This window comes from Acinetobacter sp. CIP-A165 (assembly GCF_000367985.1).
In the GTDB taxonomy this organism is placed as follows: Bacteria; Pseudomonadota; Gammaproteobacteria; order Pseudomonadales; family Moraxellaceae; genus Acinetobacter.
Genome location: NZ_KB849203.1, coordinates 1 through 57,671, shown reverse-complemented (window position 1 = coordinate 57,671; position 57,671 = coordinate 1). Strand labels below are relative to the sequence as shown.

General features: G+C 40.0%; 56 protein-coding genes and 3 pseudogenes (1 of these 59 running past the window's edge). 37 read left to right on the top strand and 22 right to left on the bottom strand.

What is annotated here, in order from left to right; genetic code table 11:
• The 4 genes from gyrB to dnaA form a co-directional block, all read right to left on the bottom strand.
• Positions 1-1,794: the 5' portion of a DNA topoisomerase (ATP-hydrolyzing) subunit B gene (gene gyrB / locus F991_RS13305; RefSeq protein ID WP_004672264.1), read on the bottom strand. 675 nt of this gene lie to the left of the window's left edge; 1,794 of the gene's 2,469 nt are visible here — the first part of the coding sequence; it begins with the start codon at positions 1,792-1,794; the stop codon falls past the left edge of the window.
• Between the two features lie 50 nt (positions 1,795-1,844).
• Positions 1,845-2,939, bottom strand: a complete 1,095-nt coding sequence (recF, locus tag F991_RS13300; RefSeq protein ID WP_004672263.1) for a DNA replication/repair protein RecF — start codon at positions 2,937-2,939, stop codon at positions 1,845-1,847.
• A gap of 28 nt (positions 2,940-2,967) precedes the next feature.
• Positions 2,968-4,116: a DNA polymerase III subunit beta gene (dnaN, locus tag F991_RS13295; RefSeq protein WP_004672261.1), complete on the bottom strand. Its 1,149-nt coding sequence runs from the start codon at positions 4,114-4,116 to the stop codon at positions 2,968-2,970.
• A gap of 112 nt (positions 4,117-4,228) precedes the next feature.
• Entirely contained in the window at positions 4,229-5,629 is a 1,401-nt protein-coding gene (gene dnaA, locus F991_RS13290; protein WP_004672259.1) for a chromosomal replication initiator protein DnaA, read from the bottom strand.
• 666 nt (positions 5,630-6,295) lie between these two features.
• Here dnaA and rpmH point away from each other — a divergent pair.
• From rpmH to F991_RS13195, 20 genes and pseudogenes are all read left to right on the top strand, one after another.
• Positions 6,296-6,430, top strand: coding sequence for a 50S ribosomal protein L34 (rpmH, locus tag F991_RS13285; RefSeq protein ID WP_000831329.1), 135 nt, complete (start codon positions 6,296-6,298; stop codon positions 6,428-6,430).
• A 27-nt stretch (positions 6,431-6,457) separates the two neighbouring features.
• The gene (rnpA, locus tag F991_RS13280; protein WP_004672256.1) at positions 6,458-6,853 is read left to right on the top strand and encodes a ribonuclease P protein component; all 396 of its coding nucleotides are present in this window, start codon (positions 6,458-6,460) and stop codon (positions 6,851-6,853) included.
• Positions 6,854-6,862: 9 nt separating this feature from the next.
• Positions 6,863-7,186, top strand: coding sequence for a membrane protein insertion efficiency factor YidD (gene yidD / locus F991_RS13275; protein WP_004672254.1), 324 nt, complete (start codon positions 6,863-6,865; stop codon positions 7,184-7,186).
• Between the two features lie 2 nt (positions 7,187-7,188).
• Positions 7,189-8,946 carry a membrane protein insertase YidC gene (gene yidC / locus F991_RS13270; RefSeq protein ID WP_004672253.1) on the top strand — a complete coding sequence of 586 codons (1,758 nt, stop codon included), beginning with the start codon at positions 7,189-7,191 and terminating at the stop codon, positions 8,944-8,946.
• Between the two features lie 89 nt (positions 8,947-9,035).
• Complete coding sequence (gene mnmE, locus F991_RS13265) at positions 9,036-10,391, top strand: tRNA uridine-5-carboxymethylaminomethyl(34) synthesis GTPase MnmE (protein ID WP_004672252.1); 1,356 nt, start codon at positions 9,036-9,038, stop codon at positions 10,389-10,391.
• Positions 10,392-10,595: 204 nt separating this feature from the next.
• Positions 10,596-11,828, top strand: coding sequence for a tyrosine-type recombinase/integrase (locus F991_RS13260; protein ID WP_004672251.1), 1,233 nt, complete (start codon positions 10,596-10,598; stop codon positions 11,826-11,828).
• A gap of 83 nt (positions 11,829-11,911) precedes the next feature.
• Positions 11,912-11,995, top strand: a pseudogene (locus F991_RS17855) (hypothetical protein); the annotation flags it as partial.
• Between the two features lie 458 nt (positions 11,996-12,453).
• Positions 12,454-12,690 (top strand): helix-turn-helix transcriptional regulator, encoded by a 237-nt coding sequence (locus F991_RS13255; protein ID WP_004672250.1) that lies wholly within the window; start codon positions 12,454-12,456, stop codon positions 12,688-12,690.
• A gap of 3 nt (positions 12,691-12,693) precedes the next feature.
• Entirely contained in the window at positions 12,694-13,035 is a 342-nt protein-coding gene (locus F991_RS13250; RefSeq protein ID WP_004672249.1) for a hypothetical protein, read from the top strand.
• Positions 13,032-13,247, top strand: a complete 216-nt coding sequence (locus F991_RS13245; RefSeq protein ID WP_004672248.1) for a helix-turn-helix domain-containing protein — start codon at positions 13,032-13,034, stop codon at positions 13,245-13,247. The genes F991_RS13250 and F991_RS13245 overlap by 4 nt, the downstream gene beginning before the upstream one ends.
• Positions 13,244-13,792, top strand: coding sequence for a BRO-N domain-containing protein (locus F991_RS13240; RefSeq protein WP_004672247.1), 549 nt, complete (start codon positions 13,244-13,246; stop codon positions 13,790-13,792). Before F991_RS13245 ends, F991_RS13240 begins: the two co-directional genes overlap by 4 nt.
• 50 nt (positions 13,793-13,842) lie before the next feature.
• Complete coding sequence (locus F991_RS13235) at positions 13,843-14,157, top strand: hypothetical protein (RefSeq protein WP_051064215.1); 315 nt, start codon at positions 13,843-13,845, stop codon at positions 14,155-14,157.
• Between the two features lie 10 nt (positions 14,158-14,167).
• Complete coding sequence (locus F991_RS16875) at positions 14,168-14,875, top strand: KilA-N domain-containing protein (protein WP_004672245.1); 708 nt, start codon at positions 14,168-14,170, stop codon at positions 14,873-14,875.
• 3 nt (positions 14,876-14,878) lie between these two features.
• Entirely contained in the window at positions 14,879-15,121 is a 243-nt protein-coding gene (locus F991_RS13225; protein WP_004672244.1) for a hypothetical protein, read from the top strand.
• Entirely contained in the window at positions 15,118-15,426 is a 309-nt protein-coding gene (locus F991_RS17850; protein ID WP_004672243.1) for a hypothetical protein, read from the top strand. The genes F991_RS13225 and F991_RS17850 overlap by 4 nt, the downstream gene beginning before the upstream one ends.
• A gap of 111 nt (positions 15,427-15,537) precedes the next feature.
• Positions 15,538-15,840 (top strand): hypothetical protein, encoded by a 303-nt coding sequence (locus F991_RS13215; RefSeq protein WP_004672242.1) that lies wholly within the window; start codon positions 15,538-15,540, stop codon positions 15,838-15,840.
• Positions 15,837-17,954, top strand: coding sequence for a DUF3987 domain-containing protein (locus tag F991_RS13210; RefSeq protein ID WP_004672241.1), 2,118 nt, complete (start codon positions 15,837-15,839; stop codon positions 17,952-17,954). Before F991_RS13215 ends, F991_RS13210 begins: the two co-directional genes overlap by 4 nt.
• A gap of 532 nt (positions 17,955-18,486) precedes the next feature.
• Positions 18,487-18,810, top strand: a pseudogene (gene ssb, locus F991_RS13205) (single-stranded DNA-binding protein); the annotation flags it as partial.
• Between the two features lie 215 nt (positions 18,811-19,025).
• Positions 19,026-19,202, top strand: coding sequence for a hypothetical protein (locus F991_RS13200; RefSeq protein WP_228127777.1), 177 nt, complete (start codon positions 19,026-19,028; stop codon positions 19,200-19,202).
• Positions 19,203-19,209: 7 nt separating this feature from the next.
• Positions 19,210-19,698, top strand: a complete 489-nt coding sequence (locus tag F991_RS13195; RefSeq protein ID WP_004672237.1) for a hypothetical protein — start codon at positions 19,210-19,212, stop codon at positions 19,696-19,698.
• A 233-nt stretch (positions 19,699-19,931) separates the two neighbouring features.
• Here the strand turns inward: F991_RS13195 and F991_RS13190 are convergent, their stop codons facing one another.
• From F991_RS13190 to F991_RS13170, 4 genes are all read right to left on the bottom strand, one after another.
• A complete protein-coding gene (locus tag F991_RS13190; protein WP_004672236.1) occupies positions 19,932-20,156 on the bottom strand; it encodes a hypothetical protein in 225 nt (74 codons plus the stop codon).
• Positions 20,157-21,894: 1,738 nt separating this feature from the next.
• Complete coding sequence (locus tag F991_RS13185) at positions 21,895-22,902, bottom strand: hypothetical protein (RefSeq protein WP_004672235.1); 1,008 nt, start codon at positions 22,900-22,902, stop codon at positions 21,895-21,897.
• Between the two features lie 90 nt (positions 22,903-22,992).
• Complete coding sequence (locus F991_RS13180; RefSeq protein ID WP_155757152.1) at positions 22,993-23,301, bottom strand: hypothetical protein; 309 nt, start codon at positions 23,299-23,301, stop codon at positions 22,993-22,995.
• 2,007 nt (positions 23,302-25,308) lie between these two features.
• A complete protein-coding gene (locus F991_RS13170) occupies positions 25,309-25,869 on the bottom strand; it encodes a GNAT family N-acetyltransferase (RefSeq protein WP_004672232.1) in 561 nt (186 codons plus the stop codon).
• A gap of 173 nt (positions 25,870-26,042) precedes the next feature.
• On the opposite strand from F991_RS13170, the gene F991_RS13165 reads away from it, so the two are divergent.
• Positions 26,043-26,894 carry a helix-turn-helix domain-containing protein gene (locus F991_RS13165; RefSeq protein WP_004672231.1) on the top strand — a complete coding sequence of 284 codons (852 nt, stop codon included), beginning with the start codon at positions 26,043-26,045 and terminating at the stop codon, positions 26,892-26,894.
• A gap of 161 nt (positions 26,895-27,055) precedes the next feature.
• Positions 27,056-27,754: a DsbC family protein gene (locus F991_RS13160; protein ID WP_004672230.1), complete on the top strand. Its 699-nt coding sequence runs from the start codon at positions 27,056-27,058 to the stop codon at positions 27,752-27,754.
• 53 nt (positions 27,755-27,807) lie between these two features.
• Here the strand turns inward: F991_RS13160 and F991_RS13155 are convergent, their stop codons facing one another.
• The 3 genes from F991_RS13155 to guaD all read right to left on the bottom strand — a co-directional run bounded on the left by F991_RS13155 (position 27,808) and on the right by guaD (position 30,293).
• Entirely contained in the window at positions 27,808-28,059 is a 252-nt protein-coding gene (locus tag F991_RS13155; RefSeq protein WP_004672229.1) for a GlsB/YeaQ/YmgE family stress response membrane protein, read from the bottom strand.
• A gap of 167 nt (positions 28,060-28,226) precedes the next feature.
• The gene (hpt, locus tag F991_RS13150) at positions 28,227-28,754 is read right to left on the bottom strand and encodes a hypoxanthine phosphoribosyltransferase (RefSeq protein WP_004672228.1); all 528 of its coding nucleotides are present in this window, start codon (positions 28,752-28,754) and stop codon (positions 28,227-28,229) included.
• A 222-nt stretch (positions 28,755-28,976) separates the two neighbouring features.
• Complete coding sequence (gene guaD / locus F991_RS13145; protein WP_004672226.1) at positions 28,977-30,293, bottom strand: guanine deaminase; 1,317 nt, start codon at positions 30,291-30,293, stop codon at positions 28,977-28,979.
• A gap of 182 nt (positions 30,294-30,475) precedes the next feature.
• On the opposite strand from guaD, the gene F991_RS13140 reads away from it, so the two are divergent.
• Positions 30,476-31,075 carry a nucleotidyltransferase family protein gene (locus F991_RS13140; protein ID WP_004672223.1) on the top strand — a complete coding sequence of 200 codons (600 nt, stop codon included), beginning with the start codon at positions 30,476-30,478 and terminating at the stop codon, positions 31,073-31,075.
• Between the two features lie 48 nt (positions 31,076-31,123).
• Here the strand turns inward: F991_RS13140 and F991_RS13135 are convergent, their stop codons facing one another.
• Both F991_RS13135 and F991_RS13130 read right to left on the bottom strand, forming a co-directional pair.
• A complete protein-coding gene (locus F991_RS13135; protein ID WP_004672221.1) occupies positions 31,124-32,077 on the bottom strand; it encodes a TerC family protein in 954 nt (317 codons plus the stop codon).
• 362 nt (positions 32,078-32,439) lie between these two features.
• Positions 32,440-33,357, bottom strand: a complete 918-nt coding sequence (locus F991_RS13130; RefSeq protein ID WP_004672219.1) for a LysR family transcriptional regulator — start codon at positions 33,355-33,357, stop codon at positions 32,440-32,442.
• 106 nt (positions 33,358-33,463) lie between these two features.
• On the opposite strand from F991_RS13130, the gene F991_RS13125 reads away from it, so the two are divergent.
• Genes F991_RS13125 through F991_RS13110 form a run of 4 tightly spaced genes read left to right on the top strand, consistent with a single transcriptional unit; the run spans position 33,464 to position 37,288 of the window.
• Positions 33,464-34,696 (top strand): acyl-CoA dehydrogenase family protein, encoded by a 1,233-nt coding sequence (locus tag F991_RS13125; RefSeq protein WP_171063490.1) that lies wholly within the window; start codon positions 33,464-33,466, stop codon positions 34,694-34,696.
• A gap of 12 nt (positions 34,697-34,708) precedes the next feature.
• Positions 34,709-35,830: a phosphotransferase family protein gene (locus F991_RS13120; protein ID WP_004672215.1), complete on the top strand. Its 1,122-nt coding sequence runs from the start codon at positions 34,709-34,711 to the stop codon at positions 35,828-35,830.
• Complete coding sequence (locus F991_RS13115) at positions 35,827-36,525, top strand: histidine phosphatase family protein (RefSeq protein ID WP_004672213.1); 699 nt, start codon at positions 35,827-35,829, stop codon at positions 36,523-36,525. Before F991_RS13120 ends, F991_RS13115 begins: the two co-directional genes overlap by 4 nt.
• Positions 36,526-36,544: 19 nt before the next feature.
• Positions 36,545-37,288, top strand: a complete 744-nt coding sequence (locus F991_RS13110) for an SDR family oxidoreductase (RefSeq protein WP_004672211.1) — start codon at positions 36,545-36,547, stop codon at positions 37,286-37,288.
• Between the two features lie 549 nt (positions 37,289-37,837).
• Here the strand turns inward: F991_RS13110 and mpl are convergent.
• Together mpl and F991_RS13100 are read right to left on the bottom strand one after the other, a co-directional pair.
• Positions 37,838-39,199 carry a UDP-N-acetylmuramate:L-alanyl-gamma-D-glutamyl-meso-diaminopimelate ligase gene (mpl, locus tag F991_RS13105; RefSeq protein ID WP_034595691.1) on the bottom strand — a complete coding sequence of 454 codons (1,362 nt, stop codon included), beginning with the start codon at positions 39,197-39,199 and terminating at the stop codon, positions 37,838-37,840.
• Between the two features lie 139 nt (positions 39,200-39,338).
• Positions 39,339-39,866, bottom strand: a complete 528-nt coding sequence (locus F991_RS13100) for a hypothetical protein (RefSeq protein WP_004672207.1) — start codon at positions 39,864-39,866, stop codon at positions 39,339-39,341.
• Between the two features lie 74 nt (positions 39,867-39,940).
• On the opposite strand from F991_RS13100, the gene F991_RS13095 reads away from it, so the two are divergent.
• The 4 genes from F991_RS13095 (at position 39,941) to F991_RS13080 (ending at position 44,128) form a co-directional block, all read left to right on the top strand.
• Positions 39,941-40,297, top strand: a complete 357-nt coding sequence (locus F991_RS13095; RefSeq protein ID WP_265588201.1) for a DMT family protein — start codon at positions 39,941-39,943, stop codon at positions 40,295-40,297.
• 135 nt (positions 40,298-40,432) lie between these two features.
• Positions 40,433-40,945, top strand: a complete 513-nt coding sequence (purE, locus tag F991_RS13090) for a 5-(carboxyamino)imidazole ribonucleotide mutase (protein WP_004672203.1) — start codon at positions 40,433-40,435, stop codon at positions 40,943-40,945.
• Between the two features lie 82 nt (positions 40,946-41,027).
• A complete protein-coding gene (locus tag F991_RS13085; RefSeq protein ID WP_004672201.1) occupies positions 41,028-42,149 on the top strand; it encodes a 5-(carboxyamino)imidazole ribonucleotide synthase in 1,122 nt (373 codons plus the stop codon).
• A 677-nt stretch (positions 42,150-42,826) separates the two neighbouring features.
• Complete coding sequence (locus F991_RS13080; protein ID WP_004672200.1) at positions 42,827-44,128, top strand: lytic murein transglycosylase; 1,302 nt, start codon at positions 42,827-42,829, stop codon at positions 44,126-44,128.
• 50 nt (positions 44,129-44,178) lie between these two features.
• On the opposite strand, the gene F991_RS13075 is transcribed toward F991_RS13080, so the two are convergent.
• From F991_RS13075 to F991_RS13060, 4 genes are all read right to left on the bottom strand, one after another.
• Complete coding sequence (locus F991_RS13075) at positions 44,179-44,562, bottom strand: hypothetical protein (RefSeq protein WP_171063489.1); 384 nt, start codon at positions 44,560-44,562, stop codon at positions 44,179-44,181.
• 121 nt (positions 44,563-44,683) lie between these two features.
• Positions 44,684-45,577, bottom strand: coding sequence for a matrixin family metalloprotease (locus tag F991_RS13070; RefSeq protein WP_004672194.1), 894 nt, complete (start codon positions 45,575-45,577; stop codon positions 44,684-44,686).
• 379 nt (positions 45,578-45,956) lie between these two features.
• Positions 45,957-46,871 (bottom strand): matrixin family metalloprotease, encoded by a 915-nt coding sequence (locus tag F991_RS13065; RefSeq protein ID WP_004672191.1) that lies wholly within the window; start codon positions 46,869-46,871, stop codon positions 45,957-45,959.
• Between the two features lie 436 nt (positions 46,872-47,307).
• Positions 47,308-48,216, bottom strand: a complete 909-nt coding sequence (locus tag F991_RS13060; RefSeq protein ID WP_004672189.1) for a matrixin family metalloprotease — start codon at positions 48,214-48,216, stop codon at positions 47,308-47,310.
• Between the two features lie 243 nt (positions 48,217-48,459).
• Here F991_RS13060 and F991_RS13055 point away from each other — a divergent pair, with 243 nt between their 5' ends.
• Positions 48,460-49,344 (top strand): MBL fold metallo-hydrolase, encoded by an 885-nt coding sequence (locus F991_RS13055; protein ID WP_004672186.1) that lies wholly within the window; start codon positions 48,460-48,462, stop codon positions 49,342-49,344.
• 144 nt (positions 49,345-49,488) lie between these two features.
• Here F991_RS13055 and dnaK read toward each other — a convergent pair whose 3' ends face one another.
• The 3 genes and pseudogenes from dnaK to F991_RS13040 all read right to left on the bottom strand — a co-directional run bounded on the left by dnaK (position 49,489) and on the right by F991_RS13040 (position 53,239).
• Positions 49,489-51,435: a molecular chaperone DnaK gene (dnaK, locus tag F991_RS13050; RefSeq protein WP_004672183.1), complete on the bottom strand. Its 1,947-nt coding sequence runs from the start codon at positions 51,433-51,435 to the stop codon at positions 49,489-49,491.
• 202 nt (positions 51,436-51,637) lie between these two features.
• Entirely contained in the window at positions 51,638-52,186 is a 549-nt protein-coding gene (grpE, locus tag F991_RS13045) for a nucleotide exchange factor GrpE (protein ID WP_004672181.1), read from the bottom strand.
• A 94-nt stretch (positions 52,187-52,280) separates the two neighbouring features.
• Positions 52,281-53,239: pseudogene (locus F991_RS13040) on the bottom strand (LysR family transcriptional regulator).
• A gap of 108 nt (positions 53,240-53,347) precedes the next feature.
• Here F991_RS13040 and F991_RS13035 point away from each other — a divergent pair.
• The 5 genes from F991_RS13035 to F991_RS13015 all read left to right on the top strand — a co-directional run bounded on the left by F991_RS13035 (position 53,348) and on the right by F991_RS13015 (position 57,317).
• Positions 53,348-54,190, top strand: a complete 843-nt coding sequence (locus F991_RS13035; protein ID WP_004672177.1) for an MBL fold metallo-hydrolase — start codon at positions 53,348-53,350, stop codon at positions 54,188-54,190.
• Between the two features lie 409 nt (positions 54,191-54,599).
• On the top strand, positions 54,600-54,830 hold the full coding sequence (locus tag F991_RS13030; protein WP_004672175.1) for a hypothetical protein: 231 nt from the start codon (positions 54,600-54,602) through the stop codon (positions 54,828-54,830).
• Between the two features lie 288 nt (positions 54,831-55,118).
• The gene (locus F991_RS13025) at positions 55,119-55,316 is read left to right on the top strand and encodes a hypothetical protein (protein ID WP_004672172.1); all 198 of its coding nucleotides are present in this window, start codon (positions 55,119-55,121) and stop codon (positions 55,314-55,316) included.
• A 242-nt stretch (positions 55,317-55,558) separates the two neighbouring features.
• Complete coding sequence (locus F991_RS13020; RefSeq protein ID WP_004672170.1) at positions 55,559-56,629, top strand: alpha/beta hydrolase; 1,071 nt, start codon at positions 55,559-55,561, stop codon at positions 56,627-56,629.
• Positions 56,630-56,759: 130 nt separating this feature from the next.
• Positions 56,760-57,317 carry a peptidylprolyl isomerase gene (locus F991_RS13015; RefSeq protein WP_004672167.1) on the top strand — a complete coding sequence of 186 codons (558 nt, stop codon included), beginning with the start codon at positions 56,760-56,762 and terminating at the stop codon, positions 57,315-57,317.
• Positions 57,318-57,671: the final 354 nt, after the last annotated feature.

The window sequence follows — 57,671 nt, the reverse complement described above, 5'->3', positions numbered from 1 at the left end:
AGCAATCACACTTGCCAATGCTGCGCCTGTGATAGCAGGTGCATCTGCACTGACATGTAATGAAAGTTCATCAATCGCATTGGAGATCAAGAAGGTTTCCAATGCATCATTGTCTTTCATGTACTGCTCATGCTTGCCTTTTTTCAACTTGTACAAAGGCGGCTGTGCAATATAAATATAACCGCGCTCAACCAACTCTGGCATTTGACGGAAGAAGAAGGTCAGCAGCAAGGTACGAATATGTGAACCATCCACGTCCGCATCGGTCATAATAATGATTTTATGATAGCGTAACTTGTCTGGATTATACTCTTCACGCCCAATACCACAGCCCAAAGCCGTGATCAGCGTACCTACTTCCTGACTCGAAATCATCTTGTCAAAACGTGCACGCTCAACGTTTAAAATTTTACCTTTTAACGGTAAGATCGCCTGCATTTTACGGTTACGACCTTGCTTAGCACTACCACCAGCAGAGTCACCCTCGACCAGATAGAGTTCAGAAAGTGCAGGATCTTTTTCCTGACAATCTGCCAATTTACCTGGCAAGCCCGCAATATCAAGTGCGCTCTTGCGACGTGTCATTTCACGTGCTTTACGTGCCGCATCACGCGCACGTGCCGCATCAATAATCTTGCCAGCAATTGATTTCGCTGCTTGAGGATTTTCAAGCAAATAAGCAGAAAATTCCTTGTTCATCGCCTGTTCAACCGCAGGCTTCACTTCACTTGAAACTAATTTTTCTTTGGTTTGCGATGAGAATTTTGGATCAGGAACTTTAACCGAAATGATCGCCGTTAGACCTTCACGGGCATCATCACCCGTGACCGCAACTTTTTCTTTCTTGAGGATATTTTCGCTTTCAAGATACTGGTTTAAACCACGCGTTAAAGCTGCGCGGAAACCAGCAAGGTGCGTACCACCATCTTTTTGCGGAATATTATTGGTAAAACAACGAACATTTTCCTGATAACTTTCATTCCATTGCAATGCAACTTCCACTGCAATCCCACTATCGGTATCCGTAGTGAAATGGAAAATCTCATTTAAATGGGTTTTGCCTTCATTAATATATTTAACGAACTCAGATAAACCACCTTCGTAATCATAGACGTGTTCAAAGTTGACTCGCTCATCACGCAGTACAATACGTACACCAGCATTTAAGAACGACAACTCTCGTAGACGACGCGCTAAAATTTCAACGCTAAAAATGGTTTGGCTAAACGTCAACTCACTTGGCCAAAAACGAATGACTGTACCGGACTTATCCGTTTCACCAATTACTTTTAATGGATATTGTGAATCACCATGACAATATTCCTGCTCATGGGTCTGTCCTGCACGATGAATAATCAGATGTAATTTTTTCGACAAAGCATTGACGACGGATACCCCGACCCCATGCAAACCACCCGATACTTTATAGCTATTATCGTCGAATTTACCACCAGCATGCAGAATCGTTAGAATAACTTCGGCAGCGGATATTCCTTCTTCTGGATGGATATCCGTCGGAATACCACGACCATTGTCTGAAACACTGACAGATTCGTCTTCATGAATGGTGACGACAATCTCATCACAATGTCCAGCAAGTGCTTCATCGATGGCATTATCCACCACCTCGAACACCATATGGTGCAAACCAGTACCATCGTCAGTGTCACCGATATACATACCAGGACGTTTACGAACTGCGTCTAATCCACGTAATACTTTGATACTAGAGGAATCATAAGCCTTTTCATTTGTTTGTTCTGTTTGAGAGACGGATTGAGACTCTGAACTCATGGTTACTCCCTAGTAAAAATTAATCTATCAAAAAAGATGAGGAAATAAAATTATGGCGCAGCAAGGCTGACTTGACCGTGAACAACATGGAATAATTGAAAAGAAATCGACAAATCATGCAAGTGTTTTAATACCGACGTATGGTCTAAGGTGGTCATAAAAACTTGACTCCCCAACTGACTCAATCGCTCAATTAAACGTTGTTGTGCAGCTAAATCTAACTCTGCTGTCAGATCATCTAATAATACCACAGTTTCCTTATTACTCGCATGTAGCATTGCAATTTGTGACAGTTTTAATGCCATGATTAACAACTTTTTTTGTCCACGCGATAACACATGAACAGCATCGCTGCGCAAGGCATCGCCCCCTGTTTTTAAGCGTAAATCTGCACGATGCGGACCATACTCGGTATAGCGTCGCTCAAGGTCTCGGTGATGTTGAGAAATCAGATCTTGCATCAAACCTTGCTCGGTATGAAAACCTGCACTGTACTCAAGTTCGATCTGAACATCAGGCAACAGTTGCTGTAGATCTTCTTTAAAAAATTGATTCCATTGCTCAATAATACCTACCCGTTGTGAGTGCAAAATCTCACCATAATCGCTCAGCATTTTATTCCATGGCTCTAAATCAGCCAAAGTTAAATTACGCCGTGTCTTTAGCAAGCTATTCCGCTGTTTTAATGCACGCGAGTAATATTGCCATGCAAAATAAAACTCAGGTTCCACGTGGAACATCAGCCAATCTAATAGCTGTCGCCGTGGTTTCGCCCCATGATCAATAATATCGGTACTTTGTGGATCAATATGCTGCAAAGGCAATAGTTTTGCCAACTGTCCTTGCGTGGCAATGGTGTCGCCATTGACTTTGATCAGTTGCTCACCAGAAGCCAGCTTTTGCATCCCAATCCGTTCATTGATTGATTGAGCAAATACGATTGAGTCAGCTGCTTCATACTGAATATAGTGCTTAGGAATATGGGTGCGAAATGACCGTCCTGTGGCCAATAAGTGAATTGCTTCTAAAATAGAGGTTTTACCTGAGCCATTTGCCCCGTAAAAAATATTAAACGGTTGCAACTCATTCAGTGCAACCGCTTTTAAATTCCGTACACGTTCGATATTTAAACGCGTGATTTGCATGATTTAAAACTCAAATGATCAATGCAAATTAAACTCGCATTGGCATTACAACATAAGTTTGATCTGGGTGTGCTGGATCTTGTACAAGAACAGACTGATTCGCTTCAGTCATGGTCATCTTGACATCATCACCATCCAATACGCTGAGAACTTCGAGAATATATTGTGCATTAAATGACATTTCCAAAGGTACATCCTGATATTGAATGGCAATATCTTCTACCGCCTCATCTTGTTCAGGATTGTTGGCGCGCAACTGCAATGAATCTTGATTAAAGTTCAAGAACACACCACGTAATTTTTCATTACTTAAAATCGCCACGCGTTGCAATGATTGTTTAAACACGTCTTGTCCAATAAATACGTGTTTATCACCACCACGAGGAATCACACGGCGATAATCCGGGAACTTACCATCAATCAATTTGGTGGTAAAACGGACAATAATATCGCCCTGCTCTTTATCTCGACTCGGCGTATTAATGGTGACATTGAGTAATTCACGTCCAATCAACAACGTCAGTTGTTCATCTTCAATACTGAGTAAACGTTGCAACTCACCTACGGCTTTACGCGGCACAATCGCCTGAATAGGTGAAGATGCTGTTGACGATGCCAACACTTCACACAAAGCTAAACGATGCCCATCTGTTGTTACGGTACGTAATTGATTTTGATCAATTTCAAGTAAAGTTCCTGTTAGATAAAAACGAACATCTTGCACCGCCATCGCAAAGGCTGTTTTTTCAAAAAGACGTTTTAATTCGCGTTGGGTAACATGCACTTGCGTGCCTTGACTATTTTCAGTGGTGAGCAATGGATAATCTTCAGCAGGAAGCGTTCCCAAAACAAAACGACTATTTCCCGATTTTAAAATACAGCGTTGATCTTCGGTAATTTGTAGATCAATCAGTGCTGCGCTCGGAAGTGATTTACAAATCTCGACCAGTTTACGTGCTGGAACAGTCGTTTCCCCTGCTTCTAAACAAGCGCCTTCCGCCAGTGTGGTACTCGCCACCAATTCAACTTCTAGATCTGAGCCAATAATGGTTAAGGCATGTTGCGTGGTTTGAATTTTGACATTTGAAAGAATATTCAAGGTATGACGGCGTTCAACAGCTCCTACCACATGTGATAAAACATTGAGTAAACTTTCTTTAGCGATTTTCAAACGCACGATTTTATTCCTCTTACAACAGAAGCCGATATGAATGTTAGCAGTGTACTATGCTGCACTTAAAAGCAGTTTGCAACTCTGAAAGTAGGGTCTATTGTCATTAAACCCGCGATTAACTTTGTAATAGACGCATTAAGTTTTTATAGTCTTCATTAAAAATTGGATCTTCTTGACGTAGGCTATTCACTTTTTCACAGGCATGCATCACCGTACTATGATCCCGGCCACCGAAAGCCATTCCAATTTCAGGAAAGCTATCGCCTGTTAGTTCACGCGCTAAGCCCATCGCCAACTGACGAGGACGCGCATAAATACGCGTCCGTTTCGGCCCAACCAATTCTTTTAATGGGATACGGAAATATTCACTCACGACGCGTTGGATATTTTCGACACTAATGGTCCGTGCACGAATTGCCAACACATCTTTTAAAGATTCACGCACCACATCTAAATCAATGACGGTGCCTTTAAAACGTGAAATTGCCACCACTTTATTCAATGCACCTTCCAGCTCACGCACGTTGGCAACAACTTGTTGAGCGATAAACAAAGCACAGTTTCTTGGTAAATCAACACCACTGTTTTCAGCTTTTTTCAGTAAAATTTCGATACGCGTTTCGATATCAGGCGGCTCGACACCAACCGATAATCCCCAAGAAAAACGAGAAACCAAACGTGGATCCAATTCGGTTAACTCTTTTGGATAGCGATCAGAAGTCAAAATAATTTGCTTAGACTCATCGAGCAAAGCATTGAAAGTATAAAAGAATTCAACCAAACTCGCTTCTTTACCCGCCAATAAATGAATATCATCGACCAACAATAAATCTAAAGAGCGACAATTTTTCTTAAATTCTTCAACTTTGCCTTTTTGCAAAGAACTCACAAAGTCTTGTACAAAACTTTCAGAGGTCATGTACATGACACGTGCATTGGGTTTTGCTTGCAATAATGCGTTGCCAACGGCTTGCATCAAATGCGTTTTACCCAAACCCGTTGGACCATATAAAAATAGAGGATTGTGCTGTGAAGCACCTAATTGTGTGAGCACTTTACGACAGGTTTCTGCCGCCATTTGGTTAGAGCGCCCCTCAACAAATAGTGAGAAGCTAAACAACGGATTTAATTGTCTTTTCTTCGCTATTTTGGTTGGATTTTGACTCGGTTGGGCTAAATCAGATTCTTTTTTGATTTTAATAGGTGTGGGTTGGCTGCTTAACGCGGCCGTCGTGGTGGCAGGTTGTTCACGTTGTTCACTCGAAGACAAAATGGTCCCTGGACGCGAATCAACTAAAATCTCGACCTGACGTATCCGCCCTTCAGACAATTGTTCTGCCAGTATTGAAATCAGCTCTAAATGATTGTCTTGAATATAACGCGTCCAATAAGGGTTCGGCGCATATAAACGCATTACATCATCAACTTCTTCAGCAACCAAGGGACGAATCCACATCGCAAAGACGTTATCAGATAGCTCTTGTCGCAAGCGAGTTAAGCAGTCCGTCCAGAGCATGTGCATCCCCTATATATCCATTTTAAATTTAAAAAAACAAAAACCGCCCCTTCACTTTCAAAGGGGTCGCCATTCTAACCAAGTTATCCACATCTGTCAGGCACATTCAGGCGAGTTTCGCTGAAAAAAAAACATTCGTGAATTAAATTCAAATTTAAACCGATTGTGCATAACTTTTAGCACATCCTGTGGATAGTTTTAAGTCCAAAGTTATCCACAATGTATAAAATCAATAGAAACATGGTTATCCACAGAGTAACTTTATGTTTGTCTTAAGAAATACTCGACTTTCCACAGAAAAAAGCCTTACTAATAATAATAAACTTAAATTTTAAAATTTGAATTTACTTATAAGGATCACTGCGAATGTGGATAACTGAGCATATCGAAATTTAAATTCAAAATCCAAGGTTTAAATTTAAAACAGCAATTGAAGTGTGTATAAGCTTGTCGATAAGCTGTGAATATAACGCAATACTGATATAATTTAAATAGATAGCTTGTGTATGTTTTTTGTTTTCGATGTTTTTGTATAAAATTAGAATTGTTCGCTTTATGCCAAACAATAAAAACAATATGTAAAGTTTTAGCTTTTTGATTGACAGCGGACCCTTTGCCCCATAAAATCGCGGACCTTACAGAAAGATCAATTTTGGGAGTTTCAATATGAAACGTACTTTCCAACCATCTGAATTAAAGCGCAAGCGTGTTCATGGTTTCCGTGCTCGTATGGCAACTAAAGCTGGTCGTCAAGTTTTAGCTCGTCGTCGTGCAAAAGGTCGTCATAGCTTAACTGTTTAATACTGTTAAGCTGACCAGATTTGGGTGATGTCACTTTACAGTTTTAGCACTGAATTCCGTATTCGTTGTGCTGCAGATTATAAAAGTGTGTTTGATGGTGCGCTTTTTAAAGTGCATCAGCCCCATTTCCTTTTTTTAGCAAAATTAACCGAACAGCCGAATAGCCGTTTGGGTATTGTCGTTGCTAAAAAAAAGGTACGTCGCGCACATGAGCGAAATAGAATAAAACGCCTTGCTCGGGAGAGCTTTCGTTTACATCAAGCTCAATTTAATGCTGATATCGATATTGTCGTAATGCCTAAAGTAGGTATAGAAGCAATTTCAAATCAAGAATTACATCAACAATTAGATTTAGCTTGGCAAAAATTACAGCGTTTAGCTAAAAAGCATTCCAAAGTCGTTGTAACACCCCTCCAAAATTAGAGATCTCTAATGGTACGTTTACTGCATTGGTTGATAAGATGCTACCAAATCGCAATTAGTCCATTATTGGGGCCGCGTTGCCGCTATATTCCAACTTGCTCTCAATATGCAATTGAAGCTTTACAGACCCATGGTGCTGTAAAAGGTGTATGGCTATCGACCAAGCGCGTTTGCCGTTGTCATCCTTGGGGTGGTTCAGGCTATGATCCCGTGCCACGCAAAGCACTTCGTTTCATTTCGTTTCATCAAATAGATTCTCAAATGCATCACGTTGCTGTACCCTTTCGTGATCGTTTATTTAAGCAAAATTTCTCTAATCATTTGGGATATTAGATATGCAACAATGGGCCAGATTTGCAATTCTTGGAGCCATGTTTGTTACCGCATATTTGCTTATTTTGGCTTGGCAAAAAGATTATGGTCATGCTGCAACAGCACCGCAACAACAAGCGGCTGTTGTCACCACGCATGAAGTATCTGCAGATTTGCCAAATGCTCAAAATGCAACCGCGGCTTCAGACTTGCCACAAGCAAATGTGACTGCATCACAAGCCACAGAAAGTCCTTCTGTGAGTCAGCAACTGATTTCAGTACAGACAGACCTCTACCATCTTTGGATCAATCCTAAAGGTGGCGATATTGTTCGTATTGAGCTATTAAGCCACGATCAAAGCAAAAACGGTGATCAGCCGTTTGTGATGCTTGAAAATGATGCGAACCGTACTTACGTCGCTCAATCTGGTTTAATTGGTTTAAACGGACCGGACAGTAGTCGTAGCGGTCGTCCAATGTATGATGTTGAAAAAACAACTTATACCTTGGCAGATGCGAAAAGTGTGGCGACCAAAGATGGAGCAACCAGTCAAGTCTTGACGGTTCCATTGGTCTTTAAAACGCCTGAAGGCGTTGAAGTGATTAAGACCTTCACTTTTAGCCAAGGTGAGTATCCGATTACGGTTAAACACCAAGTCATCAACCGCAGTCAGCAAAACTGGCAAGGTCAGATGTTTGGTCAATTAAAGCGTGATAATTCTGATGATCCAGGCAAATCTGACCAAGGTATTTTCACTTTAGGGACTTTCTTGGGTGGCGCATGGGGTACACCTGAAGCAAATTATAATAAGTTAAAGTTTGCTAATTTCTCTGATGAGAAATTGAGTCTTGATGCGAAAGATGCTTGGGTTGCGATGGTGCAACATTATTTTGTCAGTGCTTGGATTCCAGGTCATTTAAAGCTGACTCAAGCAGATGGTCAACCTTATGTTGCTAAGCTAGAATCACGTCAGTCTGCTGATAAAATGAATATTATTGGTTTCACTTCTCCAGTGATTAATGTACCTGCAGGTACATCAATGGAAGTCGATGCTAAATTTTATTCTGGCCCAAAAATCCAATCTGAGTTGAAAGATCTTGCTGTTGGTTTAAATCAAACAGTGGATTATGGTTGGTTATGGCCAATTGCTAAATTATTGTTCTTAGGCTTACAGTTCTTCCATAACATCGTGGGTAACTGGGGTTGGTCAATTATCTTATTGACGATCTTGGTGAAATTGATTTTATGGCCACTTTCTTCGAAAAGTTATCGCTCTATGGCGAAAATGCGTGTGATTGCACCTGAAATGCAACGCATGAAAGAAGAGTTTGGCGAAGATCGCATGCGTTTTTCGCAAGAAATGATGGCGTTGTATAAGCGCGAGCAAGTCAATCCATTGTCTGGATGTTTGCCGTTATTGCTGCAAATGCCAATTTTCTTAGCTTTGTACTGGGTATTGATGGAATCGGTTGAACTCCGTCATGCGCCATGGTTGGCTTGGATTCAAGATTTATCTGCGATGGATCCTTGGTTTATTTTGCCGTTGATCATGGGTGTTACCATGTACGTGCAGCAAATGTTAAACCCACAACCGACTGATCCAATGCAAGCGAAAGTATTCCGTATCATGCCAATCATGTTTACGGTCTTCATGTTGTTCTTCCCTGCAGGTTTAGTGCTGTACTGGATCGTCAACAACAGTATTACGATCCTGCAACAGTCATTTATCAATAAAAGCGTAGAGAAAGATCGTCTCAACAAGGTTGAGACCACCTCTTAATCTCGAACTTTTACTGAATAAATCCGCTTAAGATGGTAATCTTAAGCGGATTTTTTTTGGCTGAATATTAGGGTTGTTAGGTGAATAATATGCAACATCAAACCACAATTACTGCGATCGCTACACCTTTAGGTCGTGGTGGTGTGGGGGTGATTCGTCTGTCTGGACCGAAAGCCTATGTGATTGCTGAACAACTTACACAAAAAACATTACCTGCTGCACGTATGGCTGGCTTTCGCAAGTTTTATGATGCGGATGGTTCAGTGATGGATGAAGGCATTATCTTGTGTTTTCCAAATCCGCATTCTTTTACTGGTGAGGATGTGGTTGAAATCCAAGGACATGGTGGTCCTGTGATTCAAAATGCATTGCTGGCACGCTTACTTGATTTAGGTGCAATTGCAGCCAAAGCGGGTGAGTTCTCCATGCGCGCTTTTGAAAATGGCAAAATGGATTTGGTTCAAGCTGAAGCGATTGCGGATTTGATTGATGCCACGTCTCAAGCGGCAGCACGTTCAGCAGTACGCTCATTACAGGGTGCATTTTCAACCAAAATTAATACCGTTTTAGAAAAACTCATTCACTTACGGTTGCATGTTGAAGCTGCAATTGATTTTCCTGAAGAAGAAATTGATTTCTTGGCGGATGGTAAAATTTTAGCGTTATTGGATGATGTGCAAAGTTCTGTTCACGCTGTACAGCAATCTGCGCGTCAAGGGCAGTTGTTACGTGAAGGTTTGCAGGTGGTGATCGCAGGTAAACCGAATGCAGGCAAATCCAGCCTATTAAACGCATTGGCGGGGCATGAACGCGCCATTGTGACTGATATCGCAGGAACAACCCGTGATGTGTTGCATGAAAAGATCAGTTTGAATGGTTTACCGATGACCTTGACCGATACCGCTGGTTTACGTGAAACAGGTGATATTGTTGAGCGAGAAGGTATTCGTCGTGCCATCAAAGAGATTGAACAAGCAGATCTTTTGTTATTGGTATATGACCTAAATCAAGCAGATGAACCGTTACAATTGGCGCGTGAATATTTTGCGGACCATTTGGAGCCGAAACGCTTATTGTTGATTGGAAATAAATGCGATTTAACGGGGCAACGTGCTGAACTAAGCGATTATCAAGGTTTCCGCCAGATCTGTGTTTCTGCCAAGCAAGAAATGGGCGTTCAGGCGCTCATAGATGCGATCACAGCGCATGCAGGCTTCCAACCAGAAGAAGATACCTTTATTGCTCGAACACGCCATTTAGATGCAATGAAGCGCACTCAGCGTTATTTGGCCGAGGCACGTGAGCAACTGGTGGTGTTTAATGCGGGTGAGCTAGTGGCAGAGTCATTACGATTAGCACAAAATGCCCTCGGTGAAATCACGGGTGATTTTAGTGCCGATGATTTATTGGGTAAGATCTTTGGTTCGTTTTGTATTGGAAAGTAATTTCAATTTATAACATTATTCAATAAGTTCTAATAGATTCCAATATGTATATAAAAAGTATTAATTAATAGATACTTAATGCTTTTTATATACCTTATGGTTATTCAATAGTGTTCAATATATTCATACAGTGCTATGATTTTTTTAGTCACTAATAAGTCACAGTCTTAAAAAGTGACTGTATTTTTATATGGTGACTAAGTTATGGCAAAAGCAGACAAGATTCTTTTTTCTACCGATAGAGAGGTCAAAAATCTCAAGACTGGTGAAAAAAGATATACAGCTAAAGATGCAGTAGCGAACGGCTTGTTCTTAGACATAACAACGACTGGCGCTAAGTCATGGTGGTATCGTTATTCATTAAATGGAAAGCAAGAACGGCTTGTTTTAGGCCGTTATCCCGATCTATCGCTTAAAGATGCTAGACAGTTGCGTGATGAATCAGCCCTATTGGTCGCTAAAGGCATCTCACCAAAACAAAATAAAGATAAAGTCACCAGTGTTTTATTCAGTGATTACGGCGAACGCTATTTAAATGAAGTAATCAAAAAAGAGCGTAAGAACCCATACAACATGATCTTATGTTTAAATAATGATATTTATCCGATGATTGGGCATATCGCCTTAGATCAAATCAATGTTGATGATGTACGCCGTGTGATATGGCGCAAGAAAGATCAAGGTTATGATGCTTCTGCTAATCAAGTTAGAGGCTTATTAAAGCGTATGCTTGATTACGCTATGACATTAGGCCTTGTGCAATACAATGTCGTTCAAGCAATCCCATCACGGCATATTTATAAAGCAGTACCTAGAAATAGATATTTAAGTACCAGTGAAATTCGTACTTACTACACTACCCTTTTAAACTCACGTATTTACCGCCCACGTAAATTAGGTTTATTGCTGTCATTGCTTACATTGGTTAGAAAGTCAGAGCTATTGAGGGCCAAGTGGGAGCATATCGACTTTGATAGCCGTATATGGCTTATCCCTGAAACAAAGGCTGACAGTGCGACAGGTCATAGCCGTGAAATGGTCGTTTATATGTCAGATCAAGTCATCGAGATATTTAAAGAATTAAAGACCATTGCAGGCGATGAGCCTTATGTATTTGTTGGTAGAAAGTCAGGTACTCATATCAGCAGTAATGCATTTAACACGGCGCAAAAGTCGGCTCTAGCATTAACAGATATACCTGATTTCACAGTGCATGATTTACGCCGTACAGCCAGTACACACTTAAATGAGCAGGGTTTTAATAGTGATGCAATTGAGGCTTGTTTAAACCATACCATGAGAGGCGTTCGTGGTGTTTATAACAAGGCGAAATATGAGAAAGAGCGTGTACTGATGATGTCACAGTGGAGTGATTATATTTTTAGCGTGATTTATGAACAAAACTTGATCTTTTTTAATGAGGCTAAAGGGGCTTAATTGTATCTATTTGTAATATGGAAAAATTATTGATCAGTATTGTTGGGTATAGCTAGGTATAGCTTGGTATTGCTAGGTTCGTATATATAAAAGTCGATAAACAGCAAATAGATGGTGCTACACGACAAGATTTAACGCAGTTGTTGGGGAAAGAGGTAGCCATTTAAGCATAACTCTTATAAAGTAATTATAGAAATCAACTAGGAATAATACGTTCTAATTGATTCAATAAAGAAAAAGAGCCAAGCAATTCGACCTACTTGACCCTTTTTTTGGAACTGGTGGCTTTAGGAATCTTCGACCTTTCCTATTGCCAATTGTTTTTAAACCTTTGTCTACCACGACACAAAACTAAGAGAACTTAGGAATGTAAAAACAGCTTAAAAACAAGTTTTATCGGAACTCCGATACAGGTAAGCGGACTTACCCTATAGGTAAAACTATAGTTAACCTTTGACGCAAAGTAAACACTTTGTATAGTCTGAGAAGCATTCATTGTTAGTCAATGAACGTATTGAATAGTGACTAAAAGCTATATCTATCTGATAAGACTTGGTTTAAAACCCTAAAACATTTCTATTTTTCTTTTTGTGTCTAGGCATTTCCATTACTGGAGAATGTTTAGATGACTACATCTAAAAATCAACAAAACGAAAATCAACGTCTAATCCGCCGTAAAGAAGTACAAGCCAAAACAGGGCTTGGGGCTTCATCTATCTATGCCATGATGAAATCAGGTGAATTTCCACAATGCTTGAATCTTTCTGAGCGCCGTGTGGCATGGATTGAATCTGATATTGATAAATGGATTGCTGAACGTGTAGCGAATCACAGAGCCACCAATGCAACTTTGGAGGCTTAATTCATGACTAAGACCCAAATAAAAGCTATTGCCCTAAATGCCGGTCGGCAATTAAACGCCGTGGCAAAGGATGTCTATAACCGTGATTTAGTGACTACGATTAATCATGACCAGTTAAAAGAAACCTCAGCCACTTTAAATGACCTATACGGCGTATTGGATACCAATTATCAGCGCAGTATGAAAGCTGGCATTGATGCCCTTGCCGAGTACATCCGACCTACACGCCTAAAAGCAGTCCATATTTCACCTAAGCAGATCGTGCAAATGTTGGATACAGAACAACAGGCAATGCACCACCTCTCAACCCTACTCGATGACATCACTATAGGGGGCAAGGCATGAATACAAATCATCAAACCCAAATCTTAAACCACCTCAAACAAGGTAAGACCCTTTCACAGGCAGAGGCGATTCACCATTTTGATTGTTTCCGCCTCAGTGCCGTTGTAGAGCGCCTACGCAAGCAAGGTTACGACATCGTGACCCATCAAGAGCCAAACCTGAATAACAAAGGCACACATGCACGTTATGAGCTAAAAGAGGTGCAGGCATGAATCCATCTATTTTTAATTTCAATGAACACGGCGTTCGAGTTGTCCTAGATGATAATCAAGAACCGTGGTTTTGTTTAACTGATGTATGTAAGGTTTTAGACATTTCAAGATCATCGGACTTATTACAGATTCAAAGGGGGTACGTTAAAAACGAAACCCCTAAGCGAAATGGCGCATTAGATCCAAAGGGTGTGGCGGATTACCACACCCCTACCAATGGCGGTATTCAAAAACTCAAATTTATTAATGAGCCGAATTTATATCGAGTTATCTTCCGATCTAATAAAAAGGAAGCTCTCAACTTCCAAAACTGGGTATTTGCAGAGGTACTGCCGACTATTCGCAAGACAGGCTCATATTCAGCAAGACAAACTGCTTTTGATGAATTAAACCGACTTTGTATGCAAGAAAAAGTATCCAAGGAAAAAGGCACATTTCACAGTCTTGGTATGCACCGCCGTAAACATGAAAAGCATTTAAACGCCGTGCGTATCGACACATGCAAAGCCAATTTACAACTTACTTTTGAGGGGGTAGTACAGTGAAAACTCATACACCCCCTGAATTTTTCCAAGCCTTTGACCACTATAAAAATATGGTTAAACAGTACGGCGATGACCACCCCATCACTGAGCAAGCACTCATGCTCACACTGCATTACACGCCTGAACATATCAAAGCAGAGATGCACCAAAAGGCAAAAGAGTTAAACCTATTGCCACCAGTAAGCGGTTATACGGATGATGGCGAACCTATGTACCAGTTAGAGGACATTGCAAAGCATTTCGGCATTACTTTTGAAGAAGCGGAACAGCGTTTATTGCAAATGATGGACAACCGCCAGCAGGTCGGATTATCAAATGACGGCGTTTTGATTGATTCAAATATCCATATCAACCGTGTGCAGTGAGGGCTAGAGCATGAAAGGTTTAATCATCTCTCAATACAATGGCCAACCACTCAGCTTCAATGAAAATGGCTGGTTTAATGCTACAGAAGCAGCAAAGCGATTCAACAAACGTCCTAACGATTGGATTAATTTGCCTGACACTCAGCGATATATTGAGGCATTAGTTAAAAGAGAAAAGCAAAAAAGTGATACGGGATTATCTGGTATCACAAATTTTATAAAAACCAAGAAGGGTAATTCTAGTTCTTTTACCCAAGGTACATGGCTTCATCCCAAGTTAGCAGTACGCTTTGCCCAATGGCTCGATATTGATTTCGCTCTTTGGTGTGATGAGCAGATCGATCATTTACTTCGCGGCAGCCATCCAATATTTGATAAACGCCGTTTGCGTCACCAAGCTGCTGCAACCTATAAGGCAGTATCAGCAGTATTGCAATTGTCTAGACAGCAACAAGGTAAAGAAACAAAACCCCATCACTACATGAATGAAGCCCGATTGATTAATTGGGCCATAACAGGTCAATTCACCGGGTTAGATCGTGACGCACTCTCATATGATGAGCTGGACTTACTGGCTGAGTTGGAAGCACAGGATCTAATTTTAATTGGCTCCCAATGTACCTATGAACAGCGTAAAACAGCATTAAATCTATTTGCTCAGAACTTTAGATCTAGTCGCCCTGTATTGTCTCATCAAACAAATGTCCTGGAGGCCTAAAACATGAAAGATATCGTAATGGTCTCTTACCGGATCAATGATGAAATGGATACTGAAGCGGACTTAATCGTAACTGGTGAGGCCTGTAGCTTTGTCGAATTAATCTCTATTGGGGTTGGGGTACAGGCGATTAATGAGGGTATGGACCAGCTTATGAAGAATCCCAGAGCGAAGGATGTATTGGTTCTTCATGCCGGTAGCTTACAACGTATTTGTGACACGCTTATAGAGGGGTTTGAAGCATGAAAAATCGATTGAAGGATCTTGCTAACATACCAAAGTATGGTTATATTAATCAGGCTTTGAGCAAAATCTCAAAGTTAGCTTTGGTCGGCTATGAATACTCAGCGCATACAGTCCGCTTAACGGGCTTTTTTTGTATGCGTAATATCTCTATGCGTTCGCATGTTATGGCGGAGCTGGAGGGGGAAGCGTTCGCGCTTGCCAGTCACCTGAGTTACTGGTCGACCAACCCCTTTCAGCTTTGCCACCTAAATTACTTGGTCGTAATTGGCAGAGCTCCAAACTCAGGAGCGCATTCTCATGCCTAAAAATATCCATCAAATTACACGTCAACGCATTCAATCTGCCGACTTTGCACATAAGCCAAGTCTAAGCAAACGCATCTCTTCAATGCTTAAAAAAGTATGGGGAGTGTGATTATGTCTAATTCAAATAACGCTCAAAACACATCTAAGAACTATGATGCTGGCGATATGGTTGATGCTTATTCATTAGCTGAGTGCGATATGCAGTGGATGAGTGTTGCAATTACAGATATTAAAAAGCGCTTGAAGGACATAAAAAAAGAAGCTGGCCATCAAAATATTATTGGCTTTCATGCCTTAGAAAATATTGTAGATATGTACCAATACATTGCTGAAAACCGCTTAAGTCATTATTCCAATGAAACGGAAGCATACGAAGCTGAATGGAAAGCAGATAAAAAGGCGGTGACACTATGAATATCACCACCTCCATCAAACCCGATACCATCTTAGCAAATTGCACCTTGCTAGATCCATCGGATGAAACATATCTAAATCATCCCATCATTGAGCGTTTTGGTAGTCCATCACAGCCGATCTATGTGGACCAATGCAATGTAGATATAAACGGCGTGAGCTATGACAATCCTTTAATTCTGCCTATCTATGATGGGCAATTAAATCTTGTGCAATGTGCCGTATTACAGGATGGCCAACGTGTACAGGTCATGCCTGATGGACTGGCTCAAGGCTTTGCAAGGTATGGTCATTTTGACCATGCAGAGCCTATCATCGTCACCTATAACCTAGAGGCATTCTTTAAGATTGCACAGACAGGCTACGCCGTGGCATTGGTCATATTACCGAGCCTATGTGATGCTCAACATACCGAGTTTAAGCCCTTTGATTTTGAGCAAATGCAGTACGCGATTAATCAGCTTTCAAAGGCAGGATACACCAAGCTCTATATGCCAGTACGCCCCGAGCATGTCCAGCTCGAAGGATTTCAAAAGTTAGAACAGGACACGGCGCTTCGTTTGTTAAATCAACATATCGTGATTGATGAGCAAGGCATTAAAACCGATTACCTTATTGAGCTGTACAAGGATGATGGCATAGAGGATGTGGCCATCTTCATTGATGAATCTATCAAGCGTTTATCATCCTCTGGTCAATGGGGTGAACTATTACCATTGGCTCAACCTGAAACGTCCGTAAATAGCACTTATCCAATCCATGCATTACCGCCACTGGCAAGGGATGCCGTTATTGCTATTGCTGAGCATGTGCAAGCGCCAATCGGCATGACAGCTCAATGCGTCATAGGTGCTATGTCACATATCGCTCAAGCCCACGTAAATGCACCGCACCCATTCAACCCTCAAGGTGAGCCATGTAGTTTATATCTACTCACTGAGGGGCAAAGCGGAAGCCGTAAAAGTACCAGTCGTAATATGGCAGACAAGGCCATTATTCAGCATGAGCGTAAACAATATGAGCTATACCGCCGTGACTTAGAACAATGGAAAAGCGGTCAAGCCTCTTTGAATAAAAAGGATAAAGAAGCCTATAGCGCAGAGAATCCCCCACCACATGACCCTAGCACCCTATACAGTGACATCACTTTAGAATCTATTGCAGGGCTATATGTGGATGGCATATTAAATAATGCATCCATTGCCAGTGATGAGGCGGGTCAATTCTTTGGTGGCTATACCATGAAAGGAGATACACGTACCCAAGCCATAGGAGGCTATGCCAAGCTATTTGATGATGGTTTTGTGGAACGCACTCGCTCCAAATCCAATTTAAACGGCAGTGGTCGGGCTTATGATGTTCGATTGACCTTTAACCTACAGGGACAACATGAGGTTTTATCGGATGCTTTGAAAGACCCAGTGTTAAGGGGGCAAGGCTTTTTACCACGCTTCATTTTAACCATCCCTGAAAACTTGGCAGGTACACGCCTACAAGATGCCATCTACCGATCTAAAAACGCCAATCATGACCATAGGCTTATTGCTTATTGGACACGTTGTGAATATTTACTGGATGACTGTCCTAGACCACAAGGAGGGCAAGAACTTTACAATGGGCGCTATGTCATTCCTATGAATGATGAAGCAAGGGAAATAGATGCATCGTTCTACAACATGTTTGAGGAACTACAGGGCAAAGGTAAACGCTATGAATATTTACAGGCGTTTGCCAGTAGAGCAAGCCAATTAGCACGGCGTTTGGCTACTGTATTCGCTTATTTTGAGGGTTTACAGCGGATTGATGCCAAAACATTAACAGGGGCTTGTGAAGTCGTTAAGCACTCACTCAATGAATGGGCGATGTATGCAGATATTGAGGTCAAAACGGAAAGTGATGCTGAGCGATTGATTAAGTGGCTTATACGTAAATGTATTGAACAAAAGACCAGTAGCCTTTCTAAAACATTGGCTATGAAAGGCGCTCCATCACACCTTAGAAAAGCCAAAGAGTTTGACCCTTGTATCAATGAATTGATCGAATTTAATTATGTTCGATTGGTCACTATCAACAAATCCACATACATTGAATTAAACCCTTTATTACTAGAATGACTGCGTTTTTGCGATTTCAAGCTGTATGCCTTACTACATAAGGGTTTGAGAATCGCAATATAGGTTGCGATAGCACTGCGATAAGTTGCGATTCCTTTGCGATTGATACAAGGAATCGCAAAACGCAAAACCGCAAATCACATGATTGCGATATTGAAAGCCTTGCTATACAAGGGCTAGAGGGTGAAATCGCAGAATCGCAAGACTTCTAGGGAAATATATAAAAGTTGAATCAGTAGGGAGAACTCGATACATCTTAATTAACCCTTTATTACTAGAAGCGTGACTAAGTGGCTTAATGGCTTAATCACCTTGAAAGCCTTGCTATAAAAGGCTTTCCATTAAGCATGATAGGGTTTTGTGTAGTGGCATAGTGGCTTAATGAGTAAATAAATTATCCTGATTAAGCCATTATGCCAATGGCTTTTTAGGGTGTTGGCTAAGTGGAAACCCTTGCTAGATAGGCATTACAGACCAATTAAGCCATTAAGCCAAGCTCTCTAAGAAAATATATAAATTTGATAGGTAAAAGATGCCAAACGTAAACAAAGTCACTGTCATGGGTGTGCTGGGTCGTAACCCTGAAACTAAACAATTTCCCAATGGTGGAAGCGTTACCACTTTCAGCGTAGCAACTTCTGAGTTTTGGAAAGACAAGACAACTGGAGAGCGTAAAGAGGCTACAGAGTGGCATAGAATCACCACCAACGGACGTTTAGCGGATGTTGCCAGTAAGTACCTTAAGAAAGGCGGTAAGGTGTATATAGAGGGTTCATTGCGTACACGGAAATGGAAAGACCAAAACGGCGTAGATCGAGAGGTAACAGAGATTCGGGCAGATGTGTTGCAGTTGATTTAATTAGGCCGTATCAATCCGTATTAGTCCATATCGGTGCATATTTTTGTATCTATCAATTGCAAATTATTCGCAAGAGAATAAAATAGATTAAAAGTTTAACACTGTGACACTGTTAATATTTTTTAATATTTAGCCCTGCTTAATAGATGGGCTTTTTTAGCCTCTAAAGAAAAGTAGGGTGCTAGTTTGGAGTGAGGGTGCTTAATATGAAAATGATGTTTAGAAGTGTGAGCCTTGCATCTATCCGCAAAGCAAATCAAAACATGATTGACGGTAAAAAGTCTGATGCTTCAGGCTTACCGGTAAGTATCCAACAAGATATTTTGAATCGTCGTTATTCTGCGCAAGAAATTAATAGTGCCTATGCCCGAGCTGTTAGTAAGGGCTAAATATTCAATGAGTAAACACCAAACTTTTACTAAACTCGTGACCTCCGACACTGATTTTGTCGGCATGGTCGCATATACAATTTATAAAAATGAGAAATTAGATTGGATTGGTAAGTTCAAAGAAAAAAATCAACGTGAACCGAATGCTAATGAGATTGAACAATTTAATCTTTCAACGGATTCAGAACTTAAAATTCAGCATTTTAGAGATTTAGCTGAAGATAGAGTTAATGATTTCATCGATAGTGCGACGATAGCAGAATTGACTGAATACAAGACAAGGCTTCGCGATGATGCCATTATTCAATCTACCAATAGTTTAGCCAATGCAAGTAAGAAAGGCTTTTTGCATGGCGTGAGTGAGAATGTACTGGCAGGTATTATTGGTGCAGGTATTGTCACTCTTTTTCAAATTGGGATATGGTTATATCAAGTTAAAGATAACCCTGAATTTAAGAAACAAGCCGCTGAACAAATACAACAAACAGCAAATTAATAAATAGCCTCCTTCACTGGGGGCTTTTTATTGGCTGATTAAACACAGAAGGATTACTTCCTGGTTCGACAAAACCTTTGACATTTAACTGTACTCATATAGCCATAACATACTAAAAAACAACTCAATTGCTTTGACATTTTGACTGACAGAAAACATAAATTTAAAATAAAAAAAGACCTGCTGTAAGCTAGGTCTTGCTGCAATATCAGCTAATTGAATGTTAATTGATGTTATTGAATATCAAAATGATGCTTTTCTGTGACCATTTGAATTTTAATACCCTTGTAATAGCGAACCATTGGATCCTTGTTGTCCTTTGTGATTTTATCTGTGAACTTATCTTCGCTCATCAACGCTGCATAGGTGCGATAGCCAATAATTAATAATTGCGGTTTTGCTCCAGTTTCAGCAAATCGATCTATTTGCTTGTTTATATCTTTTACACTAATTCCCATTTCATACAGCCTCTTAGATTTTTTCAACATATAACAGGTAACCATGACAATATGATGATTCTAGTCAACCATGTCCATGCATAAAAAAGCCTACTCACTCTCCCAAGATAAGCAGGCTTACACGTCAAACCGTATCACTTTTAGTTATTTCTTATGCTGGCAATATACATCATTTTAAGTTTTTTTTGATAAAAAATGCCATGAATTTAGCTATACAAGACACTTAAATTTAGGTTGACGGCACACGATAGAAATTAGGCAATAAATACCACTCAAACCTATGTATATAAAGGATTTACGCCTTTTTAGTAAATCCTCATTCTGTCAACGTACGTCAACCTAAAAAAGTGCCTTTCGTATAGCTACGTATAGCAAAAACTTGGTCATATTCTAAATCCCATCAAGTTATTTGTCATTTCCACCATTCCATCAACGTAGAGTGAAAAACGCCGTGTATTTTGTTGTACAACACTGGTGCAATTTACTTGGACGGCTCTATGTTTCAAACCACATTGAAAACCCATTGAGAGCCTTACAAATAAAGCATCACAGCTCTTTCATGTGGATTATTGAGAGTAGCGTTTTGTCCAAGTACGTCCAAGTAAATCCGTACAGCTACGTACAACAAAATAAGTAAAAAAGAGATTAAATCCTGTCATACAAGACACAGGCAATTTACTTTGACAGCCCCATGTATAAAACAGCATGTATATTCAATTGAAAGCCTTGCCATTATTAAATTACAGCCGTTTTAAGTGAGTTTTTAAAAGTGGCGTTTCGTCAAGGTACGTCAAGGTAAATTCGTATGACTACGTATAACAAATTCAGGGATTAGTATCTGAAATACCCCCTTATAGATTTCAAATCTATGAGGGTTTAATCGCACTGGCATATTACCGATCTGTGTCGCTACGTATCTCAAAAAGGCTTTAAATCTTGTACGACAGGGTATCTATCTTTTGTTTGACAAGATGCCTTTAAAATCACCCTTAAAAATACACTCAAAGCTGGGCTATACAAGGGTTTTAGAGCTTTTATTAAAAGTGCGTTTTGTCATGCTACGTCAAACAAAAAAAGTCTGTTTTGTCGTGCTACGTCGTACAAGATAGGCACAAATTTAGAGATACGAGGACGGCTTATTTTGTGTGATACAGCTCACTTACTAAAATTAGTATGTATGCCAAGCACTACAAGGGACACGGCGATTTTTGATCTTTAATTTTGTATCACTACGTATCACAAGATAAATATAAATCAACTGAACCAGTACGATTGCTTAGAGCATCACATTTACCCTTACGCCACTCAAGTTTAAATGGCATAAAAGCAAGCTTAAACCTACACGGCGCAAGCTTTACGTAAATTCTAACGATAAGGTGTTTCGTAAGACTACGTAAGGGTAATTTTTTCTAATCCCACCATGGAAAACTTGATATTTTCCTTGATGAGTTGCTCCCTTAAATAGGGTGAAAATTGGCTATAAGCTAAGTACAGTAAGCTTTATCGCTATTTTGAAGAAATCCAATTTCATCAAGGTACATCAAGGAAAGACCCCCTATTTTGTATAGCTACGTAAAGAATTTCTTGTTTTACAGCACCACATTAAAAGACCATTAAAACCATACTCAAATATAGGCACAGCAAGGTTTACGCCGTGTTTTGTAAATACCTGTCTCGTAAAACTACGTAAAACAAAAATGCCCCTATTTAGGGGCAAATTTAAAGACAGCTAGACTGATTAGGCGTATAGGATTCTTGTTTGAGCAGACCTGCTTAGATTAACAAGCATATTGTTCTTATCAACTGGTTCTACGATCAATCCCAAGTCTGCAGCGACCTGTTGAGCATATTCACCGATTTTGTAGAAATCAGTGTTCTCTACTTTGCCTGTATCTACCTTGCTTTTTAATGAAGATAGCATTTCATTCAAAGTGCTTATCACACCATAAAGCTTATGTGAGCTTACTTCATCGCTAATAATGGCATCCTCCTTGCTGGACAAATCGCCCAAATAGTAGGAGGAGTATTTAAATAAGTCTAAGATTAATATTGCCGTATTATTGAATAAGGTAAGGAATCTTGAATTCTCTGTACTTTCTAAATATTCCTTGAATACTCGCTCTATGGAACCCTCAAATTGATTCATTACATTTAAAAGAATAGGCTCATATCTATCCTGCTGATCGGATCCGATCATATTTGCCCAACCGCATACTTGGTATTCGTCCCAGCATGTAAGGGATACTAAGTGCATAAACCCTTCCCAGTCATTTTCAAAACCATCCCTAGTCAACAACCCGGGAGAATTTTCAAGCATTTCTTGGTACCCAAACACATGACAAAACTCATGAAATAAAGTATGAAGGAAATCACTCATTACCCTATTCATATCATCTTGAGAAACTGGTCCAGTATATTCTTTTAAAAAGTATTCGAGTCCAAGATACCTGCAGTTCACAATAATGTAATTTCGACTGTAATCCCTATCAATGTGAGTAAGTGTCATTGCAACTCCCACCGCAGCGCCACTAGACGGAGTGAGATAGTCATTAAAGGATTCCAGTTCTTGTAGGTACTCTTCATCCCCTATTGCAAAGGAAAGGCCTTCTAGAGTTGAGATATCGATAAGTTTCGAAAGCTCAAAAATAGATTTATTAAAAAATGGACTGAGTTGGTCTACTAATGATTGATCAAATCCAATTAGCTTGAAACTAAATCCTTCCTTTAAAGAACTTTTATTTTCCATTTTTCTATTTACTCTTTAGTAGTGAGGGCAGTATCTAATTAATAAGGACCAGTCTAAAAGCTAAGCCTTGAAAATTACCCCAAGATTTTTTTATTGAATCTTATCAAGCAAAGCTTTCAGTGTAGTAATAGGCTCAGAAGCTACCCCTTTTACAGAATAAAAAGACCCTTCTCTATATCCATCCGAGATAGTTAATACACGATATTTAGCATTTTTCGCCTGTACTAATTGTTGCAGGTAATCGACTGGAATTATCGCTAACGCCGTAGTATTGGATAGACGCCCCTGTCTGCTCACTTTATTAGAAAGAATATCAACATTAAATTCAGTTATATTTCCATCAATATTGAAGGCTACAGATTTAATATTCGTTGCTGCATAAAAAAACCGCACCAGCAAAAAATTCCGTTTGAGTTAAAAAGTTAAAATAATGTTAAAGCAGATACAATCAATATCATTATTTTAAAGCCTAAATAATTAGGGAAATTAGTGTGCTTTATGTCGAAAGGTAGCGTAGAGAATTATGGTTTTATAAGCATTAAGCAGCTTAATCTAAAAAGTTTATTCAGTACTGACCACCTGAAAAAATATAAAAATATCAGCATCACAGCAAGCAACGACTACGGTAGTTTTAACCTGAGCTTAACTCATTCACCTTGCAACTACGGCGGTGTAAGATTTTGGTTTTTATGCTCATGCGGTAAACGCTGTACCAAACTATATTTTAGATGCAGTACGTACGCTTGCAGACAATGCCAGCAACTCAATTACATGTCACAACAATGGAGTAAGTCAGATATACCTCTACTACGTGTCAGACAGCTAAGGAGTCGCTTGCAATGGTCACAGGACCTTAGGGAGTGGCCGATATATCAAAAGCCTAAAAACATGCACTACAGAAAATTTGCCGCACTTGTACGAGAGCTGGAAAAAAGAGAGCAGGAACGGCTGCAAATGTTTATTGTCTATTTAAATCGGATGGGCATTAGGTGAATGTCAGGTTGTGACCTTAGGATTACTTAGGATTTACGCGGTCTATAACCATGGGTTTTGATAAGTCCGAACCTTATCATTTCTTAACAAACGCAGCGTTTTAAATGTCAACAAATGTCAACAGGTACGCCGTTTTGAATACTAAGTTTAATTTTTTTCAAAGCAGTCCGAAAGACTGAAGTTTTCTATAGTAGACCAGCGGAAAATTGCGTTGGTTAATGAACTACGAAACTTTCGTACAGTCACACAGTGTGGGTATGGTCAAGATGACCACCCCGATACAGGATTTCCTGTACCGATACCGATAGCAGATTTCCGCTATCGCTATGCCCATGCTCAAAAGTGAGCAACGGCATTCACTGAGCGAAAAATTGCGTTGAGTGGGTGCATCCAAATATGGATAGACCTCAAAAGTGAGTTTTGCATGTGCCTATCAGTCACTCACAAAGATAACCCCAACTTTGGGGGCATCTCTTAACTACATTTAAAGTGTAGTAGCAGATCAGGTATAACCGCCAATGGCGGACGGATCGGAAACATTTACCCCATTGGGGGATATATCCAAACTTGGGAGCATTTCAAATGCGACCAAGTGAGTACCTTAAAGTCACTCAGTCAACAAACACGCGCACGAGGGATGTGCGGAAATGTGGTTTTAAGGCTTAAAATCCCAATAGAATTACAGCGTGATTATTCGGGCGGTTTACTTCTGCAAATAGCCTGAACATAGGGCTACCCCCATTGGGGGATATATCCAAACTTGGGAGCATTTCAAATGCGACCAAGTGAGTACCTTAAAGTCACTCAGTCAACAAACACGCGCACGAGGGATGTGCGGAAATGTGGTTTTAAGGCTTAAAATCCCAATAGAATTACAGCGTGATTATTCGGGCGGTTTACTTCTGCAAATAGCCTGAACATAGGGCTACCCCCATTGGGGGATATGCTCAAATTTGAGCGCATCTAAACAACCTAGCTACTTAATCAACCACTTGGACGACTAAGTTAATTTAGGATTACGTTATCGTTTCGGTAATCACCGAAACCCATGCAAGTGACCAGCTCAAAGATAGTTAGTGAGTACCTCAAAGTCACTCACAAAGGATAAGATTCTAAATCTACCCCCCACCTGAGCCACAAATAAGAGGAGCAGATCGAATATTTAGTTTTTGCGCTCCACCAAAAAGAAAAAAGCAGATCAGGCACAGAATAAAAACGCCTAGTGATGACACAATCAGTCACCTATTAGTCACTATGTTTTAATTAAATTTATAAGTTATTAATTTATATTAAAAATATAATTGGAATTACATTCTGTATTGGGAAGTGATACCTTCGCATCAGATTTATCGGACTTGAGTCTAATCAATTGAGATAAGACTCAAGACGCTGATAATAAAGCTCAGGGCACTATTAGGTCTGCGTAGCGAATTGAACTTGCCATGTGGCTTGATCGATACGGCTCAAGTGTTCAATACGGTGTTCATCAACGAGCTCGATATACTGTAGGTCAGTGCTGTGGTCATAGCGAAAACCACATTTTTCCTGGGCGATTTTAGATTGTATATTGCCATCAAAGTAGCCACACCAAAGTTGAGTTAAGTGAATATCTTGAAAAGCGTAACGCATAACTTCATGGATAGCTTCTGGTATAAATCCCTTACCCCAATGGGGTACTCCAATCCAATAAGCGAGCTCACCTTCTTGATCAGATAAGTCAAAATTACTGTTCTCGCCGATTAATAAACCGATGCAACCAACAACTTGTTTAGTTTCCTTAAGTTCAATAGCAAAGACGTGGTCTTGTTGAAATACATTTTTGATGATTTCAGCACTCTCTTCCATATTTTGGTGTACTGGCCAACCAGCGATGGGGCCGACACGTGGGTCTTTAGCGTATAAATATAAGTCTTCAGAGTCAGTTAGTTGCCAAGCGCGTAGAACAAGACGTTCAGTAGTTAATGTTTGTGACATAGGTCAATATTCTCAATAAAATGATGATCCAATCAAATATGGATCACTACCCTGTGGTGGGGGTATTTTAGGTTTTGGTTTTACATTGGAGTGAGAGCAAAAACTTGGTATGTTCGGTAATTATGAAAACAAAATTATATTTTTAGCAGCTAAATAAGAGATAATCCGTCAATATGGAAAGTAATATAGAGACGATCTTACAGCAGATGATGCACGATCATGCGCCGATCGTCATAGGACAAAGTGATTTTAAGGAAAGCCTTGGTTATCCATTGCCTTTAAGTTATTTGGTGATTTTGATTTGTCATAAAGGTAGTGCACTGATCAATATCAATATGCAAACTTATACTGTGAAGATACATGATGTTTTGGTGTTATCTGATGATTCCTTTGCATTAGTCCTAAAAAAGTCGAGACAGTTTGAGGTCACATACTGTTTGATTGATCGTAGTTTGGCAGCAGATATTGCTTTCCAGTTACCTCATCAGTTATTTTCATTTTTAAATGATGTACCACGTTTACGTCTCGATCAAGACCATCATGTCTGGTTAAGTCTATGGCTAAAGCAATGTAACTTGATTAATCAGGAAGCTCATGCTTACCGTATGTTGATGCTAAAAAATCACTTGCAGAACTTTTTTCTAAAAATTACAGCCCACATGCCTACTGCTTTACAACGCAAAGCACAGCAGTTTAGCCGTCAGGAGCAGCTTTGTTGGCGGTTTTGGAAATTACTACAACATCAGAGTAAGCAACATCGTAGTGTCAGTTACTATGCAGGACAGTTAGCAATTACGCCATTTTATCTTTCACAAATCTGCAAGGCTGTATTTAATGATTCACCTAAAGATTTAATTTATCGTCAGGTAATTTTAGAGATAAAGGTTCTACTCAGCACGACTAACAATAGTATTGAAAGTATTGCTAGTGAGATGAATTTTGTTGATCCATCTTATTTAAATCGCTTTTTTAAGCGTCAAACAGGTTTATCCCTGAGTCAATACCGTAAACAGCAAGGAATATGATGTTGTACCAAAGATAAAACTTGAATGCCAATTCGAAATAGATGTTCCACGTGAAACATCGCGAGAATTGGTTTGATTTTGGTTGCGACTCAGTAAGTCGAGCTGTTTAGCGATGAGAGACGGATTACAATAGCTGCTGATTTTTGATTCGAGTATCAGTCATGTTAAAAAAAATTGGGATATTCTCATTATTGAGCTGTGTTTCTGCTCTGAGTTTAGCCAATGTGGAAACGCTCAAAAGTAATTTAAATAAAAACTATCCCAATATCCAAGTGACCAATATTCAAAGCACTGAAATGGCAGGTTTATACAGTGCAAGTCTGGATAATCAAATCATCTATCTCGATGACAATGCAGAGCATATGTTTATTGGATCAATGGTGCGCTTAAAAGATCAGAAAAATCTCACCAAGGATTTAGTATTAAAACAAAATTCAATTGATTGGAAACAACTTCCCTTACAGGATGCGATCAAAACAGTCAAAGGCAATGGCAAACGTCAGCTCGCTATTTTTTCAGACCCAAACTGCCCATACTGCAAGCAATTAGAAGCTGAATTAGACAAGCTCAATGATGTGACGATTTATACCTTTATCTATGCTTTAAAACCGCAATCTATCGCTGTTTCTAAGCAAGTTTGGTGTGAAGCTAATCCATCGTACGCATGGAAAAATTTACTGCAGAAGAATGTTCAACCTAAAGCCAAAATCTGTGCCAATCCGATAGATCGAAATCTAGAGTTAGGACGTAAATTAGGGGTGAGTGGTACACCAACGTTAATCTTTTCAAATGGTTTGAAAATGGTCGGTGGACGCAGTGCTGAAGACATTCAAATGATTTGGAAGGAATTAGGACTATAAAAATAATACGCCCAATTCATTATTTTGGATGAATTGGGCGTGATCCAACGATTTTAACTTTTCTTGGTGGCGAGGTTATAAACAAATAAAATAATCACTGCACCGATCACGGATGCAATAAATCCTGCTGCTGAGTTTTCCCCGTATAAACCGAGTAATCGCCCCCCATAGGTCGCCAATAAAGAACCCGCAATACCGAGTAAAGTGGTGACGATAAAACCTGCTTTATCATCCCCTGGATGTAGGGCTCTGGCGATTAGACCTGCAAAAAAACCTACGACAATTGCAACAATCAGCGTCCACATAGTTTTTCTCCTTGTTTCATAAAGCGATTTATTTTTTTATCCTGCTAGATCAAGCGCGTGCTGTCTGTAGTAGATTGCTTATTTATGTCGTATTTTTGTGCAAGATTTAGCGGTCTCTGATGAATACAGTTATAAAAAAGGCGCTTAATAGCGCCTTAACTTATCGTTTAAAGACCAATCTCACCAATAAAAGGTAAATGACGATATTTCTGATCGAAATCGAGACCATAACCGACAATAAAGCGATCTTCGACTTCAAAACCTAAGAATTTTACGTCTAAATCAATCTCACGGCGTGATGGTTTGCTCACCAGCGTACACAGTTCAATTGAATTTGGTTTACGCGTTTGCAGCATTTGCATTACTTTGTTGAGTGTATTACCCGAATCAATAATATCTTCGACCACCAACACATCTTTACCGTGAATTTCACCATCCAGGTCCTTCAGGATTTTGACATCACGGCTAGAGGTTGTACCACCGCCATAGCTAGAAACGGTCATAAAATCGAGTTCGTGTGGTTTTTCAATGGCACGACATAAATCTGCCATAAAAATGACGGAACCACGCAGTAAACCAATCAATACCAGTTCTTTATCACTTTGAGCATAGTGTGCATTGATTTTTTCGCCAAGCTCTTTCACTTTGGCTTGAATCTCTTCACTTGAAATCATAATGCGCATTGCAATGGTCATCGGCAGATTCCTAAAACATTAAATATGGGAAAATAAAAAAGGTGTTGACCTGCAACACCTCGAAAATTTGAGCGAATGGGAGAATTTTAAAACAAAATGAGTTTTCATGCATCTTTTGATGATGAATATCTGCCATTTTGCTGAGAAGTGCTATCTCGTTTCAGCAAGATCGCAGTTCCAATCGCCAACAATATCAAACCAAGTTTTTGTTTGTTTGAGGCTTTAGTTTTGGCTATAGGCTTTTTGTCCATAGATATAAGTGGCCTCAATATTGCGGTCATCGCCCATGGTAAACAGTGCAAATAAGCTGTCATCAATGGATTTTGACCGTGACTGACGCAGTTGTTGTAAAGCGGTTGCTTGCAGATTTAGCACCACAAAATCCGCTTCTTTGCCGACATTGAAGTTCCCTAATTTATCATCCAAATCGAGTGCTTTTGCTCCACCCAAAGTAGCATGATAAAGCGATTCAAAAGCGGAGAGTTTGTCGCCTTGTAACTGTTGTACTTTGTAGGCTTCATTGACCGTTTGCAATAAGCTAAATGAAGTCCCCGCCCCGACATCCGTACCTAAACCAACTTTGACTTGTTGATCCCATGTTTTTTTCAATGGAAATAATCCACTGCCCAAAAACAAGTTCGAGGTTGGGCAGAATGCAATTGCGGAGTCTGTGTCATGCATACATTGCCATTCAGCATCTTCCAAATGCACACAGTGTGCGAATACCGAGCGCTGACCTGTTAGACCATAGTGATGATAGACATCGAGATAGCCATTTTGCGCTGGGAACAAATCTTTGACCCATGCAATCTCATCTTTATTTTCACTTAAATGCGTATGCACATAGACATCAGGAAACTCTGCTTTAAGTTGTCCTGCTTTTTCTAATTGTTCTGGTGTAGAGGTGGGCGCAAAACGTGGCGTAATCGCATACAAGGCACGACCCTGACCATGCCACTTCTGAATCAATGCTTTAGAATCGTCATAGGCGCTCTCTGCTGTATCACAAAGGGCTTCAGGTGCATGACGGTCCATCATTACCTTACCTGCAATTAAACGCATCTGGTGCTGTTGTGCGGCTTCAAATAAGGCATCAACTGATTCAGGATGGACGGTACAGAACACCAATGCGGTGGTAGTACCGTTTTTGAGCAGTTCATTGACAAAGAATGCGGCAATTTCTTGGGCATAAGCTTGGTCTTTAAATTGGATTTCGGTTGGGAAAGTATAGGTATTTAACCAACTGAGGAGTTGTTCGCCGTAGGCACCGACCATTTCGGTTTGTGGAAAATGGATGTGGGTGTCAATCATTCCTGGAATGATTAATTGTTCAGGATAATGCTGAATGTCAATGCCTGTAGGAAGATGATCTTGGGCTTCATTCCAAGCGCCAAACCAGTGAATTTTACCATTTTCTGTGATCAGGACACCGTCTTCGATATAACGCACTTGATCGGCGATTTCTGCTGCTTGGGAAACGGTTTTTTGAATATCTAAGAAGCGACCACGAACAACCGTGATCTGAGTAGCCAACGTCATAACAACCTACAGTTTTACTTTTTTCGGTTGATTGTACCTGATTTTGCCCAAGTTACTGGAATATTCGCCTAAATTAAGCGGCTAAAAAGTGTATAAATGTGAGTAATCTTTTGAGTCAATTCACTCTACTTTTTTGGTGAATATGGGGAAGCTGTTTGGATAATTTAAGGATTTAAACAACAATGACACTGTATCAAATACACCATCGAAAAATTCTTTTCGATTTGATCCTAAATACCCCCGAACTCTATGCAATGATAAAACAACTTGCACGGATCGAACCACGTGCATATTTAAGTGCAGGTGTGATTCGCAATACGGTTTGGGCATTTTTGCATGGTCAGACTTTTGATTTAAAAGATAGCGAAATTGACGTGATTTATTATGATGGGCAGGAACGCAATAACGATGTACAGCAGCGAGTGAAACAAACATTAGAAGACTTATTCCCTCAGCAGCAATGGGATGTGGTGAATCAAGCTTTGGTGCATACATGGTATCGTAGGGAAAATGGCGAACAAATTCAGCCCTTAGCATCTATCGAACATGCTTTATCATTATGGCCTGAAACGGCAACCGCTATCGCGCTTCGTTTGAACTCATCTGGAGAGCTGGAGCTGATTGCACCATTTGGTTTACAAGATTTATTTGAATTACGACTCTGTTGGAATCCTGCACTGGTCAGCTATACCACCTTCAAAAATCGTGTTGAGTCTAAAAAATGGTTGCAACAATGGCCTAAATTAAAATGGGTTGATCCAATGGAAACACATGATGCTTAAATGGAAAAAAGGGACTTGATTGAAGTCCCTTTGTTCATGTTCAGCGTATTATTGCGCTTGACGCTTGTTGTGACGTAACGATAGATACGCCGTAATACTTAATACTATGATGATAAAACCGAGTGAGATCCAAATCGGCATGTGGAACACATCCAGCAACAGCATTTTTGTCCCAATGAACAACAAGATAATGCCCAAGCCATAAGGTAAATAATGTAATTTCGTTGCAGCACCTGCCAGTAAAAAGAACATCGCACGTAAGCCTAAAATCGCCATTAAGTTTGCTGTGAGGACAATAAATGGGTCAGTGGTCACGGCGAATATTGCAGGAATCGAATCCACCGCAAAAATTACATCGGACGCTTCTACCAATACCAACACCAAAAATAATGGCGTCGCCCACAAAAGTCCGTTTTGTCGGACGAAGAATTTGTTACCTTCAAGTTGAGGGGTGATACGGATATGCTTGCGTAACCATTTGAGTAAAAAATTGTCTTCAATATTGCTTTCTTGCTCTTGTCCTTTCAGGAATTTAAAGCCTGTATACACAAGGAATGCGCCGAAAATATACAGTACCCAAGAGAACTCTTGAACGAACCAAGCACCGATGAAAATGAAGATCGTTCTCAGCACAATCGCACCGAGTACACCATAGAGCAAAATTTTACGTTGTAAGGCCGGTGGAATGGCAAACGCGGCAAAAATCATCAGCCAAACGAAGACATTATCAATCGCCAATGATTTCTCAAGCAGATAACCAGCGAAGTATTCCATGGTTTTTTGATTGGCGATATTTGTTCCGATGGTTTGCTGTAAATACAGCCATAGGCCTCCACCAAATAGGATGGCCGCAGTGACCCATGCCACACTCCAATAAGCGGCTTGCCGAATCGGCACGTCTTGGTTTTGTTTCTGTTTAAAGCCTAAAAAATCGATCAATAGCATCACAGTGACGATGCCAAAGAATACAAGATACAACCATAAGTTGCCGATAGATTCCATTACCACTCCCGATCTGGCAAATGGAAGCGGCATAAAAAAACCTTGACCAGTTGCCAGATGAATTAAAAAAACATCTGTTTCAACATGATCAAGGTCTTGCCTACATCACCGATGAGGATGATGCTCAGAGTCCGACTTTTTGCAAAGTGTAATGACGGAGCTCTGACACCGAAGCATTTTAATTTCAGCGCTTCGGTTTGGAGGAGGCTACTCCCCTTGTCAAACGAATTTCGTATGGATGGTGACATCCAAATCTGCGCGTAGCATTACATATTTTTAGATGAACCGCAAATGATTGTGTCTAAGGCTCGAATCGCCGATATCCTCCATCTCTGTGGCTTGTGTGCATAGTGCTTATGAGCTTAATTAAAAATTTTTAAGATCTCTTGACGTAAAAACTGATGACGTGGATTTTGTTTCACATGGTCATGCCAATACATGCCCATGCTGATTTTCGGCAATTCGATCGGTAAGGCATGAATATGCAGATTTTCTGCATAATTGAGGTGCTTTAAAATGCTTTGTGGAATGGTCAAAATCGAATTCGGGTATTGTGAGAGGACTTGTAAAGCAGTTGAATAATGCTGACAACGCAGAAAAATTTGGCGAGACAGTTGTTGGCGATTGAGATAAATATCCTCCAACAGTATGCCAGTGCGCCGTGAGGAAACCCCGATATGCGGTGAAGATAAATACAGTGATAAATCCATTTCCATTTGTTGAGTACATACGACAAAGTGATCTTCAATCAGGTTTTCAAATTGTAAATTCGCTTGATAGGGTTGCACTAAATCAATCACAAAATCGATTTGTTGGGCGGACAGATCAGCCAGCATATTTTTACGATCCAGTTTAGAGCTGAGAAACTGAATATCGAGATTCAACGCTGCAAAGTGATTGACCAATTGTGGAAAAATAATCGGCTCGATTTCATCGTGAATGGCAATTTTAAGGCTTTGTAGCATACTTGGTACAAATGTTTGTTGCGGCATGGCAATACTTTGAATACTCAGCAAAGCCGTTTGAATGGGTTGATAAATCTGCTCGGCAAAGGGTGTAGGCAACATTTTTTGGCCGCTACGCACAAACAGTTCATCATTCAATTGCGTACGTAAGCGTTGTAAGGCATGGCTCACTGCGGATTGACTAATACACAGCAGTTGTGCGGCTTTAGAAATACTTTTTTGTTCAAAAATCGCAATAAAAAGCGGGTATAAATTGATATCAATACGATGGAAATGCCCTACTTCTAAGGGGGTTGTATTATGAATATTGTTCATAGTTCTAAATAAAATAAAATCATTTCATTCATAATAAAATTTCGCTTATGGTGATGTAAAGCAGCGAATGATCTTTCGCCACATTTTTACCTTGAGGAAGCTGATGATGTTTGCATTATCTGAACGCGCACAGGATTTTATTGCACGAACGCAAGCCTTTATTCAACAAGAAATAGAACCGATTGAAAAAGCGTTTTGGGATGAGGTACATCAACTCAATGTCGATGGCGATTGGACCAAATGGCAATGGCCTGAACAATTACAACAACTGAAAAGCAAAGCCAAAGCCGCGGGTTTATGGAATATGTTTTTGCCTGATGCCGAGCTAGGTGCTGGTTTATCGGTACAGGAATATGCTCGTATTGCTGAACTTACAGGACGTAGCTTACTTGCACCGACGGTATTTAACTGTAATGCGCCTGATAGCGGCAATATGGAAGTATTGTGGCGTTATGGGAGTGATGCGCAAAAGCAACAATGGCTGCAACCTTTATTGAATGGAGAGATTCGCTCGGTCTTTTGTATGACGGAACCTGCGGTTGCCTCTAGTGATGCGACCAATATGCAAGCCACAGCGGTGATTGATGGCGATGAGATTGTGTTAAATGGGCGTAAATGGTGGTCATCTGGTTTGGGTGATCCCAACGCTAAAGTGATCATTTTCATGGCCTATACGCCTGATTCGAGTAAAGACCGTCATCATCAACACTCTATGGTATTGGTGCCGATTGATACGCAAGGCGTAACGATTGAGCGAATGTTGCCTGTATTTGGTGATTACGATGCGCCACATGGTCATGGCCAAGTCAGCTTTGACAATGTCCGTGTCCCTGTCAGTAGTTTTATTGGTGGTGCAGGGCAAGGCTTTGAAATTGCACAAGGTCGTTTAGGGCCTGGGCGGATTCACCATTGTATGCGTTGCATTGGCGCAGCAGAAAAAGCCTTGGAGCTGATGATTGATCGTGGCATGTCACGTAAAGCTTTTGGTCAAGAAATCCTGAAATTGGGTGGAAATTTAGAGCGCGTGGCTGAAGCACGTGTACAAATCGACCAAGCCCGTTTATTGACGCTGTATGCCGCTTATAAGATGGATACCATGGGTAATATGGCTGCACTGACTGAAATTTCTGCGATTAAAGTGGTTGCTCCAACGGTATTGCAAAATGTGGTGGATATGGCGATTCAGATCCACGGTGGTGAAGGTGTTTCACGAGATACCCCACTCACGGCATTCTTTAATCAAGCCCGTAGTTTACGTTTAGCTGATGGACCTGATGAAGTTCATAAGGGCATGATTGCCAAATTAGAACTAAAAAAACGTGGCTATGGTCGTAAATAAGGATATAAGAAAATGACAGTGATTGATGTGGGTGGACAGGTTCGTCATGGTGAAGAACTGGATATTTCCGCAGTGGAAACATGGTTAAAAAAACAAGCTGTGGTGCTACAAGGGCAAGCGCACGTGACCCAATATTCAGGCGGTGCTTCCAATTGGACTTACCGTGTGCAATATGACAATGCAGATCTGATTCTACGCCGCCCACCCAAAGGCACCAAAGCCAAATCCGCGCATGATATGGCCCGTGAATACAATGTGCAAAAGCACCTCGCCCCGTTCTATCCAATACTGCCCGAAATGGTTGCGCTATGCCAAGACGAGCGTGTCATCGGTTGTGATTTTTATGTGATGAAGCGGATTGAGGGTATTATTCCGCGTGCCAATTTACCCAAAGAATTACAACTCGATGAGCAACAGGTACAGCAACTTTGTCTGAATGTCTTAGATAAATTGATTGAACTACATCAAGTCCCTTATCAGGGCACTGAGTTAGAAAAAATCGGTAAAGGTGACGGCTATTGTCGACGTCAGGTGGAGGGCTGGGATGCGCGGTATAGCAAAGTACTGACCCCGAACGTGCCTGATTTTGCTTTTGTGCGTCAATGGTTGCAAGTGCATATCCCTAACGACGTGAAAACCTGTGTGATTCATAATGATTGGCGTTTTGATAATGTGATTTTAAATCCAAATCAACCGACTGAAGTGATTGGTATTTTGGACTGGGAAATGGCGACCTTGGGCGATCCGTTGATGGATTTAGGTAGCGCCCTCGCCTATTGGATTCAGGATGATGATGATGCTTTGATGAAGTCCACTCGACGTCAGCCCACCAATCTAAAAGGCATGCTGACGCGTCAACAAGTGGTGAATTATTATCTTGAGAAAACAGGCTTACAACCTGAAAATTGGGCTTTCTATGAAGTGTTTGGTCTGTTCCGTTTAGCCGTGATTGCGCAACAAATTTATTATCGCTACTACCATCAACAAACCGATAATCCAGCCTTTAAAGATTTCTGGATCATGATTCATGCTTTGCATATTCGGGCCTTAAAACTGATTGCTCAAGACAATACAGCGGCGCAGCAACTTATTCCTGAATGTGTGGCGAAATTACAGGATATTTTAAAGCCATGAGCACAATATATTTGGTGCGACATGGGCAAGCGTCCTTTGGTGCAGCCAGTTATGACCAGCTCTCAGCCAAAGGCGAGCAACAGGCACAAGTAGCGGGTGAGTTTCTCAACAAGACTTTGAAATCTTCACCCTTAGTGGTGGCTGGGTCAATGCAACGTCATCAACAAACAGCACAATTGGCTTTATCGCAAAGTTTTCAGAATGTGCTGATTCAGACTGAGTCTGCATGGAACGAGTTTGATCATCAGCAGGTATTTGCACAATACGAACCGCGTTTTAAGCAACCTGAATTGCTCAAACAGGATATTGCACAAGTGGCAAACCCGCGTGCTTATCTGGCTAAAATCTTTGATGGTGCGATTGATCGTTGGATTGGAGAGCAATATGACCATGAATATCATGAAACATGGTTAGGATTTCAATCACGAGTGGAAATAGCGTTGCAAGGACTGTGTGAAAGCATGGACGCCACACAACATCGTCAAGCGGTGGTATTTAGCTCTGGTGGTGTGATTTCAGTGGCGGTGGGCAAGGTGTTGGGGCTAAATGCCAAACAAATTTTTGCACTGAATTGGTCACTTGCCAATGCCAGTATCACGACGTTGCGTTGGAACAATGGTCATTTGCAATTACTTAGTTTTAATGAGCATCATTATTTAAAAGCACAAGATGCAGAACTTTTAACATGGATTTAAACAAGAATAGGTGGCAGACATGGCAAAGACGATTTTAATTACAGGTGCAAGTTCAGGTTTAGGTGCAGGTATGGCGCGTGAGTTTGCTGCCAAAGGCTACAACCTTGCGCTTTGTGCACGACGTTTAGAGCGGTTAGAAACCCTCAAAAAAGAGCTAGAAAACCAATTTTCGGTTCAGGTCAAAATTAAAGTTTTGGATGTCACTCGTTATGATGATGTCTTTACAGTGTTTAAAGCCTTTCAGCAAGAATTTGGCACCATTGACCGTATTATTGTCAATGCAGGTGTCGGTGAAGGACGCCGTATAGGCAAAGGTCATTTTGAAATTAATCGCGCCACGGCAGAAACCAACTTTATTTCCGCATTGGCGCAATGTGAAGCGGCGGTTGAAATCTTTAGAGCGCAGAATCAAGGGCATTTGGTGGTGATTTCTTCGATGAGTGCAATGCGTGGCTTACCGAAGCATTTATCGACCTATGCTGCGAGCAAAGCCGCAGTTGCACATTTGGCCGAAGGGATTCGTGCTGAGTTGCTGGATACACCAATCAAAGTTTCAACGATTTTCCCTGGTTATATTCGGACTGAGTTGAATGAGGGCGCAAAAAAATTGCCGTTTGAAGTGGATGAGAAAACGGGTTGTCGAGCTTTAGTGAAAGCAATTGAGAAAGCACCTGTAAAAGCGTATGTACCACAGTGGCCGTGGTTGCCTGTGGGGATTGCAATGAAGATTTTGCCGTTGAAATTAGTGAATAAATTGAGTTAATTGCCATTCAAAATAGAACGGAGATATCTCTATTTGGAAAGTTTGACAGCCTCATATAGGCTGAATCATTGACTTGTTTGGGTATAGGCGTTTCCTTACTTTTCAGGGATGAAAAGTAACAAAAATCCTTTGTTGGACTGATGGTATATCCTTATACCACAGTCCAACTGGCGGCATCCATGCCGCCTGTCACGATACTGAATTAACATGACTTCGATGAAATATGATACTCGGAAATGTCATCTGCAACCTGAACTAGCCAAAGCGTTTGAAGCTTTGGTGTAGTGCAAGACAAACAAAGTGCGTAGTTTGTTGTTCAAGCAGAGCTTTCACCTTGCGGTACGGCAAAGATTATTAATCTTTGCTATTCGTACCTCAGGTTTTGCAGATGACAATGGTTTTGCCTACTTTTCCCGAAAGAAAAGTAGGGCGAGCCGCAGGCTGATCCTGAAATTGGATGAGAACTTGTAAGACTCCGTTGAAATACAATTTTTTCAATAAGTGAGAGAAAATATTGAAGTTTCACTTAGGTTAAATGTCGTTTAAAGATCACGATAAAGCCGTAATCAATTTTTGATGTAAACCACCAAAGCCACCATTCGACATGATCACCACAGCATCGCCCTCACCTGCTTCATTCACTACACGGGCAATGATGTCATCCAAAGAACGGCTGACCTCGGCGTTGTTTGATGATGCAGAAATGATGGGTTGTAAATCCCAATCCAAACCTTCTGGTTGATACCAGATCACTTCATCCGCTAAACGTGCTGAATGCGCTAAACCATCTTTGTGGCTACCCATACGCATGGTGTTTGATCGTGGCTCAATGATCGCCCAAAGTTTACGCTCACCTAGACGCTTTCGTGCGCCGTCCAGTGTGGTTTCAATCGCGGTTGGGTGATGTGCAAAGTCATCATAGACTTCGATGCCCCGTATAGTACCTAACAATTCCATACGACGTTTTACACCACCAAAATTCGATAATGCATCGCAGGCTTGTTCAAGGCTGACACCAACATGTTGCGCGGCAGCAATAGTCGCTAAAGCATTGGCAACGCTATGCTGTCCTGTCATGCTCCATTTTACTTCACCGATCACGTTACCGTGTTCAAGCACTTTAAAATGACTGCCATCTGTATTGATCAATTCAGCAGATAAAGCGACTTGAGTATTAGGCTTTAGGCTGGTACGAACCACAGGTGTCCAGCAGCCTTGTTCCAACACTTCATCAATATTGGTTTCGGTAATCGGTGCAATAATACGCCCTTCGCTTGGAATGGTGCGCACGAGATGGTGGAACTGTTTTTGAATCGCAGCAAGATCATCAAAGATGTCAGCATGGTCAAATTCAAGGTTATTTAAAATCGCCGTTTTAGGGTGATAGTGAACGAACTTAGAACGTTTATCAAAGAAAGCCGAGTCATATTCATCTGCTTCAACACAGAAATATTTGCCACCGCCTAAACGCGCGCTTTCACTAAAACCAAGTGGCACACCACCGATCAAGAAGCCGGGGTTTAAACCTGCTTGATCGAGTACCCAAGCGAGCATAGTCGTGGTCGTGGTTTTACCATGTGTCCCCGCGACCCCCAGTACATGTTTACCTTGCAACACGTGATCTGCTAAGAATTGTGGACCTGATATATACGGCAAACCTTCATTGAGCATGTATTCAATCGCATCAATGCCACGTTTCATGGCATTGCCCACGATGACTAGATCTGGATGCGGTTGCAAATGGCTACGGTCATAGCCTTGCATCAGCTCAATGCCTGCATTTTCCAATTGAGTTGACATCGGTGGATAAACATTGGCATCTGAGCCTGTGACTTTATGTCCTAAATCTCGTGCTAATAGAGCCAAAGACCCCATAAATGTGCCACAAATACCCAAAATATGCAGATGCATCATGCTTCTCTCTTTATCCAATCACGCAATAAACGTGTGTAATGCAATTAAAAATTTGCCTCAAAAGATAGCAAGGCTGATATGGAAAAGATAGTCAAAATTCGTTGTTGTTGTTTACTTAAAATTAAAGCAAGAAGTGTTAAGATTTCAACGTTACAGTTGCAAAAAAATGCACACTATCCTCTTCACCATTTTGCAGAAATTTAACAACTTTATTCAACGGGAATATAAAACTTTCACCATCCGTAAGTACAGCGGCAAGTCCAATGGAATGGTCTTTGTCTTTAAAAAAATCAGGGTTTATTTCTTTTGCTGTCTCATAGTCGACCCAATACCATTGTCTATTTTTATCATTTTTTCTTATTACTTCCCCAACATAAGCACCTGTGCGTAAAATGGTCTTAAATCTTTGATCATGTGAGATTTGATCTAAATTGGTTTTTCTGAAACCAGATAAATAAGTATCAATGAGTTTTAAACTTTCAATAGAATAGTCTAATTTTTCAGGGTTTAAAGTCTCAAACTGATATACAGGGTCATTTTTTTCACTATAAAACATGACGGCTAAATCAGATAGTGCCTCATTTTGATTGTCTAAATCTAATTCCATAGAATGGCTCGTACTGATTGAGAAAAATAAAATAGTCATTAAAAATAATTTTTTCATAGCATCCTTATGTTTTTCAAATCTTATCTAAGAACTAATTTTAATATAAAATTATTGCAAAATTCTTAGAGTAAATACAATTGAGCCCTACTCTTTTAGCGCTTTGTCTATTGGTGATTTCCAATTGTTTTATGACCTTGGCATGGTACGGCCATTTAAAATACTTACATGATGCACCGATATGGCAGGCGATTTTACTGAGTTGGTGTATTGCCCTACTCGAATACAGTTTTATGATTCCTGCCACCAAACTATTGAGTCAAAATGGCTGGGGTTTGGGGGAAATGAAAATTACTCAGGAAGTGGTGACCTTATTGGTCTTTGTCCCATTTTTACTGTTTATGTTTAAACAGCCTTTTAAGCTGGATTATGTTTGGGCAATGTTGTGTTTACTTGGTTGTGTCTATTTCGTTTTTCGCAATCAAAGCTAAATTTTGGGCGGGTTATAAAAGCGTTCTTTAGTTGGGGATGCTTGAAAAAACCGCTATAATATCTGCCAATTTATTCCTTTGTGCTTGGCGTAAGTCGAGACACTGCTCTATTTTTATCAAGTTTTGGAAAAGCCAATGAATGCGGTCGCAACAGATAGCCAACCTTTAGTCGGGATTATCATGGGTTCTCAATCAGATTGGGCAACGCTTGAACATACAGCAAATATGCTCAAACAATTGGGTGTTGCATTTGAAGCTGAAGTGGTTTCTGCGCACCGTACCCCAGACCGTTTATTTGAATATGCTGAAACAGCCCGTGATCGTGGTATCCAAGTGATTATTGCGGGAGCTGGTGGTGCAGCGCATTTACCGGGGATGTGTGCAGCCAAGACTGATTTACCGGTACTCGGCGTACCTGTTAAATCTTCTATTTTAAATGGTGTCGACTCATTGCTTTCAATCGTACAAATGCCAGCGGGCATTGCGGTGGGAACATTGGCGATTGGTCAAGCTGGTGCGACCAATGCAGCAATCATGGCAGCTCAAATTCTCGGTTTAACCCGTCCTGAGATCGCAAAAAATGTTGCGGATTTCCGTACTGCACAAACTGAAAAAGTGTCGAGCAAAAACATTCCTGGTCATGAATGAGGACAAGCAAACTTAAAGCATTGCTTTAAGGATTTGCTCCGCAAGAAGGCGAAGACTTTGTCTGAGCAAGAGAGTCATATAAATGAATAAAACCATCGGTATTTTTGGCGGCGGGCAACTTGGACGCATGATGGCGCAAGCAGCCCTCCCACTGAATATTCAATGTAGCTTTTTTGAAGCAGAAACAGATTGCCCTGCGGCGATTTTAGGGCCTGTGTTCTCAAGCAAAAATGAGCATGCTTTGCAGGATTTTATTGCCAGTGCAGATGTATTTAGCCTTGAGTTTGAAAATACCCCTGTCGCGGATGTCGATGTTTTGACCCAAACCAAGACATTGCACCCTCCTCGCCTTGCTTTGGCAACTGCACAAAATCGTTTAGCTGAAAAAAGCTTATTCGATGAATTAGGTATTCCAGTTGCGCCGTATCGTGCGGTAGACAGCTTAGATAGCTTAAAACAAGCTGTAACCGACTTAGGTTTGCCTATCGTACTGAAAACCGTGACAGGCGGCTATGATGGCAAAGGTCAATTCGTATTACGTTCAGAAGATCAAATTGATACCGCTTGGGCTGAACTTGGCCCTGCCAAAAGCTTGATCGCTGAAAGTTTCGTAAAATTCAGCCGTGAAGTATCGATTATTGCGGCTCGTGGTCAAGATGGCGATGTTAAAACATGGGCATTGGCTGAAAACCACCATCACAATGGTATCTTGTCACACTCCATTGTGCCTGCGCCAAATAGCACTGATTTACAACCTGTTGCGCAAGACTATATTACCCGTTTGTTGAATCACCTCAATTATGTGGGTGTGCTGACGCTTGAATTGTTTGTGACTGAACAAGGTTTATATGCCAATGAAATGGCATGTCGCGTACACAATTCAGGTCACTGGTCGATTGAAGGCTCAATTTGCTCGCAATTTGAAAACCATATTCGTGCAGTTGCTGGATTACCGCTTGGTTCAACTGAGGTGATTCGTCCTACGGTAATGATCAATATTATTGGTCAGCATCCAAAATCTGAAGATGTGTTAGCACTCAACGGTGCGCATTTACATCTTTATAATAAGTCTGAGCGTGCAGGTCGTAAGTTGGGTCATATTACTTTGATGCCGAATAATCGCGATGATTTAACTGTTTTATGTCGTCAACTTGCTCAGATTTTACCTGTGCCTTTGGCCTTGACGGATGAAATGAGTATTTAAATTTAAAATATTTATCCACAATTGAGCGATCTTCGGATCGCTTTTTTATGCCCGTTATTTTTTAAATTCAAAAAATGAATGCTGTTGGATTTATGCTGAGGTGTGGATAACTTTATTTCTGACTTTTGAATTTAAATTATAGGGTTTAATTTGAATTCAAAACATGAGAAGTTGCTTATGTTGTTTTTGAATTTAAAAAAGCGCTCAAGTTTTAAATTTAAAAGTGGTGAGTATCGTTGCTTTGAATTTAAATGATGGGCCTGTGGGTATCTATTTTCTTGGGTTATAAGTGTTTTGAGGTGAATAAATAGCTATAAATTAGCAATTTTCTCTTCTGATCTCATCGGTTGGGTTGTTAAAATGAATTTAAATCGGAGTGTTTTTTTTGAATTTAAAACATGAGAAGTTGCTTATGTTGTTTTTGAATTTAAAACTGATGCGACGTTCTGGTTGTGTTTTAAATTCAAAGTTGATGTGTTGAGTTAAGCTTATTTTAAATTCAAAACATGGCGCTTGAGTTTTTTAAATTTAAATAGTGTCTGTGTTTTGAATTTAAAAAGAGAACTTTAAATTTAAACGAGGAAGAATGAATTCAAAGTTACGTTTCCAAACTATACATCTTGATAGAGCGTGTTAAGGTGAACAAGAAATTTGAATTCAAAAATTATGGTTAAGACATGAAACATTATTTCCCTTTTTTTCTAGGCTCTGCCTTGTTGACCTTATCTTATAGTGCCCATGCTGAGCTGATCATCAATGGCGCAAAAGTTACGACCACTACAACAACGCCAACAGCTGCAAATAACAGCAGTTTTACGCCGACTCGAAATTTTCAGAGTTGTCTGGCGAGTTTACGATCTTCAGCTGTTGCTGCTGGTGTTTCAGCCGCGAATTATGACCGCTATACCCAAAATTTGACTGCGGATTATTCGGTGATTGATCGACTGAACTATCAACCTGAGTTTTCAACACCGATTTGGGATTATTTATCGGGTTTGGTCGATAACGAGCGAGTCCAAGCGGGACAGCAAAAATTAGCGCAACATCGTGATGTATTAAGACGAGTAGAGCAAGCTTATGGCGTTCCCGCCGAAACCGTTGTCGCGGTATGGGGTGTGGAAAGTAATTTTGGTGATATTTCTGGACGCTATCCTTTATTACAAGCATTAGGGACATTGAGCTGTGAAGGCCGCCGTCAGAGTTATTTCCGTGGTGAGTTTTTTGCCACCATGCGTATTTTACAACGTGGTGATGTCACCCAAGATCAGCTCTTTGGTTCTTGGGCAGGCGCGTTTGGGCATACCCAATTTATGCCATCTACCTACGAGCGTTTAGCTGTAGATTTTGATGGTGATGGTCGCCGTGACCTTGTTTCCAGTATTCCAGATGCTTTGGCATCAACAGCAAACTTTCTAAAACGTGCGGGTTGGCAAACAGGGATGCCTTGGGGCTTTGAAGTGAAAATTCCACAAGGCATGTCGATTTCTGGTGAAAGCCGTCGTAATAAAAAGTCACTGAATAGTTGGATTGCTCAGGGCGTAACGCGTGCGGATGGTCGGGCTTTGGTGCAAGGAAATTTATCAGGCAGTACGCCTGCAGGTTTGATTGCACCTTCAGGTGCCAATGGTCCTGTGTTCTTGGTGTTTAAAAATTTCGATGCGATTTATAGCTATAATGCAGCTGAAAGTTATGGTTTAGCCATCGCACATTTGTCTGACCGTCTGCGAGGTGGGACGCCATTTTTAACGACATGGCCGACAGATGATGCGGGAACATCAAGAGCAGAACGTCGTGAAATTCAACAATTTTTGATTCAACGTGGTCATGATATTGGTGCTGTAGACGGATTAATTGGAGACAAAAGTCGTCAAGCGATTCGTCAAGAACAAACGCGTTTGGGACTTAATCCAACAGGCCGTGCTGGACAGCAGATTTTAGCTGCATTCCGTCAAGAACAAGCCAAAAAAATGATGCAGTAAATCGTAGTAATAAAAAAGGTCTGCTCATTGAATAGCAGACCTTTTTTTATTTATGGTGCGGCATCTAATTTTACAGCTTCTAAAATATCAAAAATCACCGCAGTCACATCTTGGCTTAAATCACGATCATTAAAAATTTCATAAGCGGTAATGGTGACATCAGTATCACTCGGCAATTGTTTTTGTTCTTCTTCGATTAAATGCTCAATCGGTAATAAGGTCTGTTTTACCTCTAAATGTAGAATTTCATCATGCGCAATATTTTCATCTTCAAGCTCGAGGATTTGCTCATTGAAATAAGGAATCAAAATCGAATGAAGATAGGGACTAATATTTTGAATATCCAAGATTTCGATATCACGAGTCTGCTCAATCGTACTGATGTGGTCATTCACTTCAATTAAGATATGATAATAACTCATGCTGATCTCCATTTAGGCTAAGATGATGTTTTCACTCCACAATAACATGAATAAATCAAAACAATCGACCCATTCTTATCATCTTACAAAAACATCAGCTTATAAATGTCCGTTAGCCTGTACAGCTCAAGCCTTAGCGAGAAAAACCCAATAGCTCCAAATCTGTATTGGTGAGTTTAAAATCTTTGGCATCTTGTGCTTTGATGCGCGGGTACATCAAAGATTTTGGATCTTGGGTATGCTTTAGTCCTAAGGCATGTCCAAATTCATGCGCTAAAGTTAGCCGTAGGTCATCGATTGAAGAAAACTCATAGATAAAAATTTTGTCCCCATCAAATTGACCTTTGTGTAGAGTCTGAGGCTTAAAGGTTTGATTAAATTCAGCAATTGATTGGGTTAATTGTTGGTAAAGTTGTTTAGACTTTTCTGTTTGTAGGTCAAGTTGCTGAACCAACTGCTGATGTTTAGCAATACGATTTTGTAGCTGTACAGACTGTTGTTCAAGATCTTGTTGTTGTTTTTGAATTGACGTAAATAAGGTTTTAATCGAGCTTCGCTGTTTATGTTGTTGCTGATTCTCAACACGGGTTTGATATTCAGTTTTCTGCAATTCAAGTTGCAGTTTTGATTGCGCTACATTTTGTTTGAGCTGTTGTAATTGTTGATTTTCATTTAGCCAAATTTGTTGTTCATGTTCTAATTGATTCAAACTTTCAGCGCGTTTCATACTACGAATTTGACGCTGATCAAAGACTAAATGAATGGAAAACTCAGCTTCAGGATCATAAACAAAATAATGCTGTCCTGTGTCTTTTTCCCAAATTGCTGCCGCCTGTTTGCTCAAATCAATCATTTGCTGCTGACTAATCTTTAAGCGAGGATCGAAATTGGCAATACGGTAGTGCAAAGGGCGCTCTGTATTATAGCGGACTTGGCTCTGGGTAGAATTTGAGGAAATTTGAGCAAAAGCCGATGCTTGAGCCAGCATAAAAAAACATGCGGCCAATAGGAGGGAACATAAACGCATAGTAGGAGATAAAGCTTGAAAAGGGCTGTATTTTAATCAGCTTTTATGATTAGTCAATTTGATGAAATGTATTTAAATTCACGGGGTTGAAAAATATTTATAGACAATGAATAAAAATACATTTGTAGAAAATAAATGCTTAATTGAGCCAAAATTCTCTAGTTTTAAGGTTGGTTTAGCTAAAATTAATGTAGCAACAATTATTTATTTTTTATTCTCGAATGAAAAAAATGATAGTATTAGCAAAAATAATCAGTATAAATAGCGATAATTAACTTAATAAAATACGATCTATATCATGTAAAATTAAAAATCTATTTGTCTAAAAAATAGACTGCCTGTCTGGTTGTATAGTTCAGCGCTGGAGGTATTTTTATGCTCAGTATATTGCTTTTACCAAGTTTCGATCAGAATCAGTAAGAGAAAATCTTTGCAAATTTTGCTGTTGAATAACGGGATACATTAGCGACTTAGGATCATCTGTATGTGCCAATCCCAAAGCATGTCCAAACTCATGTGCGAGCGTTAAACGTAAATCATCTGCAGTCGTAAACTCATAAATAACAATCTGCTTGCCATTAAAATGACCTTTATGAAATAAACGAGGTTGAAAGACTTGATTAAATTGATTCGCTGCGGCAACAAGTTGCTGGTTTTTTTGATTTAAGTTTTTAATTTCCTGATTAATTTGCTGTGTTTTTTGGTTATGCAGTAGCATGTCATGCTGTAGTGTAGCGGCTTGTTGTTGCAGTATTTTTTGGCGCTGGGCGAGCTGATTCGCTAAATTTTTTGACGATGAACGTTGTTGATTAAACTGCTGTACATCTGCGTTATATTGTTGAAATTGGGCGGTGAGCTGCGCTTGTTTATTGGTGAGCAAGGCTGTGGTTTTTTCGATTTCATCTTTGACGTGTTGTAGCTGCTGATGCTGATTTTCCCATTGTTTTTGTTGTTGTGAGATTTGATCCAAGCTTTGAACACGATGAGTGCTCTGTTGTTGACGTTCATCATAAACCAAGTGAATGCTAAATTTGGCGTGTGGATCATAAATAAAATGTTGTTTTCCCGTTTCTTGTGTCCAGATATTTGCAGCTTGTTGGGTTAGCTCAAGCACCTGCTGGCTGCTTAAGTTGAATCTTGGGTCGATCTCTGCAATACGGTAATGTATTGGTGTTTCAACCGTATGGTGGTTATGGGGAGCTGCACCATGCGAATGATTTTGAGCATAACTTGCATGAGGCACGCCCATGTATAAGCATGTCGCAATGACGATCATTAAACCTTGATCACGCATGTAAAGTCCCCAAAAATAAAATTTATTCTTGAGTAATTTTTTGCTTAGGTCAAAGTGCTATCTATTTAATAAATAAAGCTAAAAATTGTGATTTTGTTCTAATAAAGCGAACAAAGAAACGAATGATATACACAATAAATAAATCAAAAAACAGGTTGTTTTTTTATCATAAGTCGAAAAATATCAAAGGATTAAGCTTTATATGACTAAAATAAAAGTAAAACTGGCTGTAAAATGATCAAATTGTTAACTTTTGTAAGAATCATCGCAAACTGAAAAGTTTTTTCCCTTTGGACAAAAATTGTTTATTAGTGACATGAATGGTCTACTGGTATTTTTGTCATGCGCTGCCTCGTAGCTATAAATCACCATGCTTAACCTTGAATAGAATTTTGATTAGATTCTTGCTTGATCAGATTTCAACAGGTTGTTTGGATTAACGTGCCAACAATAAATTCAGGTCGGCTGGTGTTAAACGAAAATTAGCAGCATCTTGATCTTTCATAATCGGATGCATGAGAGCATGCGGGTCATCACTGTGTTTTAGCCCTAGAGCATGTCCAAACTCATGCGCCAGTGTTAACTTTAGGTCATCCTTGGATTCAAGCTCATAAATGAGAATCTGTTTTCCGTTAAATAAGCCTTTATGAAATAAATGGGGCTGAAAACGTTGTTTATACTGACTGACTGAGGTATTTAATTGTTGATCCAGTGCATTCAGCTCATCAACTTTTTGATTTAGCTCAATAACCTTTTGATTGTATTGCGCTATTTCTTGTTTTAATAATTCAATATTTTGTTGTAAAACCTGTTGCCGTTGTTGGAAATATTGCTGATGCGCAGTCGATGACGGCTTGAGTCGGGCAGCGTGTTGCTCTTGATTGTAGTGTTGAATTTGCTGATCGAGTTGTTGTCGTTTTAAGTTTAGAGATTGTTTGTTTTGCATCATTTCTTGTTCGATTTGATCAAGCTGTTTCTTCTTATTTCGCCATTGTTGTTGGTTTGCATCTAGCTCAGTCAAATGTTGTCGACGTAGTTCACTTTCAATTTGACGTTCATCATAAATTAAATGGATACTCAGTTGAGCGTTAGGATCATATACAAAATATTCTTTTCCTGTCCCATCATTCCAAATTTGTGTGGCTTGTTGGCTAATCTCTTTCACTTGTTCAACACTGAGTTTAAAGCGGGGGTCAACTTCTGCTATACGATAGCGAAGCCGTGTATCGAAAGGGTGGGTGATCCGATCCAAAAGCGAGTTAAATTTGAGCTGAGGATGCTGGTAGCTTTGATAGCCAGACCATAAAATAAAGAGTGTAAGACATATAAAAACGATTCGTATCATTTAACATTTTTGAAAATAAAGGTTGATAGAGGCTTGGCAATAACAAGATCAGCTTTCATCTTTTATTTATATCATCATTTTAACATTTTGAATTATACATAAAGTTTGTGTGTATCAAGTTGGTGATCTGTGATACCGCTCCTTGAGCGTTAACATTGCACTTGTTATGTATGAGTACAGCTGCCATATTTAAGCTATTCTAAGCAAAAACGGATAAGTAAAATAAAATGAAAGGGAATCTAAATGCTGAAATATTTACTCAAAACACCTGATCCGACATGGACAGCTTGCTCTCCAGCCCAAGCGAAAAACGAAAATTTAAAAATTAAATATTTAGGCACGGCAGGTTTTATCCTATCAGATCAATATCGTACGTTGGTTTTGGATCCATTTATTAGTCGTCCAAGCCTATGGCATACACTCACTCAACCTTTGCTCAGTGATCCAGAATTGGTTAAACAATACATTCCACAGGCAGATGATGTGCTGATTGGACATGCACATTATGATCATATTTTGGATGCCCCTGAAGTGTGTAAGCAAACAGGCGCACGGTTAGTTGGTTCTCAAGCGAGTCTCATGTATGGGCGATCGGCAGGTTTGTCTGAACAGCAAATGCTAGAAACAATAGGACGAGAGATTATTGCGTGTGGGCAATGGCAAGTTGTTGGGCTACCTTCGATTCATGGCAAAGCACTGTTTGGACGTGTGCCACTACCCGGAGACATGACTACACCACCACCTTATCCACCCAAATTTCATCAGCTAAAGCATGGACAAGTCTTTAATTGGTGGATTGATACTGGCAAACTGAGCGTGGTACATATCGATTCAGCGGATTTTATCGAACAAGAATTGCAAGGGCGGCGGGCGGATATCGTTTGTTTGTGTGCAATTGGACGTAAATACCGACCAAATTACGTCAGAGATGTGGTGCAACTGCTCAAGCCAAAATATATTATCCCATGCCATTGGGATAGTATGGTGACGCCGATTGATGAGACACCGCAGTTATTACCTGATGTGAATATACCTGAGTTTATAGAAGAAATTAGGGATTGTGGCGTGATTCCGTTATTTATGCCGATCTTAGGTGAACTGTATTTTGATCAATCTAAATCTACCTAATAGTTACTTTCTAGAAATAAGATTTAATTCATTTATGAAAGTCACAGCCTCACTGTAGCTAAAACTAATTTGAATTTAAGTATTGATATAAAAATTTAATGCAAAAAAACCGCGCTTTCGCGCGGTCTTTTTTAGAGCGACAAATTATTTTTTGTCGTCTTTTACTTCTGTGAACTCAGCATCTACAACGCCATCGTCCGCTTTTTGTTGTTGACCCGCATCGCCACCTTGGAATGCATTTGGATCAAAACCTTCAGCACCGCCCGCAGCACCTTGTGCTTGTTCATAAGCACGTTGTGTGATTGGCATCAAGATGTTTTGTAAAGCTTCAGTTTTTGCTTTGATATCTTCAACATCATTTTCTTTTGTTGAAGCTTCAAGTTCAGAAACCGCAGTTTCAATCGCAGTTTTTTCATCAGCAGTCACTTGTTCACCAAGATCTTTCACTGCTTTGTTTGAGCTAGTAATTAAAGCGTCTGCTTCATTACGTGCTTTCGCAAGCTCTTCAAACTTACGGTCTTCTTCTGCATTGATTTCAGCATCTTTGATCATTGCTTCGATTTCAGCATCAGACAAACCTGAGTTTGCTTTAATCTGGATCGATTGCTCTTTACCTGTGCTCTTGTCTTTCGCAGATACTTTTAAGATACCGTCAGCGTTGATATCGAATGAAACTTCAATTTGCGGCACACCACGTGGAGCAGGTGGGATGTCGCCGAGTTGGAAGTTACCTAATAATTTGTTTTGCTGAGCCATTTTACGTTCACCTTGGAACACAGAAATGTCTACAGCAGGTTGGTTGTCAGCAGCAGTTGAGAACACTTGTGATTTCTTCGCAGGAATCGTGGTGTTTTTCTCAATAATTGCAGTTAACACGCCACCCATTGTTTCGATACCAAGGGTTAATGGTGTTACGTCGAGTAAAAGTACGTCATTCTTGTCACCAGACAATACCGCACCTTGAATCGCAGCACCCATTGCCACAGCTTCGTCAGGGTTCACGTCTTTACGTGGCTCTTTGCCAAAGAATTCTTGTACTTTTTGTTGTACAAGTGGCATACGAGACTGACCACCCACCAAGATCACGTCTGAAATTTCAGAGGTTGAAAGTCCAGCATCTTTAAGTGCGATACGGCAAGGTTCAATCGTACGAGCAACTAAGTCTGCAACTAAACCTTCAAGTTTTGCACGAGTAACGTTGATCACTAAGTGCTTAGGACCAGTCGCATCAGCAGTGATGTATGGAAGGTTGATTTCAGTTGCGTTTGATGAAGAAAGCTCGATTTTTGCTTTCTCAGCTGCTTCTTTTAAACGTTGTAACGCAAGTGGATCATTTTTCAGATTCACACTTTGTTCTTTCTTAAATTCTTCAACTAAGAATTCGATCAATGCGTTATCAAAGTCTTCACCACCAAGGAAAGTATCACCATTGGTTGAAAGAACTTCGATTTGTTGGTCGCCATCAAGGTCTGCGATTTCGATGATTGATACGTCAAACGTACCGCCACCTAAGTCATAAACCGCGATTTTACGATCGCCTTCTTTTTTGTCCATACCGAACGCAAGTGCAGCAGCAGTTGGTTCGTTAATGATACGTTTAACATCAAGACCCGCAATACGACCCGCATCTTTAGTTGCTTGACGTTGTGCATCGTTGAAGTAAGCAGGAACAGTAATAACCGCTTCTGTTACAGTTTCACCTAAATAATCTTCTGCAGTTTTTTTCATCTTTTTCAAGATTTCAGCAGAAATTTGTTGAGGTGCTAATTTTTTATCATTCACTTCAACCCAAGCATCACCGTTATCAGCTTTGATGATTTTGTAAGGTACAAGACCGATGTCTTTTTGTACCGCAGCATCTTCATAGCGACGACCAATTAAACGCTTGATTGCGAATAATGTATTTTTTGGGTTGGTTACAGCCTGACGTTTTGCACTTTGACCAACCAAGATCTCGCCATCTTTATAGGCAATGATTGATGGAGTTGTACGTGCGCCTTCTGCATTATCGATTACTTTTACTTTATCGCCTTCAAGTACAGCAACACATGAGTTGGTAGTACCTAAGTCAATACCAATAATTTTCGCCATTTGGTGTGTTCCTCTAAAATTTTTTGAATCCCCTTATTTCCCCCCTAAATTAAGGGGCTGAAAAGCGTTGCTTCCGAAAGGGGATTTGCTTGTTATTCGATATGAGAGTCATTCGGTTTTTTTCAAGCATTTTTATGAAAAAAAATCAAAAAACTCTCAAATTCTTTGTACTTTGAGCAAATTTACACGTTGCTCTTGTGCTTTATTGACCAACCATGACCATCGCTGGACGTAAGAGACGACCAGACAAGGTATAACCTTTTTGTAGTACCGTGCCGATTTCACCTGCTTTGGCATTTGGGTCAAGACCGACTGCTTGGTGATGATCTGCATTGAAGCCATTGGTAGTATCTACTGCAACCACATCAAATTTTTCTAGCGTGGTGAGCAATGATTTCAAGGTCAGTTGTACACCTTCAAGTAAAGGCGACTGCTCATCGCCCGCAGCTTGAATCGCGCGCTCAAGGTTGTCGACCGAGTCGAGTAAATCTTTGGCAAATTTTTCTAAAGCAAATTTTTTCGCAGTTTCAGCTTCACGTTCTAAACGTTCTTTCACTTTTTCTGCTTCATAGGTTGCATTCGCTGCACGTGCTTTTTCTAGTTTTAAACCTTCTGCTAGTGTGGTGATTTGCGCTTGTAAATCTTCAACGCTAAGCTCGTTTGTTGCTTGCTCTACACCTTCAGTTTGAGTTTGTTCAGGTTGTTGCTCATTTTGAATGTCTTGAGCTTGCTCATTGTGCTCATTAGCCATTGATGATCTCCGTTTAAAAAAGTTCTTAAACATGTACAGTCCTTTTGGCGTGAATGCTCATAGGATCAAACCCGAACTGCCACATATTGGTCATTCATAGATATGGATGAAGTATGGGCAACCCGACAAAATTCAAGCGTTCAGGTCGATTTAAATCTTTTAATTTTGCTGATCTAGGTAAAAATTTAAGTTTTCGATCACGAAAGCAATAAATTCTTGGGTTATTTTTGGTAAATGTTGTCTAGATGCATAGACTAAAGACAAAGTCAGATCGGGTGCAGAAAAATCTGTAAACACCTGTTGCAGACGGTTAGCTGTGATATCTTGACGGACGAGGAACGTCGGCAACATGGCGATCCCTTGCGCTGCGAGGCACATTTGATACAGCGCAATCACGTCATTGCTTTTAAAGGTCACATTTAAGGGATAGTTCTGAGGTTGTTGATCTTGATCAAACAAAGTCCAATATTGATTATGAGTATAGTGGGCAATACATTCATGCTGAATCAATTGGCTGGGGTGTGAAAGGGCCGTATGATCTTTTAGATAATGTGGATGAGCACAAAAAATAGAGCCAATTTGACAGACGGGACGTGCAATTAGTCCATCCGCGACTTTTTGAGTAATGCGGAGTGCCAGATCAACCTGTGCATCGATCAAATCAACGGTATTTTCAGTCAAATACACATCAAATTGGATATGAGGATAGCGCTTTTTAAACTGTCTAATACATTCATTCACCCCGAGCTGAAATAAAAATAAGCCACAGGTAAAGCGGATCGTACCCGTATGTTGCTCTGGAGCAGCCAGGCCGGCTAATAGTTGTTGCTGCTGTAAAATATTTTCGCAATACACCAGTGCTTTTTCGCCAGCAGGTGTCAGTGATACTTTACGCGTGTTACGTTGAAACAGTCGAGTTGAAAAGGTTTGTTCGAGGTGTTCCAGATAACGAGACACCATCGCTTTAGAATAATCTAAATGTTCTGCAGCTTTACTGAGATTGCCTTGATGTGCAATGCAAACAAAGACCTGAATGGCTTTTAATGTATCCATATTTATTTTTGATTGTTGCAAGATATGCAACATTTTATCTTAATTTAGGCTGTTTATTCAGTAGTAAATGCAATTTATAGTGTTTTCTATCAGATTGGAGATGAAAAAATGAACTTAAAACCTTATGCAATTGCATTCACTGCATTATCAACAGTCGCGGCAGCATCAAACACCTTCGCACAAGAATTAAAAATTCAAAATTTTCTGGCGAAACCTGAGCACTTTGGAGTCACGTCAACTTTAATAGAAGGTGATAAAGAAGTGTTATTGGTCAATGCACAATTTTCTAAATCAGAAGCTTTGCGTATCGCGGCTGACATCCTTGATAGCGGTAAAACGTTAAAAACGATTTTTGTGAGTTATGGTGATCCAGACTTTTATTTTGGTTTAGATGTATTTAAGCAATACTTCCCAAATGTACAAATCATTGCAACGCCTGAAACCGTTAAACATATTCAAGATACACAAGCTTTGAAAGTGCAGTATTGGGGACCTAAAATGGGCGCCAATGCACCGACTCAAATTATTATTCCTCAAGCCTATACAGCGAAAACCTTAAAGTTTGAAAATGAAAGCATTGAAATTAAGGGTAAAAAGGAGCTGACTTATTTGTGGATCCCAAGTGCTAAAGCGGTCGTAGGTGGGATTCCAGTATCCTCAGGCATCCATTTATGGATGGCAGATACTCCGACCACAAAAGACCGTGCTGAGGTGATTCAGGCTTTAGAAAGTATCAAAGCATTAAAACCGACAACTGTGGTACCAGCCCATATGAAAGCAGGGGCGGCTGAAGGTTTAGACGCAGTGAACTTCTCGATAGACTATTTAAAGCAATATGAGAAAGCAGTGAAAGTCACCAAGGATTCAGCCCAGTTAATACAATCCATGCAAAAACAATATCCAGCTTTAGGTGAGTCTGATAGTTTGGATTTGGGTGCAAAAGTAGTATAGGGTGAGATGCAGTGGCCTTAAAATCACAGTAAAAAAGGCTAAAAACCGTGGACTAAAACCACGGTTTTTTATTGCTGCTTAATTCATTTTCAATAAAAACTACGCAATTGTAATCTTATAAGACAGTTATGCAGTGTTCTATGAATTATAAAAACATAATATAAACAACAATTTGCGATATAGAGCCAAAATAAAAATAAAAAAATGCTGTATTAATAGTTATTTAGTAAGGCTGTTTAAATGAAAAGACATGTGAATTGTGAAAACGACTGATTTAAGAAAAATTGCAAAATAATGCAGCTTCCACTACAAACTACAACCAATCCGCATCACGTCTGAGAAAAAAATTGTGAATCATAGGCAACGCAAAGGCGACTTTGCTTTTTGTCATAATGAAAGGAAGTAAGCAATGAAAAAATTAGCATTGATTTCAATGGTTGTAACAGGTGTAGCATTCACAGCGGTAGGTTGTACATCTCAAGGTGGTGTAGAAGCTTCTGGTTCTGCTCAAACCAGCGCAAGCCCAACTGGCGTGCAAGGCGGTGTAGGCATACAAGCGGATACTTCTATGGGTGTTGAATCAGCTAGCCCATCTGCTGACGTATCTGGTGCGGTTGATGCTGAGGCATCAGTACAATAATCTAAACTTAGTCGGGCAATAGATTGTCTGTTGATGCCAGCAGATCAATCTAAACATATACTGCTATATATGATGCCCTTAAGTGATACAGATTAATTGATAAATAAAAACTAGAATCAATAAAATGATTCTAGTTTTTTACTTTTAGAGCGAATTTAAAACGCATAAAGATTTGCCAAACTGACAGTAAAAATAAGTCATGTGGACTTGTAGATTGATAGACAAAACAGCAATGATGATATTTCACAAACCAAATTGTTTGTATTGATCTAATTGAGAGAAAAATTTATGAAACAGTTCACTATAATCTCGGTACTGTGTATTGCGTTAAGCCCAATGGTTGGTTGTGTTTCTGTGGAGGCAACTGGTTCTACAAATGTGGGTGTTGGTTCTCATGGTGTTAAAACAGGTGCTGGCGTAAAGGCACAAGTCCAACCAGGACAAGTTGGAGTTAATGTCTCAGGTTCAGCATCGGCTGGTCGTTAATAAAAATATAGACGTGATAAAAACTCAAAAAGCGGAATTTTGTTTTTTGAGTTTTTTATTTCTCTTCAACGCAAAAACATTGATTGACCTAAAAATAGTATATAGATAAGCAGAATGGGTAATGACTTTTGCAGATCAGCCATTTAGCTTAGATTTTATTTTTAAATTCTTGATCTATGACTTTATAAGGGCATATAGTCGGATAGAACAAGAATGATGGACAACATGAGAAGGGGAAAAACGTGACAGCATTACCTCAAAAAATTCAAACAATTTTAGATAATGGACAAGGTCCTGCTGCACGAGTGCTGGATAAGCTGCCTAAAATCGTACAAGAGTCTCTCGCGAAGGTTTTAGGCTATGCATATCAGTACCCAGATTTGGATGCATTTACCAAATGTTTGATGGCCGTCCAAATTAAACAAGGGCGTATTGGTTTTTTGAGTGACGATCCGATCGAGTCAAGACGCCAATTTGATGCACAGATGTTGGCAATATTAAATAAGCCGACTTCGATTGAATCGGTTGAAGATATTCGATTACCTTTGCAAAGTGGAACGGTTTTTGCCCGTCACTTTCACCCAGCGCCAAATAAAAAACTACCGATGATTGTTTTTTATCATGGCGGTGGTTTTGTCGTAGGTGGTTTGGACACACATGATGAAGCATGCCGTTTAATCGCGAAATACGCAAAAGTACAAGTCTTGAGTATTGATTATCCGCTTGCACCAGAAGCCTCACCGCAACTACTGATTAAATCATGTGAAGATGCTTTGGCTTGGGTTTATCAGAATCGTCGCCAACTCAAGATCTATAAAAATCGTATTGCGGTTGCTGGCGACAGTGCTGGTGGCAATATCAGTACCGTTGTGGCACAGCACACAGTGGGCAAGGCATACGCACCACAAGCACAACTGTTAATTTATCCAACTGTAGATTTTAAAAGTAGACACCCATCATTCTATGCGTATGGTCAAGGTTTAGTGCTGACCAGTAAGGATGTGGATTATGTGACAGACTATTATGTGACCCAGCACAACGTTGCTTTAGATGATCCGCTTGTTTCACCTACCTATGGCAACCTTCGCAAGCTTGCACCTGCATACGTACTTACGGCTGGGCACGACTTACTCCATGATGAAGGGGAAATCTATAGTCATAAACTCAGACAAAGCGGCGTCAAAGTTCAATATGTCAATTATGTTGATCAGACTCATGGTTTTATCAACCTAACCCCAATTTCAAGCAAAGCTAAACGTAATACGATTGAGCTTGCGAGAAACTTTAGAAAATTTTGGGATAAACATAGTTAATTTGCCGATGAACCTATGTTTCACGTGAAACATAGGTGTTGTTTAGCGTAACAAATAAAAATAGCAAAAATGAATTTGTAAAACTAAGATGAATGTCCACAAAAAACCTATTTTCAAGTTGAGAAAAGCAATGATGAAAACGTTGTTCATTACAACAAGTTTACTTTTGGCCAGTGGTCATTTATTTGCAAATACAATGGTTGAAATGAAAACCAGCATGGGGAATGTTGAAATAGAGCTTTTTGATGATAAAGCTCCTGTGTCAGCGAAGAATTTTGAAAGCTATGTTAAAAGCAACTTCTATACAGGTACGATCTTCCATCGTGTGATTCCTGGATTTATGGTTCAGGGCGGTGGTTTAGATGAGAATATGGTTGAGAAGAAAACAAAAGCACCTATTGTGAATGAAGCAGATAATGGTCTGAAGAATACCCGTGGCACATTAGCGATGGCTCGAACCAATAACCCTAACTCTGCAACGAGTCAATTTTTTATAAATGTTGCTGATAACAGTTTCCTCAATCGTTCACAAAGAGATGCTGGCTATGCAGTGTTTGGTAAAGTGACTAAGGGTATGGAGGTGATTGATAAAATCGTCAATGTACCTACAGGAAACCAAGGAATGCATCAAAATGTACCAAAACAACCGGTTAAAATCATAAGTGTTCAGATAAAGAGCAAAAAGTAAAAAATAAGGAAGAAATATAAAATTAAAAATTTCTTCCTTAATATCATTGGTTTGTGGTGTTTTCGATGGTTTGTTGTGCAGGCTTTGGTCTAAAAAAGCAACACTCAATAAATCATATGTTTAAAAAGACTTGCGCACCAAAAAAAATCTCCTATAATGCACACATCCCGACGCGATGAAGCAAATAGAACTTAGCTTTACTGGTTAAGTTTGTGAGTATTTATTGCGTTGATTTGCCACTGATGAGGTGGTGAAAAATTCATTAAGAATTGAAGAAGAACAACTTGTGTGGATTTTTACTGGTTAATCGATCGAAATTATTTTCATTGATTAGATGGTAGAAATTACTCGAAG

What these genes read in the sequence shown, in the direction of transcription:
- recF (WP_004672263.1), bottom strand. Translation starts at nt 2,939, where the DNA reads ATGCAAATCACGCGTTTAAATATCGAACGTGTACGGAATTTAAAAGCG.
- dnaA (WP_004672259.1), bottom strand. Translation starts at nt 5,629, where the DNA reads ATGCTCTGGACGGACTGCTTAACTCGCTTGCGACAAGAGCTATCTGAT.
- rpmH (WP_000831329.1), top strand. Translation starts at nt 6,296, where the DNA reads ATGAAACGTACTTTCCAACCATCTGAATTAAAGCGCAAGCGTGTTCAT.
- rnpA (WP_004672256.1), top strand. Translation starts at nt 6,458, where the DNA reads ATGTCACTTTACAGTTTTAGCACTGAATTCCGTATTCGTTGTGCTGCA.
- yidD (WP_004672254.1), top strand. Translation starts at nt 6,863, where the DNA reads ATGGTACGTTTACTGCATTGGTTGATAAGATGCTACCAAATCGCAATT.
- yidC (WP_004672253.1), top strand. Translation starts at nt 7,189, where the DNA reads ATGCAACAATGGGCCAGATTTGCAATTCTTGGAGCCATGTTTGTTACC.
- mnmE (WP_004672252.1), top strand. Translation starts at nt 9,036, where the DNA reads ATGCAACATCAAACCACAATTACTGCGATCGCTACACCTTTAGGTCGT.
- F991_RS13260 (WP_004672251.1), top strand. Translation starts at nt 10,596, where the DNA reads ATGGCAAAAGCAGACAAGATTCTTTTTTCTACCGATAGAGAGGTCAAA.
- F991_RS13255 (WP_004672250.1), top strand. Translation starts at nt 12,454, where the DNA reads ATGACTACATCTAAAAATCAACAAAACGAAAATCAACGTCTAATCCGC.
- F991_RS13250 (WP_004672249.1), top strand. Translation starts at nt 12,694, where the DNA reads ATGACTAAGACCCAAATAAAAGCTATTGCCCTAAATGCCGGTCGGCAA.
- F991_RS13245 (WP_004672248.1), top strand. Translation starts at nt 13,032, where the DNA reads ATGAATACAAATCATCAAACCCAAATCTTAAACCACCTCAAACAAGGT.
- F991_RS13240 (WP_004672247.1), top strand. Translation starts at nt 13,244, where the DNA reads ATGAATCCATCTATTTTTAATTTCAATGAACACGGCGTTCGAGTTGTC.
- F991_RS13235 (WP_051064215.1), top strand. Translation starts at nt 13,843, where the DNA reads ATGGTTAAACAGTACGGCGATGACCACCCCATCACTGAGCAAGCACTC.
- F991_RS16875 (WP_004672245.1), top strand. Translation starts at nt 14,168, where the DNA reads ATGAAAGGTTTAATCATCTCTCAATACAATGGCCAACCACTCAGCTTC.
- F991_RS13225 (WP_004672244.1), top strand. Translation starts at nt 14,879, where the DNA reads ATGAAAGATATCGTAATGGTCTCTTACCGGATCAATGATGAAATGGAT.
- F991_RS17850 (WP_004672243.1), top strand. Translation starts at nt 15,118, where the DNA reads ATGAAAAATCGATTGAAGGATCTTGCTAACATACCAAAGTATGGTTAT.
- F991_RS13215 (WP_004672242.1), top strand. Translation starts at nt 15,538, where the DNA reads ATGTCTAATTCAAATAACGCTCAAAACACATCTAAGAACTATGATGCT.
- F991_RS13210 (WP_004672241.1), top strand. Translation starts at nt 15,837, where the DNA reads ATGAATATCACCACCTCCATCAAACCCGATACCATCTTAGCAAATTGC.
- F991_RS13200 (WP_228127777.1), top strand. Translation starts at nt 19,026, where the DNA reads ATGATGTTTAGAAGTGTGAGCCTTGCATCTATCCGCAAAGCAAATCAA.
- F991_RS13195 (WP_004672237.1), top strand. Translation starts at nt 19,210, where the DNA reads ATGAGTAAACACCAAACTTTTACTAAACTCGTGACCTCCGACACTGAT.
- F991_RS13190 (WP_004672236.1), bottom strand. Translation starts at nt 20,156, where the DNA reads ATGGGAATTAGTGTAAAAGATATAAACAAGCAAATAGATCGATTTGCT.
- F991_RS13185 (WP_004672235.1), bottom strand. Translation starts at nt 22,902, where the DNA reads ATGGAAAATAAAAGTTCTTTAAAGGAAGGATTTAGTTTCAAGCTAATT.
- F991_RS13170 (WP_004672232.1), bottom strand. Translation starts at nt 25,869, where the DNA reads ATGTCACAAACATTAACTACTGAACGTCTTGTTCTACGCGCTTGGCAA.
- F991_RS13165 (WP_004672231.1), top strand. Translation starts at nt 26,043, where the DNA reads ATGGAAAGTAATATAGAGACGATCTTACAGCAGATGATGCACGATCAT.
- F991_RS13160 (WP_004672230.1), top strand. Translation starts at nt 27,056, where the DNA reads ATGTTAAAAAAAATTGGGATATTCTCATTATTGAGCTGTGTTTCTGCT.
- F991_RS13155 (WP_004672229.1), bottom strand. Translation starts at nt 28,059, where the DNA reads ATGTGGACGCTGATTGTTGCAATTGTCGTAGGTTTTTTTGCAGGTCTA.
- hpt (WP_004672228.1), bottom strand. Translation starts at nt 28,754, where the DNA reads ATGACCATTGCAATGCGCATTATGATTTCAAGTGAAGAGATTCAAGCC.
- guaD (WP_004672226.1), bottom strand. Translation starts at nt 30,293, where the DNA reads ATGACGTTGGCTACTCAGATCACGGTTGTTCGTGGTCGCTTCTTAGAT.
- F991_RS13140 (WP_004672223.1), top strand. Translation starts at nt 30,476, where the DNA reads ATGACACTGTATCAAATACACCATCGAAAAATTCTTTTCGATTTGATC.
- F991_RS13135 (WP_004672221.1), bottom strand. Translation starts at nt 32,077, where the DNA reads ATGGAATCTATCGGCAACTTATGGTTGTATCTTGTATTCTTTGGCATC.
- F991_RS13130 (WP_004672219.1), bottom strand. Translation starts at nt 33,357, where the DNA reads ATGAACAATATTCATAATACAACCCCCTTAGAAGTAGGGCATTTCCAT.
- F991_RS13125 (WP_171063490.1), top strand. Translation starts at nt 33,464, where the DNA reads ATGTTTGCATTATCTGAACGCGCACAGGATTTTATTGCACGAACGCAA.
- F991_RS13120 (WP_004672215.1), top strand. Translation starts at nt 34,709, where the DNA reads ATGACAGTGATTGATGTGGGTGGACAGGTTCGTCATGGTGAAGAACTG.
- F991_RS13115 (WP_004672213.1), top strand. Translation starts at nt 35,827, where the DNA reads ATGAGCACAATATATTTGGTGCGACATGGGCAAGCGTCCTTTGGTGCA.
- F991_RS13110 (WP_004672211.1), top strand. Translation starts at nt 36,545, where the DNA reads ATGGCAAAGACGATTTTAATTACAGGTGCAAGTTCAGGTTTAGGTGCA.
- mpl (WP_034595691.1), bottom strand. Translation starts at nt 39,199, where the DNA reads ATGCATCTGCATATTTTGGGTATTTGTGGCACATTTATGGGGTCTTTG.
- F991_RS13100 (WP_004672207.1), bottom strand. Translation starts at nt 39,866, where the DNA reads ATGAAAAAATTATTTTTAATGACTATTTTATTTTTCTCAATCAGTACG.
- purE (WP_004672203.1), top strand. Translation starts at nt 40,433, where the DNA reads ATGAATGCGGTCGCAACAGATAGCCAACCTTTAGTCGGGATTATCATG.
- F991_RS13085 (WP_004672201.1), top strand. Translation starts at nt 41,028, where the DNA reads ATGAATAAAACCATCGGTATTTTTGGCGGCGGGCAACTTGGACGCATG.
- F991_RS13080 (WP_004672200.1), top strand. Translation starts at nt 42,827, where the DNA reads ATGAAACATTATTTCCCTTTTTTTCTAGGCTCTGCCTTGTTGACCTTA.
- F991_RS13075 (WP_171063489.1), bottom strand. Translation starts at nt 44,562, where the DNA reads ATGGAGATCAGCATGAGTTATTATCATATCTTAATTGAAGTGAATGAC.
- F991_RS13070 (WP_004672194.1), bottom strand. Translation starts at nt 45,577, where the DNA reads ATGCGTTTATGTTCCCTCCTATTGGCCGCATGTTTTTTTATGCTGGCT.
- F991_RS13065 (WP_004672191.1), bottom strand. Translation starts at nt 46,871, where the DNA reads ATGCGTGATCAAGGTTTAATGATCGTCATTGCGACATGCTTATACATG.
- F991_RS13060 (WP_004672189.1), bottom strand. Translation starts at nt 48,216, where the DNA reads ATGATACGAATCGTTTTTATATGTCTTACACTCTTTATTTTATGGTCT.
- F991_RS13055 (WP_004672186.1), top strand. Translation starts at nt 48,460, where the DNA reads ATGCTGAAATATTTACTCAAAACACCTGATCCGACATGGACAGCTTGC.
- dnaK (WP_004672183.1), bottom strand. Translation starts at nt 51,435, where the DNA reads ATGGCGAAAATTATTGGTATTGACTTAGGTACTACCAACTCATGTGTT.
- grpE (WP_004672181.1), bottom strand. Translation starts at nt 52,186, where the DNA reads ATGGCTAATGAGCACAATGAGCAAGCTCAAGACATTCAAAATGAGCAA.
- F991_RS13035 (WP_004672177.1), top strand. Translation starts at nt 53,348, where the DNA reads ATGAACTTAAAACCTTATGCAATTGCATTCACTGCATTATCAACAGTC.
- F991_RS13030 (WP_004672175.1), top strand. Translation starts at nt 54,600, where the DNA reads ATGAAAAAATTAGCATTGATTTCAATGGTTGTAACAGGTGTAGCATTC.
- F991_RS13025 (WP_004672172.1), top strand. Translation starts at nt 55,119, where the DNA reads ATGAAACAGTTCACTATAATCTCGGTACTGTGTATTGCGTTAAGCCCA.
- F991_RS13015 (WP_004672167.1), top strand. Translation starts at nt 56,760, where the DNA reads ATGATGAAAACGTTGTTCATTACAACAAGTTTACTTTTGGCCAGTGGT.